At 56.5% G+C, this 46,232-nt stretch carries 44 protein-coding genes and 1 pseudogene; 20 read left to right on the plus strand and 25 right to left on the minus strand.

Annotated elements, in window-relative coordinates; all coding sequences use genetic code 11:
• Positions 1–30 precede the first annotated feature (30 nt).
• A complete protein-coding gene (gene rbsD, locus AB5Y92_RS08230) occupies positions 31–450 on the minus strand; it encodes a D-ribose pyranase (protein ID WP_058052594.1) in 420 nt (139 codons plus the stop codon).
• Positions 451–683: 233 nt separating this feature from the next.
• A complete protein-coding gene (locus AB5Y92_RS08235) occupies positions 684–1,301 on the minus strand; it encodes a glutathione S-transferase family protein (RefSeq protein ID WP_040065580.1) in 618 nt (205 codons plus the stop codon).
• A 654-nt stretch (positions 1,302–1,955) separates the two neighbouring features.
• On the opposite strand from AB5Y92_RS08235, the gene AB5Y92_RS08240 reads away from it, so the two are divergent.
• On the plus strand, positions 1,956–2,747 hold the full coding sequence (locus tag AB5Y92_RS08240; protein ID WP_368226433.1) for a hypothetical protein: 792 nt from the start codon (positions 1,956–1,958) through the stop codon (positions 2,745–2,747).
• Between the two features lie 394 nt (positions 2,748–3,141).
• Here AB5Y92_RS08240 and AB5Y92_RS08245 read toward each other — a convergent pair whose 3' ends face one another.
• The 4 genes from AB5Y92_RS08245 to potA form a co-directional block, all read right to left on the minus strand.
• A complete protein-coding gene (locus AB5Y92_RS08245; RefSeq protein ID WP_005345409.1) occupies positions 3,142–4,209 on the minus strand; it encodes an extracellular solute-binding protein in 1,068 nt (355 codons plus the stop codon).
• 81 nt (positions 4,210–4,290) lie between these two features.
• Complete coding sequence (gene potC, locus AB5Y92_RS08250) at positions 4,291–5,061, minus strand: spermidine/putrescine ABC transporter permease PotC (protein ID WP_005336644.1); 771 nt, start codon at positions 5,059–5,061, stop codon at positions 4,291–4,293.
• Positions 5,058–5,945: a spermidine/putrescine ABC transporter permease PotB gene (gene potB, locus AB5Y92_RS08255; protein ID WP_368226435.1), complete on the minus strand. Its 888-nt coding sequence runs from the start codon at positions 5,943–5,945 to the stop codon at positions 5,058–5,060. Before potB ends, potC begins: the two co-directional genes overlap by 4 nt.
• Complete coding sequence (potA, locus tag AB5Y92_RS08260) at positions 5,932–7,035, minus strand: spermidine/putrescine ABC transporter ATP-binding protein PotA (protein WP_368226437.1); 1,104 nt, start codon at positions 7,033–7,035, stop codon at positions 5,932–5,934. The genes potB and potA overlap by 14 nt, the downstream gene beginning before the upstream one ends.
• A gap of 201 nt (positions 7,036–7,236) precedes the next feature.
• On the opposite strand from potA, the gene AB5Y92_RS08265 reads away from it, so the two are divergent.
• Positions 7,237–7,974 (plus strand): hypothetical protein, encoded by a 738-nt coding sequence (locus AB5Y92_RS08265; protein WP_005351939.1) that lies wholly within the window; start codon positions 7,237–7,239, stop codon positions 7,972–7,974.
• Between the two features lie 16 nt (positions 7,975–7,990).
• Entirely contained in the window at positions 7,991–8,677 is a 687-nt protein-coding gene (locus AB5Y92_RS08270; RefSeq protein ID WP_201987491.1) for a DUF2987 domain-containing protein, read from the plus strand.
• Positions 8,678–8,780: 103 nt separating this feature from the next.
• Here AB5Y92_RS08270 and ttcA read toward each other — a convergent pair whose 3' ends face one another.
• The 11 genes from ttcA to ccoN form a co-directional block, all read right to left on the minus strand.
• A complete protein-coding gene (gene ttcA, locus AB5Y92_RS08275) occupies positions 8,781–9,689 on the minus strand; it encodes a tRNA 2-thiocytidine(32) synthetase TtcA (protein ID WP_005336634.1) in 909 nt (302 codons plus the stop codon).
• A 74-nt stretch (positions 9,690–9,763) separates the two neighbouring features.
• A complete protein-coding gene (gene uspE / locus AB5Y92_RS08280) occupies positions 9,764–10,711 on the minus strand; it encodes a universal stress protein UspE (RefSeq protein ID WP_005345417.1) in 948 nt (315 codons plus the stop codon).
• Between the two features lie 151 nt (positions 10,712–10,862).
• A complete protein-coding gene (locus AB5Y92_RS08285) occupies positions 10,863–11,618 on the minus strand; it encodes an FNR family transcription factor (protein WP_005351934.1) in 756 nt (251 codons plus the stop codon).
• A 68-nt stretch (positions 11,619–11,686) separates the two neighbouring features.
• Positions 11,687–12,373: a sulfite exporter TauE/SafE family protein gene (locus AB5Y92_RS08290; protein ID WP_164536846.1), complete on the minus strand. Its 687-nt coding sequence runs from the start codon at positions 12,371–12,373 to the stop codon at positions 11,687–11,689.
• Positions 12,357–12,545: a cbb3-type cytochrome oxidase assembly protein CcoS gene (gene ccoS, locus AB5Y92_RS08295; RefSeq protein WP_164536845.1), complete on the minus strand. Its 189-nt coding sequence runs from the start codon at positions 12,543–12,545 to the stop codon at positions 12,357–12,359. The genes AB5Y92_RS08290 and ccoS overlap by 17 nt, the downstream gene beginning before the upstream one ends.
• A 138-nt stretch (positions 12,546–12,683) precedes the next feature.
• The gene (locus tag AB5Y92_RS08300; RefSeq protein WP_368226439.1) at positions 12,684–15,068 is read right to left on the minus strand and encodes a heavy metal translocating P-type ATPase; all 2,385 of its coding nucleotides are present in this window, start codon (positions 15,066–15,068) and stop codon (positions 12,684–12,686) included.
• Positions 15,069–15,071: 3 nt separating this feature from the next.
• Positions 15,072–15,572: a FixH family protein gene (locus AB5Y92_RS08305; RefSeq protein WP_043820362.1), complete on the minus strand. Its 501-nt coding sequence runs from the start codon at positions 15,570–15,572 to the stop codon at positions 15,072–15,074.
• 140 nt (positions 15,573–15,712) lie between these two features.
• Entirely contained in the window at positions 15,713–16,696 is a 984-nt protein-coding gene (gene ccoP, locus AB5Y92_RS08310; RefSeq protein ID WP_019446377.1) for a cytochrome-c oxidase, cbb3-type subunit III, read from the minus strand.
• Positions 16,696–16,875 carry a CcoQ/FixQ family Cbb3-type cytochrome c oxidase assembly chaperone gene (locus AB5Y92_RS08315; RefSeq protein ID WP_005336620.1) on the minus strand — a complete coding sequence of 60 codons (180 nt, stop codon included), beginning with the start codon at positions 16,873–16,875 and terminating at the stop codon, positions 16,696–16,698. Before AB5Y92_RS08315 ends, ccoP begins: the two co-directional genes overlap by 1 nt.
• Before the next feature lie 10 nt (positions 16,876–16,885).
• Positions 16,886–17,500, minus strand: coding sequence for a cytochrome-c oxidase, cbb3-type subunit II (gene ccoO, locus AB5Y92_RS08320; RefSeq protein WP_005336618.1), 615 nt, complete (start codon positions 17,498–17,500; stop codon positions 16,886–16,888).
• A gap of 16 nt (positions 17,501–17,516) precedes the next feature.
• Positions 17,517–18,941 (minus strand): cytochrome-c oxidase, cbb3-type subunit I, encoded by a 1,425-nt coding sequence (ccoN, locus tag AB5Y92_RS08325; RefSeq protein WP_005336616.1) that lies wholly within the window; start codon positions 18,939–18,941, stop codon positions 17,517–17,519.
• A 281-nt stretch (positions 18,942–19,222) separates the two neighbouring features.
• On the opposite strand from ccoN, the gene AB5Y92_RS08330 reads away from it, so the two are divergent.
• From AB5Y92_RS08330 to AB5Y92_RS08370, 9 genes are all read left to right on the plus strand, one after another.
• Complete coding sequence (locus AB5Y92_RS08330; protein WP_164536843.1) at positions 19,223–19,684, plus strand: hypothetical protein; 462 nt, start codon at positions 19,223–19,225, stop codon at positions 19,682–19,684.
• A 93-nt stretch (positions 19,685–19,777) separates the two neighbouring features.
• A complete protein-coding gene (locus tag AB5Y92_RS08335) occupies positions 19,778–20,236 on the plus strand; it encodes a GAF domain-containing protein (RefSeq protein WP_005360536.1) in 459 nt (152 codons plus the stop codon).
• 102 nt (positions 20,237–20,338) lie between these two features.
• Positions 20,339–20,977 (plus strand): RNA chaperone ProQ, encoded by a 639-nt coding sequence (gene proQ / locus AB5Y92_RS08340; protein ID WP_139494675.1) that lies wholly within the window; start codon positions 20,339–20,341, stop codon positions 20,975–20,977.
• A gap of 8 nt (positions 20,978–20,985) precedes the next feature.
• Positions 20,986–23,001, plus strand: a complete 2,016-nt coding sequence (gene prc / locus AB5Y92_RS08345) for a carboxy terminal-processing peptidase (RefSeq protein WP_005351922.1) — start codon at positions 20,986–20,988, stop codon at positions 22,999–23,001.
• Between the two features lie 145 nt (positions 23,002–23,146).
• A complete protein-coding gene (pepN, locus tag AB5Y92_RS08350) occupies positions 23,147–25,771 on the plus strand; it encodes an aminopeptidase N (RefSeq protein WP_368226441.1) in 2,625 nt (874 codons plus the stop codon).
• A gap of 70 nt (positions 25,772–25,841) precedes the next feature.
• A complete protein-coding gene (locus AB5Y92_RS08355; RefSeq protein ID WP_033136823.1) occupies positions 25,842–26,063 on the plus strand; it encodes a DUF2835 domain-containing protein in 222 nt (73 codons plus the stop codon).
• A gap of 278 nt (positions 26,064–26,341) precedes the next feature.
• The gene (locus AB5Y92_RS08360; RefSeq protein WP_368226443.1) at positions 26,342–31,180 is read left to right on the plus strand and encodes an NAD-glutamate dehydrogenase; all 4,839 of its coding nucleotides are present in this window, start codon (positions 26,342–26,344) and stop codon (positions 31,178–31,180) included.
• A 77-nt stretch (positions 31,181–31,257) separates the two neighbouring features.
• Entirely contained in the window at positions 31,258–32,268 is a 1,011-nt protein-coding gene (gene pyrD, locus AB5Y92_RS08365) for a quinone-dependent dihydroorotate dehydrogenase (protein WP_368226445.1), read from the plus strand.
• A gap of 90 nt (positions 32,269–32,358) precedes the next feature.
• Positions 32,359–32,895, plus strand: a complete 537-nt coding sequence (locus tag AB5Y92_RS08370; protein ID WP_139462507.1) for a cell division protein ZapC — start codon at positions 32,359–32,361, stop codon at positions 32,893–32,895.
• Here the strand turns inward: AB5Y92_RS08370 and AB5Y92_RS08375 are convergent.
• The gene (locus tag AB5Y92_RS08375) at positions 32,883–33,026 is read right to left on the minus strand and encodes a hypothetical protein (RefSeq protein WP_234898464.1); all 144 of its coding nucleotides are present in this window, start codon (positions 33,024–33,026) and stop codon (positions 32,883–32,885) included. The two genes, AB5Y92_RS08370 and AB5Y92_RS08375, sit on opposite strands and share 13 nt — an antisense overlap.
• A gap of 249 nt (positions 33,027–33,275) precedes the next feature.
• Here AB5Y92_RS08375 and AB5Y92_RS08380 point away from each other — a divergent pair, with 249 nt between their 5' ends.
• The 6 genes from AB5Y92_RS08380 (at position 33,276) to rmf (ending at position 38,555) form a co-directional block, all read left to right on the plus strand.
• Positions 33,276–33,539 (plus strand): type B 50S ribosomal protein L31, encoded by a 264-nt coding sequence (locus AB5Y92_RS08380; protein ID WP_005336598.1) that lies wholly within the window; start codon positions 33,276–33,278, stop codon positions 33,537–33,539.
• Positions 33,540–33,665: a type B 50S ribosomal protein L36 gene (gene ykgO / locus AB5Y92_RS08385; protein ID WP_005336596.1), complete on the plus strand. Its 126-nt coding sequence runs from the start codon at positions 33,540–33,542 to the stop codon at positions 33,663–33,665. It abuts the gene before it with no gap.
• A 139-nt stretch (positions 33,666–33,804) separates the two neighbouring features.
• Entirely contained in the window at positions 33,805–36,000 is a 2,196-nt protein-coding gene (rlmKL, locus tag AB5Y92_RS08390) for a bifunctional 23S rRNA (guanine(2069)-N(7))-methyltransferase RlmK/23S rRNA (guanine(2445)-N(2))-methyltransferase RlmL (protein WP_368226447.1), read from the plus strand.
• The gene (locus AB5Y92_RS08395) at positions 36,000–36,230 is read left to right on the plus strand and encodes a glutaredoxin family protein (RefSeq protein WP_204383172.1); all 231 of its coding nucleotides are present in this window, start codon (positions 36,000–36,002) and stop codon (positions 36,228–36,230) included. Before rlmKL ends, AB5Y92_RS08395 begins: the two co-directional genes overlap by 1 nt.
• 73 nt (positions 36,231–36,303) lie before the next feature.
• Positions 36,304–38,217, plus strand: coding sequence for an ABC transporter ATP-binding protein (locus AB5Y92_RS08400; protein ID WP_164536836.1), 1,914 nt, complete (start codon positions 36,304–36,306; stop codon positions 38,215–38,217).
• 161 nt (positions 38,218–38,378) lie between these two features.
• Entirely contained in the window at positions 38,379–38,555 is a 177-nt protein-coding gene (gene rmf, locus AB5Y92_RS08405) for a ribosome modulation factor (RefSeq protein ID WP_010674759.1), read from the plus strand.
• Between the two features lie 84 nt (positions 38,556–38,639).
• Here rmf and fabA read toward each other — a convergent pair whose 3' ends face one another.
• On the minus strand, positions 38,640–39,179 hold the full coding sequence (fabA, locus tag AB5Y92_RS08410; protein ID WP_196783564.1) for a 3-hydroxyacyl-[acyl-carrier-protein] dehydratase FabA: 540 nt from the start codon (positions 39,177–39,179) through the stop codon (positions 38,640–38,642).
• Positions 39,180–39,277: 98 nt separating this feature from the next.
• On the minus strand, positions 39,278–41,254 hold the full coding sequence (locus tag AB5Y92_RS08415) for a Lon protease family protein (RefSeq protein ID WP_040065560.1): 1,977 nt from the start codon (positions 41,252–41,254) through the stop codon (positions 39,278–39,280).
• A gap of 129 nt (positions 41,255–41,383) precedes the next feature.
• Between AB5Y92_RS08415 and AB5Y92_RS08420 the strand changes: the two genes are divergently transcribed.
• Positions 41,384–41,647 carry a hypothetical protein gene (locus tag AB5Y92_RS08420; RefSeq protein ID WP_368226450.1) on the plus strand — a complete coding sequence of 88 codons (264 nt, stop codon included), beginning with the start codon at positions 41,384–41,386 and terminating at the stop codon, positions 41,645–41,647.
• Positions 41,648–41,650: 3 nt separating this feature from the next.
• Here the strand turns inward: AB5Y92_RS08420 and AB5Y92_RS08425 are convergent, their stop codons facing one another.
• From AB5Y92_RS08425 to AB5Y92_RS08440, 4 genes are all read right to left on the minus strand, one after another.
• A complete protein-coding gene (locus AB5Y92_RS08425; protein WP_368226451.1) occupies positions 41,651–41,827 on the minus strand; it encodes a hypothetical protein in 177 nt (58 codons plus the stop codon).
• 180 nt (positions 41,828–42,007) lie between these two features.
• Positions 42,008–42,385, minus strand: a complete 378-nt coding sequence (locus AB5Y92_RS08430; protein WP_164536824.1) for a hypothetical protein — start codon at positions 42,383–42,385, stop codon at positions 42,008–42,010.
• 435 nt (positions 42,386–42,820) lie between these two features.
• Entirely contained in the window at positions 42,821–44,104 is a 1,284-nt protein-coding gene (locus tag AB5Y92_RS08435; RefSeq protein WP_201987508.1) for a site-specific integrase, read from the minus strand.
• 378 nt (positions 44,105–44,482) lie between these two features.
• Positions 44,483–44,785: a YebG family protein gene (locus AB5Y92_RS08440; protein WP_005333111.1), complete on the minus strand. Its 303-nt coding sequence runs from the start codon at positions 44,783–44,785 to the stop codon at positions 44,483–44,485.
• A 170-nt stretch (positions 44,786–44,955) separates the two neighbouring features.
• Between AB5Y92_RS08440 and AB5Y92_RS08445 the strand changes: the two genes are divergently transcribed.
• The gene (locus AB5Y92_RS08445; protein ID WP_201987470.1) at positions 44,956–45,831 is read left to right on the plus strand and encodes a triacylglycerol lipase; all 876 of its coding nucleotides are present in this window, start codon (positions 44,956–44,958) and stop codon (positions 45,829–45,831) included.
• Between the two features lie 85 nt (positions 45,832–45,916).
• Here the strand turns inward: AB5Y92_RS08445 and AB5Y92_RS08450 are convergent.
• Positions 45,917–46,232: pseudogene (locus AB5Y92_RS08450) on the minus strand (short chain dehydrogenase); the annotation flags it as partial.

Below are 46,232 nucleotides of genomic sequence, written 5' to 3' on the forward strand. Positions count from 1 at the left end.
CTTCCTTGAAGAGGCCTTCTTTGAAGAATGTCAGAACGCCACACCGGCGCAGAGGATCAGGTTGGCGTAGGGAGTCACCTCGCCGCTGCGCACGATCGCCTTGCTCTGGCGGGAGCGGGTTTTGAACTCCTCGTGCAGGCAGTATTCGATGGCGATGGGTTTGCCCTGGGCGGCTGCGTGTGCTTCAAGCTGATCGACCAGCGCCTGATGGGCGGCGGGGCTGATCTGCTTGATCTCGCTTGCCATGATCACCTTCTCCACCACCAGATCGGTAAGCAGGGCGGTCAGTACGGTTTCAAGGCTGGGGGTCCCCGCCATCAGCGCCAGATCGATCCGCTCCGGACCTGCCGGAATGGGCAAGCCTGCATCGCAGACGGTGATCTCGTCGGTGTGGCCCATCTGTGCCACCAGAGCACTCAGGGGAGCATTGAGCAGTACGCCTCGTTTCATACAGCACCTCATCAGGCCTTGGCCCGTCAATCTGTGAATCGCTAGGCAACCGGTTACGCAACCGGTTGCGTTATGGCGCAAAGATAGGCTTTTTACCGGGGAAGGGCCACGGCAAAACCACGGAAATGTGAAAACGATCTCAAAGGCGGGAGAAGAAGTGCAGGGGAGGAGGCCGGAAGGGTGTCAGCAGAGCCCTGACACCCTTGTTATTCATCGAGCTATTGATTTTATGGTTAGTTGGCCAGTGCCTTGGCGACCGCCGGACGGCTCAGCATGCGCTGATAATGGTCGGCAACCTTGGGGAATTCACTGATCTCGACCCCATCGCTTTTCAGCCAGCCCGCGACCACGAACAGATAGATGTCCGCCACGCTGAACTGCTCGCCCAGTACCCAGGGACCGGCCAGATAGTGCTGCTCAATCTGGGCAAAGCCATCGCGCATATTGCTGGCGACTTTCTGCTGCATGGCGGCAATGGCCTGCTCGTCATCGGCCCAGCGGCTGCCACGGCGACCGTGGGCGTGGGAGACATGCACTGTGGAGGCGAGGAAACTGTTGACCTCCTGCATGCGGGCCAGCAGGAACGGGTTGTCCAGCGGCGCCAGCTTGGCATTGGGGAAGCGCTGCGCCACATAGAGCAGCAGGGCCGGGGTCTCGGTCAGGATGCCCTGCTCGGTGACAAGGGCAGGCACCCGCCCTTTGGGGTTGATGGCAAGATACGAAGGATCACGCTGCTCCCCTGCGGCGAGGTTGACGAGACGGGGTTGGAACGGGGCATTCGCTTCCAGCAGGGCAATCTGCACGGCCATGGCACAGGTGCCGGGAGCGAAATAGAGGGTCAGATCGGACATGAATACTCCTGATTGGCTCAGGCCACCCGCGATATCGGCGAAAAATGTGTTTTCGTGATACCTCGAGGGGTCATGAAAAAAGAGAGGGGGCAACGTTTGCCCCCTCAACCAATCTACACCCCTTAGAGGTGATGAAAAAGCGCAGAATTAATCGGTTTGTTTGCCCATTTCATAAATTCCTCGGCTAAGGGCGCAAATCAGATGGTGTTGAACTTGATGGGATAGTTGATACCTGAGGATGGGCGGTTGGTACTGAAAGGACTGGGGCACAATAGCGTCCTTGGTTGTTCTCCCGCTCTTGCACGATATGATCGTCATCAGATATTCTAATTTTTGGGTCGTTACAATGAATCCTATCTAACAAGACTGATCTTCATTTAGATCATCAAACAGAAAACGGCCTTTTTAGATAACTTTTTGATGACTGCAATCGTTTGTGTTTGATACCATGTTCTTCTACAAACTTTCCACGGCTTTCATGGTGGCTGTAATGTTTTATCATGCTTTAATCCGGTTATAAAACAGCATGTAGGTAGTTGGAAATATATATGCAGTAGCCATGTTGTTTACTAAGAGAAGGGGAGTGAAACTCAGCGAAATTGAGAGTCTTAAGGAAAGGTAGGAAGTAGGTTAAGGAAAATAAAGAGGTGATCAATGGATGATGAAAAGGGAAACTCAAGCAATATCAAAAATAAAACCAAACTGATATCGGGTTTTGTAGCTTTGGCCGTGATAGGCGGAGGGTGGTACTGGTGGCTTAAAGAGCCCTATATTGAGCCAGAGATTAATCCCACCCCAACAGAATTGTTTACTATTCAGGGCGAGTTTCCTTTTGATAAGGGCTATCAATTAGCTGTTCATAGTACTTTCATTGCATCTAATAAAACTGACTCTACTTGCAGCAAAACTTTTTATGCGTTCGGTGTTATACCTGCAAATACTAGACTCAGGGGATGGCAAATAGATAACCCCATTAAGAAATATCAATCAAACAGATTCAGTGTAAAAGTGTCAAAAGACTATTTATTGCCTGGCCGATGTAATTGGGTGTTAGATTCTGTTGGCTATTTTATAGTGAAGGCAGGTTCCGAGTTGGAGGCTAATTTGAAAGCTAACCCTTCAGATCAACATAATCGTCAAGGGTATTTTTTATCTTCAGCATACAGCAATTGGAGTGAGTTAAAACTGGGGAGTGTAAATATTTCATGCCGACCAGATGTTGGTCTTAACAAATTAAAAGGTGGTGTTGTTTGTAAGCGACTGAATCAAAGAGAAGTAAACACATATAGACGTAACTATAAAGTTCATAATAAACCGCTACCATCGATAGTTAATTTTAAATTCGTTATGGAGGACAAAATGTCAAGCGCTGAACAAAATACTGTTTTAGAGAGTGCATATGGCGATCCACTAAATAATAATTTGTCCTATGAAAAGGGGGTATAAAGACTGTTAGTTAGATTAGCAAATCGTAATCGGACGTTAGCTGTTTCGATAAAATTGCACAGTTATTCCCCATAAACACATCCGTTTTGCCTATATCTCCACAGTGGGGTCGCTATGAGTTCCTCCCTTCTAAATGGAGAAATACATCGCCCCCCCTCATATTTCCCTACAAATTTGCTCTGAAGCCGGCTGCAGTGGAGCACTTACAAAAATTGTGGTCTGTCTGGCTTAAAGATGACTATCTATATATTTTGCTGTTAATCGATGCGCGCCTGTGCCTCTCAGTGTCTATGACTGTTGTGCTTAAAAATTGCGCTGGTGGTTAAAAAGAGAAGGGGGCAAATATTGCCCCCTTTATCCATTAAGCCCGTCAGAGGGTCGATTAACCGCCGACTTAACCGGCCTTGGCCACCATGGCTTTAAGCTGCAGGAAGTACTGCTCGTAGAGGCGGGAGGCATCCCCTACATCGGACTGGAACTCGCCCTTGCGCTTGATCTCGTCGCTCGGGAAGACCATGGGGTTATTGCGAAACGCCGGGGTGAGCAGGGGAATGGCATCCTTGACCGGCGTGGGGTAGCCAATCGCCTCGGCCACCTTGGCGGCCACATCGGGGCGCATCAGGAAGTTGATCAGGGCGTGGGCCTCTTTCACATGCTTGGCCTTGGCCGGGATGGCGAGGTTGTCCATCCAGAGCACGGCGCCTTCTTCGGGGTAGGTCATCTGTATGGAGGGATATTCGCGCTGGGCGCCGTAGGCCGAGCCGTTCCACAGCATGCCGATATTGACCTCACCGGCGATAAAGGGGTCGGCCGGGTTGTCGGAGTTGAACGCCTTGACGTTGGGCATCAGCTTTTTCAGGTATTCGAACGCTTCGGCGATTTGCGCCTTGTCCTGGGTGTTGGGGCTGTAGCCCAGCTGCACCAGCGCGATATGGAACACCTCGCGGGCATCGTCCATCAGCAGCAGGCTCTCTTTCCACTCCGGTGCCCAGAGTTGCTTCCAGCTGGTCACCGGCTGCTCGATGATGTCGGTGTTGGTGCCGATGCCGGTTGCGCCCCAGATATAGGGGATGGAGTAGCGGTTGTCCGGGTCGTACTCGTGGTTGAGCAGGGTAGGGTCGAGGTGCTTGAAGTTGGGCAACTGGGCGCGATCCAGCGGCTGCAGCATCCCCTCTTTGGCCATTTTCGAGATGAAATAGGTGCTGGGCACCACCACGTCATAGCCGTCGCCATGGGTTTTCAGCTTGGCGTAGAGGGTCTCGTTGGATTCGTAGGTGGAGTAGATCACCTTGATGCCGGTCTCTTGCTGGAACTGCTCCAGCAGGCCGTCCGGCACATATTCCGACCAGTTGTAGAAGTAGACCACCTTGTCGTCGGCCGCGTGAGCGCTCTGGCTCAGCAGCGGGGTGGTGAGGGTGAGGGCGGCTGCCAGCAGGGCGCCGGCCTTGTGTTGGATTGTCATCAACAACTCCTTGGGGTTATGGGGCCTTGCGGCCCACCGTGACAGAGTTCGCCAAAGATGGCGGGGACGAAACGGGCAGGGTCAACCCTGCCGTTTACGCAGTAACAGTTGCGCCAGCAGCACCATCCCGAGGGAGGCGACCAGCATCAGGGTGGCCAGGGCGTTGACCTCGGGGGAGACCCCCACCTTGACCATGGAGTAGATCTTGAGCGGCAGGATCTCGTAGGCCGGGCCGGTCACAAAGGAGCTCACCACCACGTCGTCCAGCGACAGGGTAAAGGAGAGCAGCCAGCCCGCCATCACCGCCGGCAGGGCCAGCGGCAGTATGATGCGGCGCAGGATGATCCACTCGCCAGCCCCCAGATCCCGCGCGGCTTCCAGCATCCGCACATCGAAGCCACACAGCCGCGAGTAGACGGTGATCACCACGAACGGTAGGCAGAAGGTGATGTGGGCAATCAGTAGCGACCAGAAGCCGAGCGCAATGCCGGTCACTACAAACAGGGTCAGCAGGGAGATGGCCATCACGATATCGGGGGACATCATCACCACGAACAGCATGCCGCTCACGTACTGCTTGCCGCGAAAGCGATAGCGAAACAGCGCCACGGCGGTGAGGGTGCCGATCAGGGTGGCTGCGGTGGCGGTGAGGGCGGCGATGGTCAGGGAGTGCTGGGCCGCCTGCATCAGGCTGGCGCTGGCAAACAGCTTCTCATACCAGCCCAGGGTAAAGCCGCGCCAGTCGATGCCATATTTCGACAGGTTGAAGGAGTTGGCGATCAGCACTCCGATGGGTACATAGAGATAGCCAAACACCAGCAGCAGGAACAGAGCCTTCAGTGCGCGCATCATGCCAGCTCCCCCTTCTTGCTGAGCAGTTTGCCCGCCCGCCAGTAGCAGTAGACCAACAGTGCCATCAGCACCGTCAGCATCACGCTGATGGCGGCGCCGAAGGGCCAGTCACGGCTGTTGAGGAACTGGGTCTTGATCAGGTTGCCGATCAGCAGGTGCTTGGCGCCCCCCAGCAAGTCGGAGACGTAGAACATCCCCATGGCGGGCAGGAACACCAGCAGACAACCGGCGATGATGCCGGGCAGGGTGAGGGGCAAAATGATCCGCACCAGCCGCTGCCAGCCGTTGGCGCCGAGATCCCGCGCTGCCTCCAGCAAACGGCCATCCAGCTTCTCGATGCTGGAGTAGAGCGGCAGCACCATAAAGGGGAGCAGTACATAGACCAGCCCGATGATGACGGCCACCTCGGTATACATCATCTGCAGCGGCCGCTCGATAAGCCCCAGATCCAGCAGCCAGCCATTGATCAGTCCCCGGGTGCCGAGCAGCACTTTCAGCGCATAGGTGCGGATCAGAGAGTTGGTCCAGAACGGCACCACCACCAGAAACAGCAGCAGCGGGCGGATACGCGCTGGCAGATGAGCCAGCAGCCAGGCAAAGGGGTAGCCCACCAGCAAGCAGATAGTGGTGGCGAGCAGCGCCAGCCAGAGGGAGTGGAGCAGCACCTCGAAATAGAGGGGGTCCAGCAGGCGGCCATAGTTGCTCAGGGTAAAGAGCGGCGCGATAAGCTCGGACTCGTCACGGGTCAGGAAGCTGACGCCGATGATCATCAGGTTGGGCAGAAAGACAAACAGCGTCAGCCAGCCCAGGATCAGCGCGATGGCCGTGTTGCGAAAGCCGTTGTGGGCAAAGCTGCGCGCTACCCGCAGATTAGTGAGGCTCATAGGGCAGCACCACCTCCCAGCTGTCGACCCAGTGGATCGCCACCTCCTGACCCAGACGGTAGTCAAAATCGGGGTCATCCTCGTCGAAGAACTCGGAGATAAGCAGCTGTTTGCCACTTTCGAGTTCAATCACCGAATCCAGCGTCGCCCCCTTGTAGTTGCGCTCGCGGATATTGCCCCGCAGCGCACCACTCTGATCGTCATCCTGATCGAGAATGCGCAGATCTTCCGGGCGCAGCAGCACCAGTACCTTCTCGTCTGGCTGGAACGGCAAGGCGGTATGGAGCAGGCATTCGCGCCCCTCTACCTCGGACTGCCAGATACCGGGTTCGCGCTGGCTGATCAGCTTGCCATCCATCACGTTGATCTCGCCGATAAAGCGGGCCACGAACAGGTTTGCTGGCGATTCGTAGATATCGCGCGGGGTGCCGCGCTGGATGATCTTGCCCCCCTCCATCACCAGGATGCGATCAGACATGGTGAGCGCCTCTTCCTGATCATGGGTGACGAAGACAAAGGTGATACCAAGGCGACGCTGCAGCGCCTTGAGCTCGCTCTGCATCTGCTTGCGCAGCTTGTAGTCAAGCGCCGAGAGGGATTCGTCGAGCAGCAGCAGGCGGGGCTTGTTGACCACGGCGCGGGCAATGGCGACCCGTTGCTGCTGCCCGCCGGAGAGTTGATCCGGGCGGCGGTTGGCCAGCTCGGTGAGCTGCACCATGGCGAGGGTCTCCTCGACCCGCTGGCGGATCTCGCTGGCAGGTACTTTCTGCATCTCGAGGCCAAAGGCGACGTTTTCAAACACCGTCATATGGGGGAAGAGCGCATAGCTCTGGAACACGGTGTTGATGTGCCTGTGTTCGGCGGGGATATGGGTGATCTCGTCACCGGCCAGATGGATGGTGCCACCGTCGACCGATTCGAGCCCGGCCAGCAGGCGCAGCAGGGTGGTCTTGCCACAGCCGGAGGGGCCCAGCAGGGTAAGAAATTCACCGTCATAGATTTCAAGGTCAAGGTCACTCAGGATCACCTTGCCATCGTATTTTTTGCTGATCTTGTTCAGCGCGACAATTACCTGTGGATTGTTCATCATCCGCCAGTCTCACCCCAGCCAGTGGCCATCGTGTTGAAAGAGGGCCGCATTCTATGCAGCCGACACATGAAATTAAAGGCTTTTTGGCCCGAATTAGCCGCAAGTGCGCAGGAAAAACGGCTACGAATAGCAGACCAAATCGCTATAATGTGCCACCTGATTTGGTCGTTTTCGATATTGGATAGTCAATTGAGTAATAAAATGCGTATTGGCGGCTCCCTTGAGCAGTCTCTGAACCAGGGCTACCGCCTTGATCTGAAAGGGGTCATCCAGGAGGGATGGCAACAGACCCGCCGTACCGGATTTGGCCTGCTGCTGGCGATTGTCGGGGTGACGGCGATCTGGATCCTGCTCAGTAATGTGCTGTTGTTGCCCTATCTGGGGGATGACAGCCAGATGAATGTGGCCATGGTGCTGAGCTTGCTGATGACGGTGGTAATGGCCCCCATGACCAGCTCCCTCGATATGCTGGGGTTGCAGCAGTCGGTCGGGGTGCGTGCCCGGGCCAACCAGGTGTTCGACTTCTTCCGCCACTTTGTACGCCTCGGCATGTTGAGCCTGCTTGGCAGTCTGCTCACCAGCCTGTTTGGCCCGCTATTCGATCTGCTGGGATTGCCCGCCGTACTCTCATTCATTCCCTCGGCCCTGATCGGCATGGGGCTGCTCTTTACCGTCCCGCTGGTGCTGGAGCGTGGCCTGACGCCGCCCCAGGCCATTCTGGTCTCTCTCAAGCTCTTTGCGCGCGGCTGGCCCAGCATTGTGCTGTTCCACGGCGTGATGACCGCGCTCTTCTTCCTGGCTCTGATCCCCATGGGGTTGGGGCTTATCTGGGTGGCACCGCTCTATTTCAACTGCAAGGGGATCCTCTATCGGGATCTCTGCGGGGTGGGGGTAGAGGTTAACGAGGTGACAGAAGGCCCCAACCATTTCAATGCATGATGCAAAAGGACGTTGAATGACCCGTCGATATGGAGTGACCAAGGTTTTGCGCCAGAGTCTGCTAGCCACGCTCTTGCTGCCTGGGCTGGCGCTGGCTGAGCCGGTGCTGGATCTGCAATACAGCACCTTCTACAGCCAGATGAAGACCTTTGCCAAAGGGGAGTTTGGTCACGCCAGACTGGGGTTTTATCTGACCGATCCGCAAAATGGTCAGCGCTGCGGCCTCACCTTTGCCCGAGTTGCAACCGACAGCAAGGAAGTGGCGGGCGAGGTAACGGTCGATAGCGAACTGCGCCTACCTTTTGACGAGGATCTCAACCTCGACAAGGGGATCGTGACCGTCGGCCTTAAAGAAGAGCACGCCACTTGCGATATGACGGTACAGGTGATGGCCGACGCACCGAACGGGCCCGAGCTGCCGCTGGCCGAGCTGGCGGCCCGTCAGCAGCAGATGCAATCGTTGCTCGACAAGATGGCGGGCATGGTCGGCAAGCACTTCCTGCCGAAGATGGAAGGGGTGCGCATTACCCTGGTGCAGCAGATCGGCACCGCCTATCTGATTGATGGCGCCCGTCAGGAGGCGCTGCCCTGGGAGGAAGGCCATCTGTTGCTTAGCAATGAGCAACTGGCCGCGTTCGCCGCCGGGCAACTGCGCCTGCAGGGTGACGTGCTGCGACTGACCCCCTGGCTGCACAAAGGCTGATGCCGATGGTGCTGTCACGTTGGTAACAGGCAGGTCAAGAAAGCAAAAAAGGAGCGATTATCGCTCCTTTTTTATTGCGTGGCGTTTGCCTTGTGAGCGCGGCTTAGCGCACTTCAATCACATCCAGCATGTCCATCTCGTCGATATCCAGCAGCGGCGCCTTTGGCATCTCGGGCGGATCAAACGCCTTGTCGCCACCATCGATGATGCCGGAGTCGCGGTTGATGCTCTTGAAGTCAAACAGCTTGTGGTCGAGCAGGTGGCTCGGGATCACGTCCTGAATGGCGGTGAACATGGTTTCGATACGACCGGGGAAGCGGCGATCCCAATCCTGCATCATCTGCTTGATGGCCTGACGCTGCAGGTTCTCCTGCGAGCCGCACAGGTTGCACGGAATGATGGGGAAGGCTTTGACGTCTGCGTAGCGGATCAGATCCTTCTCTTTGCAGTAGGCCAGCGGGCGGATCACCACGTTCTTGCCATCGTCGCTCACCAGCTTGGGCGGCATGGACTTGAGCTTGCCACCGTAGAACATGTTGAGGAACAGGGTCTCGAGGATGTCGTCGCGGTGGTGGCCAAGGGCAATCTTGGTACAACCCAGCTCCTGGGCGGTGCGGTAGAGAATACCGCGGCGCAGCCGTGAGCAGAGGGAGCAGGTGGTTTTGCCTTCCGGTACCTTCTCCTTGACGATGGAGTAGGTATCTTCCTCGACGATCTTGTACTCGATGCCGAGGGAATCCAGATACTCGGGCAGCACATGCTCGGGGAAACCGGGCTGCTTCTGATCCAGGTTGACGGCAACCAGATCGAAATGGATGGGGGCGCTGGCTTTGAGGCTCATCAGTATGTCGAGCATACCGAAGCTGTCCTTGCCGCCGGAGAGGCAGACCATGACCTTGTCGCCCTCTTCAATCATGTTGAAGTCGGCAATGGCCTGACCCACGTTGCGCCGCAGGCGCTTCTGCAGTTTGTTAAAACTGTATTTTTCTTTGGCGTTCAGCTCTTCTAGCATGCTCGTAAAACCCGGGACACAAATAAGCGCGTTATTATAGCCATGTCCCGGGGGAGGGCAAGGTGCCAGGCACCTTATGATTGATTGCGACGGCTGTCGACCGGGCAGCTGTAGTCCGCCGGTTTGAGGATCAGGATGTCGCAAGAGAGGCGGTCAATCACATGTTCGGCGGTATTGCCGAGCAAAGCTGCAGAAAGCCCGGTACGCCCGACGCAGCCCATGATCATCAATGTCGCCTTGAGCTCTTCGGCCATATCCGGCAACACCTCTTCCGGTAGCCCCTCTGCTACCCGGGTCCAGAGATGACCGATCCCGAACTTGTCGGCATGGCTTAGCAGCAGGCTTTCGTGGTGTTTGCGGATCGCCTCGTTGTAGGCGTTGGGATCAAACTCCGGCAGCTCGATGGCCACGTTGACCGGGGTGCCCGGGTAGGTGTTGACCAGATAGAGGTTGGAGCCCAGCAGCTCGGCGATGTCGCTTCCCTCCTGGGTGATCCGTTCGTTGAGCAGTTTCTGATCCGGATCGTCGCTTGAGCAGTTGATGGCGGCGATGATGTTGCCGCCCCGTTGCCAGTGACCCTCCTTGACCAGCAGCACGGGACAGGGGCATTTGCGCAGCAGGTGCCAGTCGGTGGGGGTAAAGATGAAGGTTTGCAGGAAGCTGTGATGATGAGTGGCTTTGACCACCAGATCGTGGCGCTGCTCCAGCACTTCCTGAATGACGCACTCGAAGGGGCGATTGTGCCAGACTACTTTCACCTCGCATTCGATCCCCTGTGCCCGATAGGGGGTCAGGATCTCGTCCAGCCACTCACGTCGCTGTGAAATGACGCCGTCGCGCATCTCTTGCCGCTCGTCCACCGAGAGCATGGCAGTCATTTCATACGAGAAGTCATAGATGGTGAGCAGCAGGGTCAGATGGGCGTTTTCGTCCAGCTCGGCGACTTTGACTGCCCGTTCGAGGGCGATTTGACGCTCCTCTTCTGGATTGATAACCACCAGAATATTCTGATATTTGACCATCTTCTCCTCCTTGGAAAAGTCCAATGACAGCAGAATCTTAGCCATTACAGCTTAGCGCAGGAGGAGGGTATGAGGAACGTACCGGATCACATTCCAGAGGAAAGGATCCGGCAGGGAAAGCAGGAGAAAAGCGAGAGGGTAAGCGGAAAAATCAGCCGCAGGGCGGGCGAGTAGCACCGGCCATCATGCCTAGCGCGACCTGATCCAGCACGGTAATGTATTTGCCTTTGACGCTGATGAGACCGGACTTCTGGAAGCGGCCGAGCAGACGACTGATGGTCTCAACGGTCAGCCCCAGATAGTTGCCAATGTCACCACGGGTCATGGAGAGACGGAACTCCTTGGCGGAGAAACCGCGCTCGGAGAAGCGTACCGACAGATTATGCAGGAAGGCGGCGAGGCGCTCTTCGGCATTTTTCTTGGAGAGCAGCAGGATCATCTCCTGATCGCCCATGATTTCGCTGCTCATCAGACGCATGATCTGCTGGCGCAGTTTGGGCATCTTGCCGGAGAGATCGTCCAGCACTTCAAACGGGATCTCGCACACCATGGCCGTTTCCAGCGCTTGGGCAAAGGAGGGGTGGGCCTGCTTGTTGATGGCATCAAAACCGACCAGATCGCCAGCGAGGTGGAACGCAGTGATCTGCTCATCCCCTTGCTCGGTGATGGTGTAAGACTTGATGGTCCCGGAACGGATGGCATAGAGCGATTTGAACTCATCGCCAGCCTTAAACAGCTCTTCACCCTTCTGGATCGGCTTCTTGCGCTCGATGATGCTGTCCAGCTGATCAAGCTCGTTGTCGTTCAGAGTGAAGGGAATACAGAGCTGACTGATGCTGCAATCCTGGCAATGAATTGCACAGCCACCGCTCTGGATACGTCTGCCAGGTTTCTTTTCCGGGATCATAGGCTCATACGAATAATTGATTTATATCAAACAAGTTTACCATCAACTCATCCGTTTTGGATAGGGTTTCAAAAGGAAGCAATGCCAATCCAGAAGGTATGCACCCCGAACAAAATGAGCAGCAGGGCACCGCCAAGGCGCAAACTGCGCAGGGTGAGCCAGTATCTCAGGCGATCGGCGAGCCCGCCCAACGCAAACAGGGTGGGCAGGGTGCCGAGGCCAAAAAATAGCATGATTAGCGCCCCGCCACTGGCCGAACCGGCCGCTGCGCTCCAGGTCAGCATGGAGTAGACCAGCCCGCAGGGCAGCCAACCCCACACCATGCCAAAGGGCAGTGCCTGCACAGGTGAGGTGAAGGGGAGAAACTTGCCCGCCAACGGTTTGATTCGGGGCCAAAGTCTTGCGCCGAGCCGCTCCAGCAGCAAGATCCCTTGCCACCAGCCCGCCAGATAGAGACCAAGCGCAATCATCAATAGCGCTGCCACGAGACGCAAGCCGGCAATAGCGTGTTTGCCAGCGCCCAGCTCACTGGTGGTGGCGAGCAGGCCGCCCACCAGTGCACCTGCAATCACATAGCTCAGGATCCGGCCGAGGTTGTAGTTGAGCAGATAGGCGAGCCGCCCCCAGAAGTGCTGTTTGTTGGCGGGGATCGCCATGGAGAGCGCGGCGGAGACGCCACCGCACATGCCGAAGCAGTGGGCGGAGCCTGCCAGTCCGACCAGCAGGGCCCCCAGCAGATCAAGGTTGTGGGTCATGGTCAGCAGGCTTTACGGGTTTGTGGGCAGGTTGATCTTCGTCAAACAGGATGTTGGAACCCTGCCGGTCGAGATCTTCAAACTGCTCGGAGCGAATGGCCCAGAAGAAGACGACCCCGGCGATGATCACAAACAGGATGGCGATGGGGATCAGAACAAAAATTATATTCATGAGAGGTACCTTGGCGTTCATCCTTGGCAAGCGTCCCCTATGGTAACCCTGTTCGGGCAGAGGGCCAGCCGGTATCAATTAGAAATGTGGCCTGCATCGGAGGCAGGCCACATTTTCAGCTATTTTCCGCCACCAGCCTCATCGGTTGAGGCGCATGGAGTTGGTTACCACGATGAGTGAGCTGAGCGACATGCCCGCCGCCGCCAGATAGGGGGGCAGCCAGCCGCAGGCCGCCAGCGGCAGCACCAGCAGGTTGTAACCGATGGACCAGGCGAAGTTCTCGATGATGATCTTGCGGGTACGCATTGCCAGCACTCTGGCTTCGAGCAGTCGGCACAAGTCATCGGCCAGCAAGATGGCATCGGCGCTGTTTTTCGCAAGATCGGTGCCACCGGCCATGGCAAACGAGGCGTGAGCTCCGGCCAGTACCGGGGCGTCGTTGATGCCATCGCCCACCATGATGCTGATATCCCCCTGGGCTTCCCGGGCCTTGAGGTAGGCCAGCTTGCCATCGGGTGAGACCCCCTTGACCAGCTCATCCACCCCCAGTTCCCGGGCAATCTCGTCTGCTTGCAGAGAGCTGTCACCAGTCAGCACGGTAGTTTGCAGACCTGCCGCCTTGAATGCCGCGATCAGCGCCCTGGCATCGGGGCGCAGGGTATCTTCCAGATTGAAGCGGGCCAAGACCTGCTGCTCGTCGGCCAGATAGATAGCCAGACCGCGGCCGCGCTCTTGCGCCGGATCCAGCCCAAGCCAGCGGGCACTGCCGATGCGGTAGCGTACACCCTCTACCAGCGCCGTGATGCCGTGACCGATGACCGGGGTGATCTCGCGGGCGGATGGCAGCATGGCGATGCTGTCGGCAGGTAACCGGAAGGCGCGAGCTATGGGGTGCTCGGATTGCGCCTCCATAGCCCGGGCGATGGCGAGGCAGTGCGTCTCGTCCATCTCTGCCAAGGTGGTGGTGCCTGTCAGACTGATCTCACCTGTGGTCAGGGTGCCAGTCTTGTCCATCACGATCCGGTTTGCCTTGGTCAGCACGTCCAGCACATGACCACGGCGCAGCAGAATGCCGTTGCGGGTCAGATTGGCGGTGGCCGAGGTTAGCGCCGTCGGGGTGGCCAGCGACAGGGCACAGGGGCAGGTGGCAACCAGTACGGCGAGGGTGACCCAGAACGCCTGAGCCGGTTGATGGAAGTGCCAGAAGGTCCAGACGGCGGCGGCAATGATCAGCAGCACCAGAATAAAGTGGCGCGACAGCTGATCCGCCATCTGGGCGATGGCCGGTTTATCATCGAGAGCGTGATCCTGCAGCCGCATGATCTGGGCGATCCGCGACTCTTCAATACGGTGGCTGACCCGGATCTGCAGCGGAGCATCCGTGTTGATGGTGCCGGCATAGACCTGATCGCCAGGCTGTTTGAGCAGGGGCAGCTGTTCACCGGTCAGCATGGATTCGTTGAGGCTGGCTTGCCCTTCGACAATGATGCCGTCCGCCGGTAAGGTGGCGCCAGCAAGCACCCGTACCCGATCGCCGACCTGCAAGGTCTTGGCCGCTACCTCATGTTCCCCTTCATCATCGATGCGGGTCGCCATGATGGGCACCAGTCGCGCCAGATTGGAGCTTGATTCCGACGCCTTGCGCCGGGCCCGCAACTCGAGAAAGCGCCCCAGCAGCAGGAAGAAGACGAACATGGTGATGGAGTCGTAATAGACCTCACCGGTATTGAACACAGTGGCCCACATGGAGGCGATAAAAGCCCCGATCAGCGCCAGCGACACCGACACATCCATCGACAGGTGACCCTGTTTCAGGCTGCGCCAGGCGCCCACGTAAAAGGGCTGGGCCGAATAGATCATGATGGGGGTGGAAAGTAACAGGCTTATCCACTTGAAGTAGACCATGAACTCATCTTCAACGCTGATGAAGAGATCCATGTAGAGGGCCACGGCGCACATCATCACCTGCATTGAGCCCAGCCCTGCCAGTGCCAGCCGGAACATATAGCTGCGCACCTCTTTGGCGTAGAGCGCCTCCTGTTGATGGGTCTGGAACGGATAGGCGCGATAGCCGATCTGGGCAAATCCCTTGAGGATGTCACTCAGGGAGAGCTGGTCTGGATCCCACTTGATACGGGCCCGGTGGGTGGTGGTGTTGACGTTGATGTAGTGCAGGCCGCCAAGGGTCATCAGGTGGCGCTCGATAAGCCAGGCACAGGCGGCGCAGGTGAGCCCTTCAACTGTCAGCTGGATTTCGCGAAGGGTACCACTGTCGGTGACAAACTCCTGTTGCACTTCTGCCAGATCGTAGTGGGTGAGGGCGGCCAGCTCCTCGGGCACCAGATCGCCCTTGGTGCCGGGAGCGGTGCGGTGATCGTAGTAACTGGCGAGGCCGCACTCCATGATGGTTTCTGCCACCGCCTGACAACCGGGGCAGCACATGGGGCGAACAATCCCCTTTATCTCGAGGGAATAGCCACTATTAGCGGGTACCGGCTCGCCACAGTGAAAACAGCCGGTCATGGCTTAGCGTCCTTTCGGGTCGAGTTCGACAGGGGCCAGGGTGGGCAGCTGGACGGTCTCTTGCAATCGCCACTCGTGGTCAAAGGCATCGACCCGAATGTGCCACTTGCCGACCAGCGGCTTGTCGAAATGGAGGCGATAGGTGCCGCTCGCATCGGCGGTGATCATGTGTTCGCTGTCCTGACCGGCCAAGGTCGGGTGGAACAATGAGAGATAGAGAGCTTGCCCGGCAGGAATGTCACCGCTGATGGGTTTGAGGGTCAGCTCGTTGCCGTCAACTTCCAGCCCAAAGCGGATATTGAGGGCTTCGGAGCGGTCAAACTTGCTCAAGTCCTGATTGATCTCTTTCCCTTGTTTGTAATAGTCCTCGGCCACCAGATTGACCCCATCCTTGCTGGCGATGATGGCGGTGGCGATGCTGCCGACAACGGCGGCAGTGGGGAGGGCGATGATAAACCAGGGCCAGAATTGGCGATACCACGGTTTGGATAGAGGTTGGGTCATGATTGCTACTGCCATGAAACGAATGATTAACGTGGAAGATTGTTTTTACGCAACACAAGATAACAAAAAGCCTCGAGGAGTCGAGGCTTTTTGCTGTGTAATCACGTGTTTATCACATGTTACAACGTTACGGGCGAACCTTATTTGGCAGACTGTTGATGAGACAGGCTGTAAACGTAGGAGGCCAGCAGGTGAACCTTGTCCTCACCCAGAATATCTTTCCAGGCTGGCATCACGCCGTGACGACCGTGGGTGATGGTTTGTACCACCACTTCGCGGGAGCCACCGTAGAGCCAGGTGTTGTTGGTCAGATCTGGCGCACCGACGGCAACACCGCCCTTGGCATCGGCCCCGTGGCAGGCAGCGCAGATGGCAAAGCGTGCTTCACCTTTCTTCGCTTCCACCAGGTCGACCTTGCGACCGGAGAGGCTCAGCACATAGGAGGCCACTTCCTGAACGCCATCTTTGCCGAGGATTTCACCCCAGGCAGCCATGATCCCCTGACGACCGCCCATGATGGTGGTCTTGATTTGATCAGGCTGGCCGCCCCATTGCCATTCGCTGTCGGTCAGGTTCGGGAAACCGCGACCACCGCGGGCGTCAGAGCCGTGGCACTGGGAGCAGTTCTGCAGGAACAGACGCTGACCCACTTTCAGGGCTTCCGGATCCTTGGCGATCTCGGTAATGGCACGATAGGTTTTGCCATCCGCTTCGTAGGTGAGTTCACGGAACTTGGCGCCGTAGATCTCGTCAGCCTTGGCGACCTCGCGGTCATACTCCACCGCGCGACCTTCGGCCTTGGCCGATTCGGTTGCAGCCTTGGACTCGGCCAGCGAGCGCACGTCCTGGTTGGAACTTTGCCAGCCCAACAGGCCTTTAAAGTTGCCAAGCCCCGGGAAGGCGATCAGATAGACCAGACCGGTGACGATGAAGAAGAGGAACATGTAAGTCCACCACTTCGGCAGCGGGTTGTTGATCTCCTCGATGCCATCGAAGGAGTGCCCCATCGATTTGCCTTCTTCAACACCCATCTTGTCCTTGCGGCACCACATCAGCAGCAAGAAGCAGCCGAGGATGGTTCCCAGACTGATGACAGTCACAAAAATGCTAAACAGAGTGCTCATTATTGTTTCGCTCCTGCGTTCTTTTTATCAGCACCGGGTTGCTCATCATCGGCAAAAACCAGATTGGCAGCCTCGTCGAAAGAGGTCTTGCGGCGTTTGCTGTAGGCCCAGACGATGATGCCAATCATGATGGCCATCAACAGCAGGGTATACAGACCGCGAAATGTGCCGTAGTCCATTTTCGCCTCCTTATTTCAGGGCATGACCCAGTGATTGCAGATAGGCCACCAGCGCATCCAGCTCGGTTTTGCCCTTGACGGCTTCGCCTGCACCCTGAATATCGGCGTCGGTATAGGGCACACCGAAGTGATCGCGGAACAGCGCCAGCTTCTTGGCCGTCATCTCACCGGTCAGCACATTGGTATCAAGCCAGGGGTAGGCGGGCATGTTGGATTCCGGTACCACATCGCGCGGGTTGATCAGGTGAACCTTGTGCCACTCGTCGGAGTAGCGGCCACCGACACGGGCCAAGTCCGGACCAGTACGCTTGGAGCCCCACAGGAAGGGGTGCTCCCAGACGCTCTCACCGGCGACCGAGTAGTGACCGTAACGCTCGGTTTCGGCACGGAACGGACGGATCATCTGGCTGTGGCAGTTGGTGCAGCCTTCGCGAATGAAGATGTCGCGTCCTTCCATCTGCAGAGCGGTGTAGGGCTTGAGGCCCTCCACCGGCTCGGTGGTTTGCTTTTGGAAGAACAGCGGAGTGATTTCAACCAGGCCCCCCAGACTGATGGCGAAGATGATGCCGACCACCAGCATGGGTACGCTTTTTTCAAATATTTCGTGACGGTTATTGTTGCTCATGGGTTGACCTCTTCAATCATGCTGGCTGGGCGACAGGTTCCAGAGAACCTTTGGGCGCAGTGATGGTGCGATAGGCGTTGTAAGCCATCAGCAACATGCCGGTGACGAAGAAGCAGCCACCCAGGAAGCGCACGAAATAGAAGGGATAGGATGCCTGCAACGCTTCAACGAAGCTGTAGGTCAGGGTGCCGTCTTCGTTGACTGCACGCCACATCAGGCCCTGCATCACGCCGGAAATCCACATGGCAACGATGTAGAGCACGGTGCCCACGGTCGCCAGCCAGAAGTGAACGTTGATCAGTTTGACGCTGTACATCCGGCCCTGGCCGAACAGGTTCGGGATCAGGTGATAGACAGCACCGATGGAGACCATGGCAACCCAACCCAGCGCACCGGAGTGCACGTGACCGACGGTCCAGTCGGTGTAGTGGGAGAGGGCGTTGACGGTTTTGATCGCCATCATCGGGCCTTCGAAGGTCGACATGCCGTAGAAAGAGAGAGAGACGATCAGGAAGCGCAGGATGGGGTCATAACGCAGTTTGTGCCAGGCACCGGAGAGGGTCATGATACCGTTGATCATGCCGCCCCAGGAGGGGACAAACAGGATCAGGGACATCACCATGCCCAGCGACTGAGCCCAGTCAGGCAGTGCGGTGTAGTGCAGGTGGTGCGGACCGGCCCAGATATAGAGGGAGATCAGCGCCCAGAAGTGCACGATGGAGAGGCGATAGGAGTAAACCGGACGACCGGCCTGCTTGGGTACGAAGTAGTACATCATCCCCAGGAAGCCGGCGGTCAGCAGGAAGCCTACCGCGTTGTGGCCATACCACCACTGCACCATGGCGTCCATGGCGCCGGAGTACATGGAGTAGGACTTCATGCCGGAGAGGGGCACTTCCATGTTGTTGACAATGTGCAGCACCGCAACGGTGATGATGAAGGCGCCGAAGAACCAGTTCGCCACATAGATGTGGGAGGTAGTGCGCTTCATCAGGGTGCCGAAGAAGACGATGGCATAGGCGACCCATACCACAGTGATGGCGATATCAATCGGCCACTCCAGCTCGGCATACTCTTTGGCGGAGGTGTAACCCAGCGGCAGAGAGATGGCGGCAGAGAGGATGATTGCTTGCCAGCCCCAGAAGACGAAGGTTGCCAGCGGGCCACCAAACAGTCTGGTTTGACAGGTGCGCTGCACCACGTAAAACGAGGTGGCCATCAGTGCACTGACGCCGAAGGCGAAGATCACTGCGTTGGTATGGAGGGGCCGCAGACGACTGTAAGTCAGCCACGGGGTCTCGAAGTTGAGGGCAGGCCAGATCAACTGGGCTGCGATCAGTACGCCAACCGACATGCCGACAATTCCCCAGACAATCGTCATGACGGTAAACTGGCGAACAACGGTGTAGTTGTACTCAGGATGGTTAGTTGTATGGCTCATCGTTATATTCCGCTTCCGATGCTGCTGTTGTTTGGTTTTGTATCCGGAGGACCGGACTGGCTTCATCAGCCACCGCCGACCAGTTGTTAACATCTGTTAACGAAAGGAAAAGCAAAAGATGGCTAAATGAAAACTGCATGGGAATGATACTGAAGTGACAGGTAAAATAACAGTATAAACAGTGATATATTTGGCTCCGTCCGGTCTCGATATGGCAGTTTTTTACCTTGTTCGAGATCACAAAAAACTATTTTAATTGCATCTTAATCGGGCTGTTTTTGATGAAAGAGAGACTTACCGCACGTAAAGTTTTGCACCTCGTACTGGTATTGGCGCTGTTATTGGCGCTGATGGCCTATCGCACCTGGTTTTCGGCCGATAACAGCGTCTCTGCTGACCAGAAAAAAGATCAAATTTGTGATCTTTCCCACACCCCTTGCAGCGCGCTGATTGGTGACAAGCCACTGACGGTCGCCATCAAGGAATTACCGCTGCGCGCCGAACATGACTTTGCCATCGCTATTACCGGCGGCGATCCGGCCATCAAGCCGGTGAAAGCGACACTCGAAGGCAAAGATATGTTTATGGGCACCATTCCGGTGAGCTTTGAAGAAATAGACGGACAGTGGCAGGGGGTGACCCAGGTGGGGAGCTGTACATCACCCATCATGATCTGGTTGTTAAATATCGAGTGGAGTAATGGTCAACGCCAGCAATTGGCGCTTTCCGTTGCCCGGGAATAACGGCACAAGAGGTGGGGAGTGGAAAAAATATTTGAAATTTCCCGGCCAGGCGTTACCTTCCCCAAACCATCAGGGAGTGAAGTTCATTTAATCATGATTGAAAAACAACCGTTTTATCGCACCCTCAACCAGCAGGCCAAGGCGCTGCTGGAGGGGGAAACCGATCTGATTGCCAATCTGGCCAACCTCTCCGCACTGCTGAATCAAGAGCTGGCGGAGATCAACTGGGTCGGTTTTTATCTGTTGCAGGGCGAGACCCTGGTATTGGGGCCATTTCAGGGTAAACCTGCCTGCGTGCGGATCCCGGTCGGCCGCGGGGTGTGTGGTACGGCAGTGGCAGAGGGGAGAACCCAGCTCATTGACGATGTCCACCAGTTCGACGGTCACATCGCTTGTGATGGCGCGAGCAACTCGGAAATCGTGATCCCGGTTCGCCGTGGTGGCGAGATCATCGGGGTGCTCGATATCGACAGTCCGATTTTTAACCGTTTCGACCAGCAAGACCGGATTGGCCTCGAAGAAACGGTGCAAATTTTGGAAAGCATGCTCTAAGTCATTGCTAGATGGTTCGCAAAAGGCCCCAAGCTCTCTATAATGGGGCCTTTGTTGTGCTCGGGACGTGCCCGTGCGTTTATATGAAAGCCAAGGTTATACATGGAAAACACTGAGAAGCTGAAGAACAGTAAAGAGATCGTTGCCTACCTGGTCGAGAAATTCCCGGCCTGCTTCGTTGCTGAAGGAGAGGCCAAGCCGCTCAAGATTGGCATCTTCCAGGATTTGGCCGAGCGTCTTGCTGACGATGCCAGAGTCTCCAAGACCATGCTGCGTTCCGCACTGCGTCAATACACCTCCAGCTGGCGCTACCTGCACGGTCTCAAAGCTGGCCAGGCTCGCGTTGATCTGGATGGCAACCCGGGCGAGCTGCTGACCGAAGAGCACATCGAGCACGCCAAGCAAGCTCTGAAAGAGAGCAAAGAGCGCGTATTCGCCAGCCGTCGTACCAATACCAAAGAGAAGGATGAGAAGGCCAAGAAGCCCCGTCGTCCTGCTGTGCGCAAAACCGAGAAAGCTGATGTAGCTGTCAAGCCGAAAGCTGCCGCCAAGGCACCGGTCGCTGACGCTCCGCTGGTTAAAGTGGATGCCGCTACGCTGAAAGTGGGCCAGGATGTGCGCGTCGTTATGGGTAAATTCCCGGTTCCGGCAACCATCAAGGAAGTAACCAAGGACGATGTACAGGTCCAACTGCAGACCGGCATGATGGTGCGGGTCAAATCAGAGCACTTGGTTCTCTAAGGAGACAAATGTTGAAGCATGGCGTAATTCGTTTTTCCCTCGTTGCCTGTAGCCTGGCGCTTGCCGGGCTTGCACAGGCCATCGAGCCGGTGCTCAAGGAGAGTGATTTGCCTGTGTTGGCTCAAGAGAGCCAACATGCTACGGCCAGCAAGCGAATTACCAATCTGTTTACCCGCTCGCACTATAAACAGTTCAAGCTGGACGATGCCTTTTCCTCCGTGATTTTCGATAAATATCTGGAGAATCTGGACTACAGCCGCAACCTGTTTTTGGCCTCTGATATCAGCCGTTTTGAAAAGTACCGTAACGGTTTTGACACCGACCTCGAAAGAGGCCGTTTGGCTCCCGCCTACGAGATGTTCAACCTGAGTCAGCAGCGGCGTTATGAGCGGTTCGAATACGCCCTCAAACTGCTTGATACTCCTTTCGATTTTACCCAGACCGACAACTATGTGTTTGATCGGGAAGGGGCGGCTTGGCCCAAAGATGAAGCAGAGCTCAACGAGCTGTGGCGTCAGCGGGTCAAGTTCGATGCCCTGAGTCTCAAGCTCAGCGGCAAGGAGTGGCCCGAGATCAAGGAGCTGCTTGGCAAGCGTTACAACAACGCCATCAAGCGGATGTCCCAGACCGAGAGCGAGGATGTCTTCCAGCTCTTCATGAACTCCTTCGCTCGCGCCATCGAACCGCACACCAGTTACCTCTCACCGCGCAGTGCCGATCGTTTCAACACCGAGATGAACCTCTCGCTGGAGGGGATTGGTGCCGTGTTGCAGGCGGAAGATGACTTTACCGTCATCCGTTCTCTGGTGCCCGGTGGCCCGGCTGCCAAATCCAACCACCTCAAACCCGATGACAAGATCACCGGGGTAGGGCAGGAAGATGGCAAGATTGTCGATGTGATCGGCTGGCGTCTTGATGACGTGGTCGAGCTCATCAAGGGACCCAAGGGAAGCAAGGTCAAGCTGGAGATCCAGCGCGGCAAGGGCGCAACCGCCAAGACCGAGCAGATCGAGCTGACCCGCGACAAGGTGCGCCTTGAAGACCGTGCTGCCAAGTCCAAGGTGATTAACGCCGAAGGCAAGAAGATTGGGGTCATCGAGATCCCGAGTTTCTACGTCAATCTGCACGATGACGTGATCAAAGAGCTCTCCAGCCTGAACAAGAAGAAGATCGATGGTCTGATCATCGATCTGCGCGGTAACGGCGGTGGCGCCCTGACCGAAGCCTCCGCCCTGAGCGGTCTCTTCTTTGCCAGCGGTCCCGTGGTGCAAATTCGTGATCACATGGGCCGTATCACGGTCAATGGCGATGACGATGGCAACGTCTACTACGGCGGCCCGATGTCGGTGATGATCGACCGCTACAGTGCCTCGGCCTCCGAGATCTTCGCTGCTGCCATGCAGGATTATGGCCGCGCCCTGATCCTGGGTGAAAACTCGTTCGGCAAGGGGACGGTGCAGCAGCATCGCAGTCTCGCCAAGGTCTATGACTTCTACGAGCAGCCGCTGGGTCACGTGCAGTACACCATCGCCAAGTTCTACCGGATCGACGGTGGCAGCACCCAGAACAAGGGGGTTGCGCCGGATATCAGCTTCCCGACACCGGTTGCTCCGGAAGAGACGGGCGAAAGCCGTGAGTTCAATGCGTTGCCGTGGGACAAGATTGCCTCCGCCAACTACGAGAAACTCGGCAACTTCGCCAGCGTATTGCCCAAGTTGCAGGCGGCGCACGATGCCCGGATCGCCAAGGATCCCGAGTTTGCCTATGTGATGCAGGACATCGCCGACTACAAGGAGGAGAAAGACAAGAAGTCGGTCTCCCTCAACGAGGCGGAGCGTGTTGCAGAGCAGGCGAAACAGGATGAGAAAGCGCTCAAACGTACCAACGAACGTCTGGCACGTCTTGGCAAGCCGGCGGTGAAGAGTCTGGATGAACTGCCCGCTGATTTTGAAGCGCCCGATGAGTATCTCATCGAAGCGGCCAATATCACGGCGGATCTGGCCAAGGTCAGCAAACGCAGCTGACAAGGCGACCTCCAATGCACAAGGGCGACTGCGGTCGCCCTTTCTTTTTGTCTGGCGTATCTGACGTAATGCCAAATTGTTTGACCCCGCCAGTTGGTTGTGACAGCCTCTTTCTCGCCTTTAACAAGCGTGGAAGCAGACAATAATGACCGATCACTCCCAGGCCATGACGGCCAAATATCGCCAGGATTATCAGGCGCCGCTCTACTGGATCGACACCATCGACCTCGATTTCCAACTGCAGGAGCTGCTGACCCAGGTCACCGCCATCACCCGCATTCGTCGCAACGGCGAGCACAATGCGCCGCTCGTCCTCGATGGTGAACAGCTGACCCTCAAGAGCGTTGCCATCGATGGCATTCCCTGTGACCATTACGAGCAAGGCGAGAGCAGTCTGACCCTGTTCAACCTGCCGGCCGAATGTGTGCTGACCATTGTCACCCTGCTGGATCCGGCCGCCAACACCGCCCTGGAAGGGCTTTACAAGTCAGGCGATGCCTACTGCACCCAGTGTGAAGCGGAAGGCTTTCGCCGCATCACCTATTATCTGGACCGCCCCGACATTCTGGCGCGTTACAGCACCCGCATTACCGCCGACAAAGCCCAGTTCCCCTTCCTGCTCTCCAACGGCAACAAGGTCGATAGCGGTGATCTGGATGGCGGCCGTCACTTCGTGCAGTGGCAGGATCCTTTCCCCAAACCCAGCTACCTGTTTGCGCTGGTGGCCGGTGATTTCGATGTGGAGCGCAGCCACTACACCACCAAGAGCGGCCGCAAGGTGGCCCTCGAGATCTTCGTCGACAAGGGCAACCTCGATCGCGCCGGTTTTGCCATGGAGAGCCTCATCAACTCCATGCGTTGGGACGAGCAGCGTTTCGGCCTTGAGTATGATCTCGACATCTACATGATCGTTGCGGTGGACTTCTTCAACATGGGCGCCATGGAGAACAAGGGGCTCAATATCTTCAACTCCAAGTTCGTGCTAGCCAATCCGGCCACCGCTACCGATGGCGACTACCACGGTATCGAACGGGTGATCGGTCACGAATATTTCCACAACTGGACCGGCAACCGCGTTACCTGTCGTGACTGGTTCCAGCTCAGCCTTAAAGAGGGGCTGACCGTGTTCCGGGATCAGGAGTTCTCCTCCGATCTGGGTTCACGCGGCGTCAACCGCATCAACAATGTGCGTACCGTGCGTGGTCCGCAGTTTGCCGAGGACGCCGGCCCCATGGCACACCCGATCCGCCCGGATGTGGTGATCGAGATGAACAACTTCTACACCCTGACCGTTTATGAAAAAGGGTCGGAAGTGATCCGCATGATGCACACCCTGCTGGGGGAAGATGCCTTCCAGGCCGGTATGCGTCTCTACTTCGAGCGTCATGACGGCTCGGCCGCCACCTGCGATGATTTCGTGCAGGCGATGGAGGATGCTTCCGGTGTGGATCTCGGTCGTTTCCGTCGCTGGTACAGTCAGTCCGGCACCCCCGAGCTGACCGTGACCGACGAGTATGATGCCGCCAGCGGTATCTATCGCCTTCATGTGAGCCAGCACACCCCGCCGACTCAGGATCAACCGCAGAAGCTGCCGCTGCATATTCCCCTCGATATCGAGCTCTATGACGAGAAGGGGGCCGTCATCCCGTTGCAGTATCAGGGAAAGGCCATCGGCAACGTGCTCGATGTGCTGGAAGCGGAGCAGACCTTCGAATTCGATCAAGTGCCGGTCAAGCCGGTTCCTTCTCTGCTTCGGGACTTCTCTGCGCCGGTCAAGCTGCACTATGACTACAGCGACGAAGCGCTAGCCTTTCTGATGCGCTTTGCCCGCAACGAGTTTGCCCGCTGGGATGCGGCCCAGATGCTGATCAACAAAGCGGTCATCGACGGGGTGGCGCGGGTCCAGCACGGGCAGGGGGTTGAGCTCTCCCAAACCCTGCTGGCAGCATTCGTCGCCATTCTGGACGACAGCGATCTCGATTTGGCCCTCAAGGCGGAGATCCTGGCGCTGCCCGGTGAGGCGACCCTGGCCGAGCTATTCGAGGTGGCCGATATCGATGCCATCCATCAGGTACGCGACGCGATCCACACCCGTCTTGCCGAGGCCTTTGGTGCGCGCTTGGCGGCAACCTATCAGAGCCTGCGTCTGAATGGTTATCAGGTGGTGCATGCCGATATGGCCAAGCGAGCCCTCAAAGGGGTAGTGCTCGGTTATCTGGCGGCGCTGGATGCGGAGCATGCCGATGCGCTGGTGCGCGAGCAGTATGCAACTGCCGACAACATGACCGACACCCTGGCGGCGTTGCAGGTGGCCAACGGCTATCTGTTGCCATGCCGTGCCGCGCTGCTGGCCGATTTTGAAGGCAAGTGGGCCAAGGATGGACTGGTGCTGGACAACTGGCTGCGGCTGATTGGCAGCAAACCGGCTGCCGATGTGCTGAGTGAAGTGAAACAGGCGATGAATCACCCCACTTTCAGTATTCGCAATCCGAACCGGCTGCGGGCGCTGATCGGCAGCTTCGCCATGAGCAATCAGGTGCAGTTCCATGCGGTGGATGGCAGTGGTTACCGCTTCCTGACCGATCTGCTGATCGAGCTCAACGAGGTCAATCCGCAGGTGGCCTCCCGCCTCATCACTCCGCTTATCCAGTTCAAGCGACTGGATGAGGTGCGAAAGGCCCTGATCCGCGCCGAGCTGACCCGTCTTGCCAACCTTGAGGGGCTGGCACGGGATCTGTTCGAGAAGGTCAGCAAGGCGCTACAGCAGTAAGTGTCGACGGGGCAGGGGCGTGAATGCGCCTGCCCCTATTGTGTGATTTGTCGTGTGATCAGGAGCAAGCGTGAAGCAGTTTACTTTTCGGCTCTCATTGAGCAGTGACGAGGTGATGCTGATGTATCAGGGCCATGCCAGACGGCTGGTAGTGCGCAGCGAACAGGGATTGACCCTGGAACTTGGCATAGAAAAAATACGCCCCTTTGTCGCCATCAATGGTGTGCATGGCTACTTTCGGCTGAAAACCCAGGACGATTACCGCTTTATCAGTCTCGAACGCATAAATTAACAAAAATCGAACAGATTACCGACTGTTTATCTGCTTTATGTCACTATCTATCCGGTAAACTAGCATAAAGGTAGTGGGAATTTCTGTATTTTGGGTTTTTTACAAAATTTCTCACAGTTTAAGCCGTGATCTGCACCTTGTTTTTAACATCTTGTTAGCACCTTTCCTCGCCTTCCCTTAGCCAAGCCATTACACTTCGCAACAACTCTGCACCAGCGGGTAACCAGGGTGGTTGCCTCTGCGTCGGTGGTTAATGTCGTCCGATAAGGAATATAGAAATGGCATTGAAAGACGCCCCTACCTCAGTTCTGCTCGAAAACGTTCTCAGCCTGATCCATCAAAAGTTGCCCAAAAACAGCGCCTCTCTGGTCGAGCGCTTCGTTGCCAAGTTCTACGGCAACATGGCGAGCTCCGACCTGCACGATCGCAATGACAGCGATCTCTACGGCGCGGCCCTGAGCCTGTGGAATGCCCTCAATCAGCGCAGCGGTACCGATCCCTACATCCGGGTCTACAATCCCGAGCTGACCCGTCACGGCTGGCAATCGCCCCATACCATCGTCGAGGTGATCCTGCAGGACTCCCCCTTCCTGGTCGACTCCATACGGATGGCGCTCAAGCGACTCAATATCACTGCCCACATGATGCTGCACCAACCGCTGCACCTCATTCGTGGTGCGGCTGGCAAGATTGATGCCATTCTGGAGCTCGACAACACCGACGGGCAGACCTCGGTTGAAACGGCATTCCTTATCGAGATCGATCACCTCACCAGCGAGGAGCAGATGGCCGCGCTGGCTGCCGAGCTCAACTCCGTGGCCGGTGAAGTGGCGCTGGCAGTCGGCGACTGGCAGCCGATGCTGGCCAAGCTCAATGAGATCATCGACGAACTGCCCAAGCGCAAGCACCCGGTCAGCAAGGAGGAGGTGGCCTCCTGCGTTGCTTTCCTCAAATGGGTAGCTGCCCACAACTTTACCCTGATGGGGTATCGTCGTTACGACGTCAAGGCTGTGGAGGGGGATCACGAGATCCTGCCGCAGGCGAGCTCCAGCCTGGGTCTGATGAAGAACTCCATCAAGGAGGTGGGCCAGCGCCTTGGCAACATGCCTGCCAGCGCCCGTCATGCCGCTCTGAGTTCTGACCTGCTGATCCTCACCAAATCCAACAGCAAGTCTCGGGTGCACCGTCCGGCTTATGTGGATTACATCGGCATCAAGCGCTTTGACGAGCATGGCAAGGTGATCGGGGAAGATCGCTTCATTGGCCTCTACGCCTCTTCCATCTACAACACCAGCGCGACCCAGATCCCGCTCATCAGCCATCGTCTCGAACGCATCATGGCGGCCTCCGGTCATGAGAAGGGCTCCCACGCCTACAAGGCGCTGCTGAACGTGCTGGAAACTTATCCCCGTGACGAACTGATCCAGGCTCGTGAAGAGGAGCTGTTGGCCACCGGTCTTGGGGTGCTGGAGATGCAGGAGCGTGACATGCTGCGGCTATTCGTGCGCCGGGATGTCTATGGTCGTTTCTTCTCTTGCATGGTCTATGTCACCAAGGAGCGCTACAACACAGCGCTGCGTATCAAGACCCAGCAAATTTTGCAGAAATATTTTGGCAGCAATGAAGAGGTGGAGTTCAACGTCTACTTCACCGAAGGCGTGCTGGCGCGGACCCACTACATAGTGCGGGTCAACAACAACAACGTGGATGTGGATGTGAACGAAGTACAGAACAACCTGATTGAAGCGGCCCGCAGCTGGGACGACAGACTCGACTCCGTGCTGCTTTCCCATTATGGCGAGGCCCGTGGTAACGAGTTGCGCCGCCGTTTCAGCACTGCATTCCCTCGCGCTTACAAAGAAGATGTGCTGCCTGGCTCGGCCGTGGCCGATATCATGGCGCTCGATAACCTGAGCGAAGCCGAGCCGCTGGGCATGCTGTTCTACCGCGCGCAGGAGGAGGAGAATGACCGTCGGGTACGGCTCAAGCTGTTCCATCGCACCGAGCCCATTCACCTCTCCGATGTGCTGCCGATGCTGGAGAACATGGGGCTGCGGGTGATCGGCGAGACCCCGTATCAGGTACGCACTCCGGGCGGTGATCTGTTCTGGATCCTCGACTTCTCCATGCTGCTGCATGGCGAGCAGCCCTTTGATCTGGCCCAGAGTCAGCAGCGCTTCCAGCAGGCGTTTGCCGCCATCTGGAACAAGCAGCTGGAAGATGATGGCTTCAACCGGCTGGTATTGGGGGCGGGTCTCACCGGCCGTCAGGTCTCGGTGCTGCGCGCCTATGCCAAATACATGCGCCAGACCGGCGTCTCCTTCAGCCAGTCCTATATCGAAGAGACCCTGACCCGTTACCCTGATATCGCCCAGCTGCTGTTTGCTCTGTTCGAACATCGCCTCGACCCCGCAGGCAAACAGGACGCCAAGGCAGAAGCCAAGCTGCACGAAGAGCTTGCCGCCAAGCTGGATCAGGTGGCCAACCTGGACGACGATCGCATCATTCGCCGCTATGTGGAGATGATCGACGCCACCCTGCGCACCAACTACTACCAGCTGGACAAGGCGGGCAACATCAAGCCCTACATCTCCTTCAAACTGGCTCCCTCCAGCATCACCGACATGCCGCTGCCGCTGCCGAAATTCGAGATCTTCGTCTATTCGCCACGGGTGGAAGGGGTGCATCTGCGCTGGGGCAAGGTTGCCCGTGGCGGCCTGCGCTGGTCCGATCGCAAAGAGGACTTCCGCACCGAAGTATTGGGTTTGGTCAAAGCCCAACAGGTGAAGAACACCGTCATCGTGCCGGTGGGGGCAAAAGGCGGCTTCTACTGCAAACAGATGCCGGTGGGGGCAACCCGCGCCGTCATTCAGGAGGAGGGCAAGGCCTGCTATCGCCTGTTTATTCGCGGTCTGCTCGATGTGACTGACAACATCATCGGCGGCGAGGTGATCCCGCCCAAATCCGTGGTACGCCACGATGAGGATGACTACTACCTGGTGGTCGCCGCCGACAAGGGCACTGCCACTTTCTCGGATATCGCCAACGAGATCAGCCTCGAATACGGTCACTGGCTCGGCGATGCGTTCGCCTCCGGCGGCTCGGTCGGTTACGACCACAAGAAGATGGGCATCACCGCCCGTGGTGCCTGGGAGTCGGTCAAGAGGCATTTTCGTGAAATTGGCGTCAACTGCCAGACCACCGATTTTACCTGCGTCGGCATCGGCGACATGGCGGGCGACGTGTTCGGCAACGGCATGTTGCTCTCCGAGCACACCCGGCTGGTGGGCGCGTTCAACCACATGCACATCTTCGTTGACCCGACCCCGGATGCGGCCAAGAGCTTTGTCGAACGCCAGCGCCTGTTCGATCTGCCGGGTTCCAGCTGGGATGACTACAACCGCGAGCTGATATCACAAGGGGGCGGCATCTTCCTGCGCTCGGCCAAGTCCATCAAGCTGAGCCCGGAAATGCAGACCCTGCTCGGCACCGACAAGGCCAGCATGGCGCCGAACGAGCTGATCAAGGCACTGCTTTGCCTCAATGTCGATCTGCTGTGGAACGGCGGCATCGGCACCTACGTGAAGAGCGCTCGCGAGAGCGATGGGGAAGTGGGCGATCGCAGCAATGACGCATTGCGGGTCAATGGTCGCGATTTGCGGGCCCGCATCGTGGGCGAGGGGGGTAACCTCGGCTTCACCCAGCTCGGTCGGGTGGAGTACGCCAGTCAGGGCGGTCGCATCAACACCGATTTTACCGACAACGTCGGCGGGGTGGACTGCTCCGATAATGAGGTGAATATCAAGATCCTGCTCAACCAGTTGGTGACGGCAGGGGATCTGACCCTCAAGCAACGTAACCAGATGCTGTATGAGATGACCGACGACGTGGCGCAGATCGTGATCACCAACGCCTATCGCCAGTCCCAGTCCATCTCGGTCACCAGCTTCCGCGGCTCTGAACAACTCAAAGAGCAACAGCGCTTTATTCAGGGGCTGGAGCGGGAAGGCAAGCTCGACCGTGCGCTGGAGTTCCTGCCATCTGATGAGGAGCTTTCCGAACGGATGGCGGCAGGGCAGGGACTGACCCGCCCCGAGTTGGCGGTTCTGGTGGCCTACGGCAAGATGGTGCTGAAAGAGCAGCTCAACTGCCCGGAAGTGACCGACGAGCCCTTCCTCGCCAACATGCTGGTCACCAGCTTCCCGGCCAAAGTACAGCAGCAGTTTGGTGCCCAGCTGGCCGATCACCCGCTACGCGGCGAGATCATCGCTACCCGGGTGGCCAATATGTTGGTCAACGACATGGGGCTCAACTTCGCCAGCCGGATGAAGGACGAGACCGGTGCATCGGTGGCGGAAGTGGCCTGCTGCTTCGCCATGGCCCGCGAAGTGTTTGGCATGAACCAGTTGTGGCGCGATATCGAAGGGTGCGACAACTTGGTGGATGCCCAGACTCAGCTCGAGCTGATGTTCTACAGCCGCCGCATTGTGCGCCGTGCCACCCGCTGGTTCCTGCGTGCCCGCAATCGCAGCTGGAGCATTAGCGAGAACATCGCCTTCTTCCGTCCGGCGTTCGAGACCTTAGGGAAGCACCTCTACGAGGTGATGGATGAGAGCGAAGTGGCCGAGCATCGTCAGGCTGTTGCCAAGTGGATGGAGAAACATGTGCCGGAGGCCATTGCCCGTCAGGTCGCCCATATGAGCAGCCTCTTCTCCAGCCTGGATCTGGCGCAAATTGCCGCGGAGCACAAGACCGATATCCTGCGCGCCGCCAACGTTTACTATCGCCTCGGTGCCAAACTGGATCTGCATTGGTTCCTTGACCAGATCAACCATCAGCCGGTCGGCAACCACTGGCAGGCGATGGCGCGAGCCTCCTTCCGCGAAGATCTGGACTGGCAGCAACGCAGTCTCACTTCTGTGGTACTGGAAGGGTGCAAAGATCAGGGAGAATGCGCTACCATACTGGCCGACTGGATTTCGGAGCATGAGCAACTCTTGTCCCGTTGGACCCACATGTTGGCCGACTTCAAGACCACCAGTACCCACGAGTTCGCCAAGTTCTCGGTGGCCTTGCGAGAGTTGAACCTGCTCCAGTTGAATTGTCGGGCACTTTAATTGCCAGATTAAGGCATGACACCGACATTACACCCAAAGCCTCGGCCAGTTGCCGGGGCTTTCTTTAAGGAGCAAAGATGTTGTACCCCATCGCCAGGCATTTCCTGTTCAAACTCAATCCCGAACAGGCTCACGATCTCTCCATGAAATATTTGCCCCGCCTTCTCGGTACGCCACTCGATTGTTTCTTCCGCCAGAATTTGCCGAAACGCCCCGTCACTGTCATGGGGCTTTCTTTTGCCAATCCGGTGGGATTGGCGGCCGGTCTGGATAAAGATGGTGAGTGCATTGAAGCGCTGGGCGCCATGGGATTTGGCTTTATCGAAGTCGGTACCGTCACCCCCAGACCTCAGTGCGGCAATGACAAGCCCCGCCTGTTCCGGGTTATTCCGGCAGAGGGGATCATCAACCGGATGGGATTCAACAACAAGGGGGTTGATCATCTGGTGGCCAAGGTAAAAGAGGCCAAATATCAGGGGATCATCGGCATTAATATCGGCAAGAACAAAGACACTCCCATCGAACAGGGCAAGGATGATTACCTGATCTGCATGGACAAGGTTTATGATCATGCCGGTTATATTGCCGTCAATATCTCTTCCCCCAACACCCCGGGTTTACGTTCGCTGCAATATGGCGAGGCGCTGGATGAATTGCTGGCCGCCCTCAAGGTGCGTCAGCAAGAGCTGGCCGCCCAATATAAAAAGTATGTGCCGCTGGCGGTTAAAATTGCCCCGGATTTAAGCCTTGAAGAAATAGATCAGGTGGCCGCTTCGCTGGTGCGTAATGGCATTGATGGGGTTATCGCCACCAATACCACCCTCGAGCGCGAGATGATTTATGACATGCCCCACGCCGGTGAAGCGGGTGGCTTGAGCGGTCGTCCGCTGCAGCACAAGAGTACCGAGGTGATCCGTCATCTGGCCAAGGCGCTCAATGGTGCTCTGCCAATTATCGGTGTGGGTGGTATTGATAGTGCCATGGCCGCCCGTGAAAAATTGGCCGCCGGTGCCAGTCTGGTACAAATTTATAGCGGCTTTATTTATAAAGGGCCGGGGTTGGTCAAAGAGATTGTGACCAATATTTAAGAAATAGATGGCGGAGCCCTTTATTTGACGTTGCTGATTTCCTGCATATGGAATAAAGTCAACTGGTAATTATCAAGTAAGGGCTCCAACATGTTTATCCAACCGACCGATAGCTGGCAATGGCACTATGATGCCCAGAGTGACCGTCTGATGTTGGACCTGTCTGATAACATGTTATTTGCTACCGAGTATAAAGGGCGACAATTGGTGCCCAGCTCATTTGCAACCCAGCCTTTTTGTGTTGATGATGCCGCCCTCTATTATCAGTTGATGGATAAAGCAGCCGAACTTGAGTGGAGTATTCCCCATCAGGTTCAGTTGGTGCTTAATGCCATCGCGGTCAGTCGTTTTTATAAACCTTTGATGCCGCAAAGCTGGTTTTTTAGTGAACAGCATCCGCAAGTGATCCCGCAAAACGGTGATCTGGTCCTGATGAATACACCTCATGGCAACGGCGAATTTATGGTCATTGAGGCAGGGGATCAGGCTAGCGTCTGTTTGAACCTCACAGCCGATCTGGTATTGACCACCAGTAAAACCTTGCCGCGTTTCGGGGTAATCAAGGTGATGAATAACCGGATGAAACAGCGCATTACCGTGACCGAGCAATATCGTCAGGTCAGTTGATATATTTTCATCAATCTTTTTATCTCTGTGGTTACACCGCTGCCTGTTTTTACTGTTGTCACCTCAATCGCGCCTCGTTTCTGATACTTCATTGATCCGCGAACATCTTGCCCATTCTCATTGATCTTCATGGTTGTGATCCAGCCTCTTTTGAGGCTTGTTACATCCACTTGCACCCTGTGTTCTGACCCACGCAGTATCTTGGTCTTCCGTGCTGTAAGCATGGTGTCTCCCTCTTGTTTCGTTCTGCTTGCGTAGTGCCTCCACCTCGCTATCAACATATCACTCACTGAAGCGATTTTCTTCATACGACATTTTATGCTTGAAACGAGAGCTATTCTCACTTACATTTTGTTATAACATAACAAAATGGAGTTGCCATGAAGCCTCATATTCATCCTGATTATCGTTTGGTGCTGTTCCATGACACTGCGGCAGATGCCTTTTTCCTGGTCGGTTCAACCATCAAGAGCGATCGCCGCTATACGTGGCAAGACGGGAAGGAGTATCCCTATGTATCGCTCGATGTTTCCAGCCAGTCGCACTCGTTCTATACCGGCAAGCAGAAGCAGGTATCGAGCGAGGGGAGTGTGGCCCGTTTCAACAAGCGCTTTGGTGCATTTTCAAGCAAGAAGGAGTCCTGAATGCAGGTCGTCTGTTCACTCAAATCCGCACGGGCGCGTCATCCCGATTGTCAGTTGGTGCGCCGTCGGGGCAAATTGTTCGTGATTTGCAAAAGCAATCCCCGTTTCAAGGCTCGTATGAAGTGATCCGCTAAATGATGTCTGGCCCCATGATCTCGCCATCGGGTAGTCATGGGGCCTTTTACCTTTTCGCCACCTATCAATCTGTTTCCATCCTGCTGTTTGCGCCGACTTTTGCATGCTCCAGCCCGCCTGATGAGGTATAATGCGGCACTATTTTTATGGGTTCCCCGTGAGCGTGATGAAAGAATTTTTTGCAACCTGCCCCAAGGGGCTGGAAAACCTGTTGGCCGACGAGCTGACCACCTTGGGCGCAGAGCAGGTCCGTGAGACCGTGGCTGGCGTCCACTTCAAAGGCGAACTGGCGATTGGCTACAAGGCCTGCCTGTGGAGCCGTTTTGCCTCCCGTATCGTGCTGGTGCTCTCCGAATTCCAGATGAACGACGATCTGGATCTCTATCTGGGCGCCCACACCATCCCCTGGGAAGAGCACTTCTCCGGTACCTCTACCATCGCGGTGGACTTTACCGGTACCAACCCCGCCATTCGCAATACCCAATATGGCGCGCTGAAAATCAAGGATGCCATCGTCGACCGCTTCACCAAGCGCGGTCACGTGCGTCCTGACGTGGACAAGAAGTCGCCGGATATTCGCATCATGGCGCACCTGGGCAAGGGCAAGGCCAATATCACGCTGGACTTGTCAGGCCCGGCGTTGCACCAGCGTTTCTATCGTCAAGGCACCGGTGAAGCACCCCTCAAAGAGAACCTGGCCTGCGCCATGATTGCCCGTAGTGGCTGGGCCGGTGAGCCCATGATGGACCCTATGTGCGGTTCCGGTACCTTGCTGATTGAAGCGGCCTTTATCGCCGCCGACATGGCGCCTGCGCTGCGCCGCGAGCGCTTCGGTTTCGATCGCTGGCTGCAGCACGATAGCGAGCTGTGGCAGAGCCTGATGATGGAAGCGCAAGTGCGTGCCAAACGCGGCATGCAACGTTGCGAGGTGAAACTATTTGGTTGTGATGCCGATTCACGTGTGCTGCTCAAAGCTCGCGACAATGCCAAAGCGGCCGGTGTGGCCCATCTCATCACCTTCAAGCAGGCCGATGTCACCAAGCTGGAAAACCCGCTGCCGTTGCCTGCCCCTGTTGAAGGGGAAGAAGGTCAAGGGGAGGCCCGCCAGGTCGGTATGCTCATTTCCAACCCGCCTTATGGCGAGCGTCTTGGCGAGTTCCCGGCGCTGTTGGAAGTGCACCAGGCCCTCGGCGATGCCCTGCGTCGCAGCTTCCAGGGGTGGAGAGTCTCCATTCTTTCCGCATCCCCCGAACTGCTCAGCTGTCTGCGCCTGCGCGCCGATAAGCAATATCGCCTGTTCAACGGCGCCCTCGAGTGTCAGCTGCGCAATTATCAAATCGCACTGGACTCCGTGGCTTCCCAAAAAGAGGTGGCACAGGACTTTGCAAACCGTCTGCGCAAGAATCTGAAAACCCTCGAGAAATGGGCCAATAAAGAGGGCATCGATTGCTATCGCATCTACGATGCCGACTTGCCGGAATACAACGCCGCCATCGACCGCTATCAGGACTATCTGGTGGTGCAGGAATATGCCGCGCCCAAGGACATCCCCGCCCAGAAGACCCGTCAGCGTCTGCTCGACATGGTTCAGGCCGCCATCAAGGTGACTGGCATGGACGGCGAGAAGGTGATCCTGAAGGTGCGCGAGCGTCAAGAAGGTAAACAGCAGTATCAGAAGCTCTCCGAAGAGCAGCACCGGATGGAAGTGCAGGAGTACGGCGCCCGGCTGTGGGTCAACCTCTACGACTATCTGGATACCGGCCTGTTCCTCGACCACCGTCAGACTCGCCGCATGCTGGGCCAGATGGCCAAGGGCAAGCGCTTCCTGAACCTGTTTGCCTACACCGGTAGTGCTACCGTGCACGCAGGTCTTGGCGGTGCCAGCGAGACCACCACAGTGGACATGTCCCACACCTACCTGAACTGGGCACAGGACAATATGCGTCTCAACTCGCTGGTGGGCCGTCAGCACAAGTTTGTCCAGGCAGATTGCCTGAAGTGGTTGTCTGAAGCCGATGATAAGTACGACCTCATCTTCATCGATCCGCCCACCTTCTCCAACTCCAAGCGGATGGACGAGAGCTTCGACGTACAGCGCGATCACCTGTTGCTGATGCAGCACCTGAAGCGCCTGCTGGCGGCGGACGGCACTCTGGTCTTCTCCAACAACAAGCGTCACTTCAAGATGGATCTGGCCGGTCTCGAGGCCACTGGTCTCAAGGCCCAGAACATCACCCAGAAGACGCGACCGAAGGATTTCGAGCGCAACCAGCACATCCACAACTGCTGGATCATCACCCATGCACCGGAGCAAGGCGAGGCGTGATGCTGACCCTGTTTCATACCGACGGTTGCCACCTGTGCGAGCTGGCCTGGGCGCTGGTGGAGGAGGCAGGTCTTGCCGCCGCCACCCGCCAGTGCGACATCATGGATGATGAGCAGTGGCTTGCCGCCTATCGGGTGCGCATTCCGGTGCTGCGTGACGAAGCAGGCCGCGAGCTCGGTTGGCCCTTCACGCTGGCCGAGCTCAAAAGCTGGGCCGCCCGTCAGGGGTGAGAGTGATTTGACGATAAAACGGGGGCAGACCCAGTCTGCTGCCCGTTTTTTTCATATGAAATAAGGAACACACATGGCTCTTTTAACATTGCACGGCGCATGTCTGTCGTTCAGTGATTTCCCGCTGCTCGACAATGCCGAATTGACCATCGAGCGGGGCGAGCGCCTCTGTCTGGTTGGCCGCAACGGGGCGGGCAAGTCCACCCTGATGAAGGTCATTGCCAGCGAATTGCCGCTGGACGACGGGCGTCTGGTGCTGCAGCAAGATTTGAAAGTGACCCGCCTTGAGCAGGATCCGCCTGCTTCCAGCGAGCTGACGGTGTTTGACTATGCCGCCGAAGGGCTGGCGGGGGTGGGGGAGCTGCTCAAGCAGTACCACCACATCTCCATGGAGCTGGCGAGCGATCCGTCAGACGCCAACATTCGCAAGATGAGCGAGTTGCAAGAGCAGCTCGATTATCAGAACGGCTGGCAGTTCGAGACCCGCATCAGTCAGGTGTTGACCCTGCTGGGACTGGATCCCGACGTGACCCTCGATAGTCTCTCTGGCGGCTGGCTGCGCAAAGTGGCGCTGGCCCGTGCGCTGGCCTGCGATCCCGACTTGTTGCTGCTCGATGAGCCGACCAACCACCTGGATATCGAAGCCATCAACTGGCTGGAAGATTTCCTCAAGGATTTTCGCGGCGCCATCGTCTTTATCTCTCACGATCGGGAGTTCATCCACAAGCTTGCCACCCGGATCATCGATCTCGATCGCGGTGCCATTACCTCCTGGCCGGGCAACTACGACGAGTACCTGCAGGGGAAAGAGGAGTGGCTGCGGGTCGAAGAGCTGAAAAATGCCGAGTTCGATCGCAAGCTGGCCCAGGAAGAGGTGTGGGTACGGCAGGGCATCAAGGCTCGCCGTACCCGTAACGAAGGTCGGGTGCGCGCCCTTGAGGCGATGCGGATGGAGCGCTCCCAGCGCCGCGAGCTGCAGGGCAAGGCCAAGCTGCAGCTGGACGAGGTCAATCGCTCCGGCAAGCTGGTGTTCGAGACCGAAGGACTTGGGCTGGACTTTGGCGATCGCACCCTGTTCAAGGGGCTAGATCTGCAAGTGCTGCGCGGCGACAAGATTGCGCTGGTCGGCCCCAATGGCTGCGGCAAATCGACCCTGATCAAGCTGTTGCTGGGGCAGCTTGAGCCGAGCCGTGGTACCGTCAAGGGGGGCACGAATCTGGAGGTGGCCTACTTCGATCAGTACCGCGAGCAACTTGATCCCGAGCAGACAGTGGTGGACAACGTCGGGGAAGGCAAGCAGGAGGTGATGGTGCGTGGCCGCTCCCGTCATATCCTCGGTTACCTGCAGGACTTCCTGTTTGAGCCCAAACGGGCCCGGACCCCGGTCAAGGCACTCTCCGGTGGCGAGAAGAACCGGCTGCTGCTGGCCAAGCTGTTCCTCAAGCCCAGCAATTTGCTGATCCTCGATGAACCGACCAACGATCTCGATGTCGAGACCTTGGAACTGCTGGAAGAGCTGCTTTCCGACTACCCCGGCACCCTGCTGCTGGTGAGTCACGATCGTCGCTTCATCGACAATACCGTGACCGGCTGCTGGCTGTTTGAAGGGGATGGCCGCATCAGCGATTACGTGGGTGGTTACGCCGATATGATGGCGACCCGCGAACAGCAGAACGCTCAACAACAGGCCAAGAGTGCACCGGTCAAGGCGCCCGAGCAGGTCGTTGCCGCCGCGCCAGAAGCGCCGAAGAAAAGCAAGAAGCTCTCCTACAAGCTGCAGCTTGAACTGGAAGGGTTGCCTGCTCGTCTTGAGCAGCTGGAAGCCGATCTGGATGCGCTGCAAAGCGAGATCAACCAGCCTGGGTTCTTCTCGCTGCCGGCAGATAAAACCCAGCCGAAACTCGATGCGCTCAATGCCGCTGAAGCCGAGCTGGAGCAGGCATTTGCTCGCTGGGAAGAGCTGGAAGGACTCAAAAATCAGGAGTAAGTTCCCTGTAATTAAAACTTAATCCAGTTCAGTGCCTTGTGTCACATAGCCCGGTTAGGGTGGAAGTTTTTGTTTGACCGAGTGCGCTCGCAGGAGTAAAGATGAAAGCGACCGATGCAGAATTGGTCGCTTTTTTTGTTCCACGAAGAGGGTCGTAGATGATGAAGAGACAGAAGCGGGACCGTCTGGAAAGAGCTCGTGCTCGTGGTTATCAGGCTGGCGTGGTCGGCAAACAGAAAGAAGCGTGTCCGTATCAATGCCTGGATGCCCGAGGGCATTGGCTTGGTGGTTGGCGTGACGCCATGGAAGGGCGGGGCTCAGGCCTCTTCATGAAGTAGCAGGTACTTCATCACTCATTACAAAAGGAAAGGGGCCGTTGTGGCCCCTTTGCGTTAATGCTGTTTTACCACCAATCAGAGAGATCAGAATGCGGTGGTATCTTTGAACAGGCCCACTTTCAGGTCGGTGGCGCTGTAGATCGGACGGCCGTCGACTTCGACCACACCATCAGCAATTCCCATCACCAGCTTGCGGTTGATGACACGCTTGAAGGTGATCTTGTAGGTCACTTTCTTGGCTGTCGGCAGGATCTGGCCGGTGAATTTCACTTCACCTACGCCCAGAGCACGACCCTTGCCGGGGCCACCTTTCCAGCCAAGGAAGAAGCCAACCAGCTGCCACATGGCGTCCAGACCGAGACAGCCAGGCATCACAGGATCACCCGGGAAGTGGCAATCGAAGAACCAGAGATCCGGAGTAATGTCGAGCTCAGCCAGGATCTCGCCCTTGCCGTGTTCGCCGCCGTTGTCATTGATCTTGACGATGCGGTCCATCATCAACATGTTGGGGGCAGGCAGCTGACTGTTACCCTCACCAAACAGTTCGCCACGGCTGCAAGCCAGCAGCTCTTCACGGGTAAAAGAGTTCTTGCCCTGTTCGCACAGGGAAAGGCGGGCTTCCATGGTGGTATTGTCTACGGTCACGCGGTATTTCCTTCAAATGGGTCAAAGCCGGGCCAATTTAGCTTACAGTTGTTCGCTAAACAACTCCGATCACTTCATCAGCGGCCAAACAGGCGCCCCAGCAGGGATTGCAGCAGTCCGACTTTGGCAGTGGAGCCGTTCAACTCGTCCAACCGCTCCTGAATACGGCCAAACAGGGTATCGGGCATATCAGGCTCACCGGCGACACAGCCAGTGAGCAATTCGATGGCCTCTTCCACATGATCCACCGGGTGGATGTGGAACTGGCCTGCTTCAACCGCTGCAATCACCTCGTCAGAGAGGTTCAGCTGCTGGATGTTGGTGCCCGGCAAAATGATCCCTTGCTTGCCAGTGATGCCGTGGATTTTGCACACCCGGAAGAAGCCTTCAATCTTCTCGTTCACGCCACCAACGGCCTGCACATTGCCAAACTGATCGACCGCACCGGTCACGGCGAAGTGCTGATAGATAGGCTGGCGGGCGAGGGCAGAGAGCAGGGCACACAAGCCGGTCAGTGAGGCACTGTCGCCATCAATTTCGTGGTAAGACTGCTCGAACACCAGATTCGCCGACAGGGGGGAGGGGTTCTCTGCACCAAATTTGTTGGAGAGATAGCCGTGGATAATCATCATCGCCTTGGCGTGGATATGACCGGCCAGCTCCGCTTTGCGCTCGATATCCGCCACATCGCCATCACCAAGGTGTACGGTCGCGGTGAGGCGCACCGGCTCGCCGAAGTCATAAGGGTGACCGGAGACCTGAATGACCGACAGGCCGTTGATCTGGCCAATCTCTTCGCCATCGGTTTGCAGCAGGATCTGGCCGTCGATAACCCCCTGATCGGACTGCTCAACCAGATAGTTGAGGCGGTAATCCTGCTCTTCCAGTGCGCCGCGAATATGCTCGTCGGTGACCACATCAGATTCCAGCTCCCGGGCCAGACTGTCAGCCACCCGCATGATGGCGGAGAGTTGCACTTCGGAGAGCGACAGCCACTCCTGATGGTCACAGAGGCGGCTGGCATGACGACAAAGGGCGGCGAGGGCGGCTGGCGTGAAGTCCAGCAGACTCCAACGCTGGCGCAGCCAAGCCAAGTACTGCAGAAATTCCTGCAGATCCTCTTCAATATTCACCTCTGACACCAGATCCGCGCGCAGGAAGATGCGTTCGGACATATCCCGATCCAGCATCTGGAACTCGGCCACGTCCAATCGGTCACCGACCAGGATCAGCTTGAGCTTGATAGGGGTTGCTTCAGGCGCGAAGAAGGGGGTCAGAGTTTTCCCTTCCTGATAGGCGTTCCAGTCCAGCTCGCCTTTTTGCATGGCATTTTTCAGTTTGAACCAGAGGTGCGGCTGATCCAGCAGCTCGTCCAGTTGCAAAATGAGGTAGCCGCCGTTGGCTTCGCGCAGCAAGCCGGGCTCCAAAAGGTGCTGGTTGGCATAGACAGAGCCTTGTTCTGTCTGGTAATTGATGGAGCCAAACAGGGTATCCCAGTTGAGATCACGGCCATAAATCACCGGCGCTTCCTGCGCTTCGTGATGGATCAACAGGTTGATCAGAATGGGGTGCTGGAATTCCAGACCCAATGCCACGTGAGCCGCCAGGTCGGAGAGGAAATCATCGATTTTCGGATCATTGTTCTGCTTGCGCATGATGCGGGTCACGATGCGTTCGGCATCGAGATGGTGGCTCAACAGCTTGAGCAGCTCGCCAACCATTTCGCAAAACTCAACGCCGGTGCCCGGTTGCAGGCGCAGCCAGATAGGCTTGTAGGGGTTGTTCAGATTCTCGGTGTAGCAGAGATCAAACAGGTCACCATCCTTGCCATTGGAGTCGGCAATCAGCGTCTGGCAAACGCCTTCGTAATCTGCGCCGGGGAACCCGTTAAGCAGCATGACCGGACAGTCACCATCAAAACTGGCAAGACGTTTGATGCCGGAAATGGCTCTGGGTTGCAGCGCAGCAAAGGGGATAGGTTCAAGCTCGCTAAGCTTGGTGAACTGTTCAATAGCAAAAGCGGGTTTTAATTGTTCTGATGTTAATTCAGCCACTTAAGACATCCGGTCGAAGATAGGATCAATTGTTGCCATTATACACAGTTCAATAAGTGGTGACAGGAAACAAGATACTTTATTTAACATAATATGCATTATGCGCAATGACGGATGCAGGAGGACGGAATGAAGAGAACTGAACAATGGAGCCGCTTTGATGTGGCTGACGGCTTGGCCACTGAGGCTGATATGGTTGCCTATCTGCAGGCAGCCCTTGAAGATGGTGATCCGGCGCTGCTGACAGCGGCGTTTGATGATGTGGAGCGTGCTCGCGCTAAACTACGTGGCAAACCGCGCTACACACTGGAAGAACTGCTGGCTCAGTGTGACCCCAATGTTATGTCACTAGGTGAAATGGATTGGGGCCAATCAGTGAAGAAAAGCGAATAAATGCTACTTAACCAAGGACCAACTCTTACCCCATTCGGTTACAGTTTTCCCGCTTCGGCTCTTTTGCAGCGGATAGAACATTCTTTGATACTTTTTGCCTTCAAACTCAACAATCTCTTTGCTTGATGCATAAGGAAAAGCAGCATCAAGTCTGGCGGAAAGCTGCTCTGATTCAGACATGGATAGCAAACCATCAGCTTTCATTTGTTCGGGTTGTTACCATCATAGTTATCGGAACGGCGTTGCCAATCCTGCAAGTCGGATTCGGCTTTTTTTAAGTCTTCAAGAGTATACATAAATGCACCAATTATCAGAGATGCCGATAACCGTGTTTATCGGCATCTAATGAGAAAAGCTCCATTACCAACCGGTTACAGTGCTTGGGATCTGTAAAGCAGCACCTTGCTCTTCTCGGACACTTGAATCCTTTGGTAGCTCTACGGCAACAGTGAACTTTACCCTGCTAGTTTGCTGATATACGTCGTTCCCTTGGGTCTTTCCACCAAGGCTCAAAACGTTGATCACTGACAGCCTAGCCCCTGCTTCTGATTGCTGACTCTCAGTTACAACAAGCGCAACATCAAAATCTATATTGGTAAGACGTGGAGATCTTGATGATGATGCAATGTGATCATGAGGGTTCACTCGCCCTCCCAGGCTGGCAACATCATCAGACGCATTGGATACGCCTCTGGCTATTTGTTGAATAGCCGATTGAACAAATTCCTCTAGCTGCATCACGATACCTCGAGTCAGATTCTCTATTGAGCGGCATGCTCCATACGGATATTAGGGCTATTGCTTGCAAACCAAGCCTTTACTGACAAAAAACCTTCTTGTAAGAGATAGCGCCCCTCCCCAGTGACCAGGGTATTAAGGCAATCACAAGGAGCAAGGGGCTGGAATATTGGTGACAAATCAATGGAATTGAACAAGGCCCCTATCTGGCGATAAAGGCCTTGTGGTACGTGAATCAATTAAATCAGGCGGCCCAACCGGCGCTTTCATTTTGGCATGGGGTGCTGGTCAGGCACTGGTTCCTGACTACTCCATGGTTCCTTGAACCGATTGCCATCCCGGATCAGTAAAAATAACCGCACCTGCTTGGATGAGACATTAATGACTCAAGGCTTGTTCTAAAGATGAACAGTAAAGTTCAGGGTAATGTCTCACTTATCGTGAATATTTAGGAATGTCATCTCTCACTTCGCTACTTAATCTGTCCAACGGTTTTTGCTGCGCACTCTCATGACGTTCACTGTTGCTGGTGTGCAGGTATTTCGAAGTGGTGTCGATGCTGTCATGTCCTGCATCGGCTTGTACGTGGGAAAGCGGTCGACCGTGCAGGTTGATGTCATGAGTGATCCCGGTGTGACGGATCGCATGGGGAGAGAGTTGCCGCATTTCAGCCGCATCCTGGACAAATCCATCCTGCTCTGCCAATTCTGCGCCTTTACCGATGATCACCATGATCAAATCCCGTAGCTGGCGAATTCCCAGGTTGGCGTTTAGCTCACCCTGCTCGCGGCCGTGGGCTGCCGCTTTATGGCGAACGAACAGCGGTGTCTGTTCATCCGGTGTTGGCAAGGGAGAGAGACCGAGGAAGCGGCGGTAGCGTTCGAGTGCCGCCAGCAGCGCTTGGGATACCGCTACGGTACGCCGTTTGCCCCCTTTACTTTGCGGAATAAAGTAGCCCCAGACGCCGGTTTTGCGATCCCGCCTGAACTGCCCCATCACAGGGGTAAAGCCTGGCCGGGCTGCAACCTCAGAGATCCGCAGATAGCAGGCGTACATCAGAATAGTGAGAAAACGGCTGCGCTCGTGTTGCTCCGGATGGTCGTTGGCAAGGGTGTCGGCGGCCTGCATCACGTATGACCACTGCAACTCGCTGAAGGCATGCACCTGATCATCGGCCTCCTGCTGTTGCGGCCGTTTGACCCGCTGCAGTAGCAGAGCGGGATTCCTGTCCATGTACTCCTCCTGGATCAGGAACTGGAAGAAGGCCGACAAGATGGCGAGCTTGGTCTTCATCGCCTGCTCGCTAAGACGATAGGGCAAGGTGCGGCCCAGTTCCCGCTTGCCGAGGAACGGTCGCCATTGCGGATTGGGCAACCGCTCTCCCCACTCCTTGTCGAGGACAAATTGCGCTACGTTGCGATAGGCGATCAACTCGTCAGGGGGGGACTGACAGTAGTCGAGATAGCGGATCATGATGCGGCGAGTGAGATCTTTCGGGCTGATGGCCGCCTCTCGAAAGCACCAGTGCAAAAAAGTGGTCAGTTCGCTGCGATAGGTTTTGTAGTTGTTTTCGCTGTTGCGCTGCTCCAGTAGCCAGTCGACCGCCAGTTCGTAAACCAGCCCGGCATCAGGCACATCGTTGAGGCTGAGGTTGGCAAGGTACTGATTGACCTGCGGATTGCCAGCTTCCAGATAGATAAGGCTGTCAAACAGCGGCATGGCTGGCGGCAAGGATAATGGTTGTTGAGTCATGGTGTTGCTTGTTGATGCTGAGATGAATCGAAATGAGCCTGTGAGCCGAGTTGATAGAAAAGGGCTCGTGATACATGAATGCTGCTTCTATTGGGATTGGTACTGCCTTTTGCTGTTGCTGATTAAGGTCACGGGGAGCGATCTGGATAACGTTCTCTCCACTGTTTGCTCATTATTTCCTCATAGATCTGGTTAATGTCGCTCAGTGGTGCACGCTATTCAGTTATGCATTGGATATGCACCATTGTTAAAAAATTCTCGGGGTAAATAGCCGTAAAAATGGTTTTAAATGCAAATAAAGTGAATGCATTGAGCCATTTATCCCGAGAAATAAGGTCTGTGCAATCAGGCCACCTGCTTTAGTGGCTTCTCCTTGCGCTTGGCCGCTGGGGCCTCTTCCTCTTTCGTGCCTGCCTGAACCTTGCCGCCACGCAGCAGGGTTTGCAGCACATCACGCTGCTCTGCCAGGTAGAATGCCAGACTCTCTTGCTGCTCTGGCGCCAACTCGATCGGGGCGCCAGCCAACAGGGTCATCAACTCATCGGCCGTATCCAGCAGCTTGTCATAGGCATCGGCCTCTTTTTTGCTGGCAAAGGTCATTTTTTCCACTCCCCCACGAACAACCACATATTTGATCTCGACAGCCATGATGGCCTCCTCTTGGTGATGATGGATAGAGTATATGTATGGATATACAGTGTTGCAAATAACCTCACCGGAAAAGAGTTCGCCGGGGTTTAGCGACAAAAGCCGCGCTGGATCAAGCTGTCTCAAAGTGCCATTTGACTTCCACGCCTGACTGGTCGGATCATGGCCTTATGACGATCGTACGACACCTGTTTATCCTGCTGATGGTAGAGGTGCTGCTCCTCGGGAGTATCGCCCACTTGGTCGTGGGACTCCCCTGGTTGCTGACCCTGCTGTTTGTCGTGTTTGCCCTGCTTGGGTTGCGTTGTCTGGTCGTGCTCGGTAGCTGGCTGTTTACCCGCTTCTACCCCTCCCCGGCTATTGGCCCCTGGCGCAGGGTGAAGATGATGGCGCAGGAGATGCTGGCCTACCTTTACACCTTCACCTTGTTGTTACCGTTCGAGCCTTTGCTGATGGCACCCGATCGGCTGCGGCCATGCCAACGTCCCGTATTGCTGGTACATGGTTACGGTTGCAGTCGCGGTATCTGGCGCACCCAGCGCACCCGACTGGAGGCCGCAGGCCATGTGGTCGCCACCATTACCCTGATGCCGCCATTTGGTCATATCGACGAGATGGTGCCGCTGCTGGCCAAGCGAATTGACGATGTGCTTGCGGCAACCGGTGCCAGTCAGCTGGTGCTGATCGGACACAGCATGGGGGGATTGGTCTGCCGCGACTATCTGGCGGTCCATGGTGGCGACAAGGTGGCGAGCCTTATCACGCTGGCAACGCCTCATCAGGGCAGCCAGCTGGCGATGCTGGGGGTGGGTGCCAATGCGCGGGAAATGGAGCCGGGTTCCGGCTGGTTGCAACGCTTTGCCTCTGTGCCTCTCTGCGTTCCCGGGATCTCGGTGCGTACCAGCCACGATAACGTGGTTATGCCGCAGGAGCGGCAACGGTTGGCGGGAATGGAAGATATCGAGCTGGCGGGGATTGGCCACCTCACCCTGCTCTACTCGCGCCGCACTACGGCGCTGCTGCTCACACTGCTGGCTCGCAATTAGGCCATAAGCAATCATCTCAAACTAAAAGAGCGGGCCCGAATGTTCGGGCCTGCTCTGTTTTTATCTTCCTTGCAACTGCGCTGGCTTAGAAGTGGATCCCCTTGATGAAGGTGGAGACGGCAACCTGGTCGGCGGTGGCTTTGGATTTGTCGCCATCCTTGGGATCGGCAAAGGTGCGGAAGCTGGTATTCATGATGACCTGGGCGACGCGCGGTGCCAGGGCATGCACCACCTGACCAAACACCCCGAGGCGTGTGGCCAGTCGCACATGCTTGTTGATGATGGTATCGCACACCAGATCGGCCGCTTCTTCCGGCGTCATCATCGGCACCTGCTCATAGACCTTGGTCGGCGCGACCATCGGCGTTTTCACCAGCGGCATATTGATGATGGAGAAGCTC

The sequence above is a fragment of the Aeromonas sp. R1-1 genome (assembly GCF_040908495.1).
In the GTDB taxonomy this organism is placed as follows: Bacteria; Pseudomonadota; Gammaproteobacteria; order Enterobacterales; family Aeromonadaceae; genus Aeromonas; species Aeromonas veronii.

Coding starts and splice junctions, on each gene's coding strand:
- rbsD (WP_058052594.1), bottom strand. CDS start 450: ATGAAACGAGGCGTACTGCTCAATGCTCCCCTGAGTGCTCTGGTGGCA.
- AB5Y92_RS08235 (WP_040065580.1), bottom strand. CDS start 1,301: ATGTCCGATCTGACCCTCTATTTCGCTCCCGGCACCTGTGCCATGGCC.
- AB5Y92_RS08240 (WP_368226433.1), top strand. CDS start 1,956: ATGGATGATGAAAAGGGAAACTCAAGCAATATCAAAAATAAAACCAAA.
- AB5Y92_RS08245 (WP_005345409.1), bottom strand. CDS start 4,209: ATGACAATCCAACACAAGGCCGGCGCCCTGCTGGCAGCCGCCCTCACC.
- potC (WP_005336644.1), bottom strand. CDS start 5,061: ATGATGCGCGCACTGAAGGCTCTGTTCCTGCTGCTGGTGTTTGGCTAT.
- potB (WP_368226435.1), bottom strand. CDS start 5,945: ATGAGCCTCACTAATCTGCGGGTAGCGCGCAGCTTTGCCCACAACGGC.
- potA (WP_368226437.1), bottom strand. CDS start 7,035: ATGATGAACAATCCACAGGTAATTGTCGCGCTGAACAAGATCAGCAAA.
- AB5Y92_RS08265 (WP_005351939.1), top strand. CDS start 7,237: ATGCGTATTGGCGGCTCCCTTGAGCAGTCTCTGAACCAGGGCTACCGC.
- AB5Y92_RS08270 (WP_201987491.1), top strand. CDS start 7,991: ATGACCCGTCGATATGGAGTGACCAAGGTTTTGCGCCAGAGTCTGCTA.
- ttcA (WP_005336634.1), bottom strand. CDS start 9,689: ATGCTAGAAGAGCTGAACGCCAAAGAAAAATACAGTTTTAACAAACTG.
- uspE (WP_005345417.1), bottom strand. CDS start 10,711: ATGGTCAAATATCAGAATATTCTGGTGGTTATCAATCCAGAAGAGGAG.
- AB5Y92_RS08285 (WP_005351934.1), bottom strand. CDS start 11,618: ATGATCCCGGAAAAGAAACCTGGCAGACGTATCCAGAGCGGTGGCTGT.
- AB5Y92_RS08290 (WP_164536846.1), bottom strand. CDS start 12,373: ATGACCCACAACCTTGATCTGCTGGGGGCCCTGCTGGTCGGACTGGCA.
- ccoS (WP_164536845.1), bottom strand. CDS start 12,545: ATGAATATAATTTTTGTTCTGATCCCCATCGCCATCCTGTTTGTGATC.
- AB5Y92_RS08300 (WP_368226439.1), bottom strand. CDS start 15,068: ATGACCGGCTGTTTTCACTGTGGCGAGCCGGTACCCGCTAATAGTGGC.
- AB5Y92_RS08305 (WP_043820362.1), bottom strand. CDS start 15,572: ATGACCCAACCTCTATCCAAACCGTGGTATCGCCAATTCTGGCCCTGG.
- ccoP (WP_019446377.1), bottom strand. CDS start 16,696: ATGAGCACTCTGTTTAGCATTTTTGTGACTGTCATCAGTCTGGGAACC.
- AB5Y92_RS08315 (WP_005336620.1), bottom strand. CDS start 16,875: ATGGACTACGGCACATTTCGCGGTCTGTATACCCTGCTGTTGATGGCC.
- ccoO (WP_005336618.1), bottom strand. CDS start 17,500: ATGAGCAACAATAACCGTCACGAAATATTTGAAAAAAGCGTACCCATG.
- ccoN (WP_005336616.1), bottom strand. CDS start 18,941: ATGAGCCATACAACTAACCATCCTGAGTACAACTACACCGTTGTTCGC.
- AB5Y92_RS08330 (WP_164536843.1), top strand. CDS start 19,223: ATGAAAGAGAGACTTACCGCACGTAAAGTTTTGCACCTCGTACTGGTA.
- AB5Y92_RS08335 (WP_005360536.1), top strand. CDS start 19,778: ATGATTGAAAAACAACCGTTTTATCGCACCCTCAACCAGCAGGCCAAG.
- proQ (WP_139494675.1), top strand. CDS start 20,339: ATGGAAAACACTGAGAAGCTGAAGAACAGTAAAGAGATCGTTGCCTAC.
- prc (WP_005351922.1), top strand. CDS start 20,986: ATGTTGAAGCATGGCGTAATTCGTTTTTCCCTCGTTGCCTGTAGCCTG.
- pepN (WP_368226441.1), top strand. CDS start 23,147: ATGACCGATCACTCCCAGGCCATGACGGCCAAATATCGCCAGGATTAT.
- AB5Y92_RS08360 (WP_368226443.1), top strand. CDS start 26,342: ATGGCATTGAAAGACGCCCCTACCTCAGTTCTGCTCGAAAACGTTCTC.
- pyrD (WP_368226445.1), top strand. CDS start 31,258: ATGTTGTACCCCATCGCCAGGCATTTCCTGTTCAAACTCAATCCCGAA.
- AB5Y92_RS08370 (WP_139462507.1), top strand. CDS start 32,359: ATGTTTATCCAACCGACCGATAGCTGGCAATGGCACTATGATGCCCAG.
- AB5Y92_RS08375 (WP_234898464.1), bottom strand. CDS start 33,026: ATGAAGATCAATGAGAATGGGCAAGATGTTCGCGGATCAATGAAGTAT.
- AB5Y92_RS08380 (WP_005336598.1), top strand. CDS start 33,276: ATGAAGCCTCATATTCATCCTGATTATCGTTTGGTGCTGTTCCATGAC.
- ykgO (WP_005336596.1), top strand. CDS start 33,540: ATGCAGGTCGTCTGTTCACTCAAATCCGCACGGGCGCGTCATCCCGAT.
- rlmKL (WP_368226447.1), top strand. CDS start 33,805: ATGCGGCACTATTTTTATGGGTTCCCCGTGAGCGTGATGAAAGAATTT.
- AB5Y92_RS08395 (WP_204383172.1), top strand. CDS start 36,000: ATGCTGACCCTGTTTCATACCGACGGTTGCCACCTGTGCGAGCTGGCC.
- AB5Y92_RS08400 (WP_164536836.1), top strand. CDS start 36,304: ATGGCTCTTTTAACATTGCACGGCGCATGTCTGTCGTTCAGTGATTTC.
- rmf (WP_010674759.1), top strand. CDS start 38,379: ATGAAGAGACAGAAGCGGGACCGTCTGGAAAGAGCTCGTGCTCGTGGT.
- fabA (WP_196783564.1), bottom strand. CDS start 39,179: ATGGAAGCCCGCCTTTCCCTGTGCGAACAGGGCAAGAACTCTTTTACC.
- AB5Y92_RS08420 (WP_368226450.1), top strand. CDS start 41,384: ATGAAGAGAACTGAACAATGGAGCCGCTTTGATGTGGCTGACGGCTTG.
- AB5Y92_RS08425 (WP_368226451.1), bottom strand. CDS start 41,827: ATGTCTGAATCAGAGCAGCTTTCCGCCAGACTTGATGCTGCTTTTCCT.
- AB5Y92_RS08430 (WP_164536824.1), bottom strand. CDS start 42,385: ATGCAGCTAGAGGAATTTGTTCAATCGGCTATTCAACAAATAGCCAGA.
- AB5Y92_RS08435 (WP_201987508.1), bottom strand. CDS start 44,104: ATGCCGCTGTTTGACAGCCTTATCTATCTGGAAGCTGGCAATCCGCAG.
- AB5Y92_RS08440 (WP_005333111.1), bottom strand. CDS start 44,785: ATGGCTGTCGAGATCAAATATGTGGTTGTTCGTGGGGGAGTGGAAAAA.
- AB5Y92_RS08445 (WP_201987470.1), top strand. CDS start 44,956: ATGACGATCGTACGACACCTGTTTATCCTGCTGATGGTAGAGGTGCTG.